The organism is Paenibacillus ehimensis NBRC 15659, assembly GCF_004000785.1.
Lineage (GTDB): Bacteria > Bacillota > Bacilli > Paenibacillales > NBRC-103111 > Paenibacillus_G > Paenibacillus_G ehimensis.
The window spans coordinates 1-57,468 of record NZ_BILX01000009.1 but is presented as its reverse complement, the minus strand read 5'-3'; the positions used below and the strand labels follow the sequence as shown (position 1 = coordinate 57,468).

Annotated in this window: 54 protein-coding genes, 1 other RNA gene and 2 pseudogenes (1 of these 57 only partly in view); 17 read left to right on the top strand and 40 right to left on the bottom strand. The window is 50.9% G+C overall.

From position 1 onward, the window contains the following. Positions 1-807: the 3' portion of an oligopeptide ABC transporter permease gene (gene opp4C, locus PEH01S_RS07705; protein ID WP_127484664.1), read on the top strand. 93 nt of this gene lie to the left of the window's left edge; 807 of the gene's 900 nt are visible here — the last part of the coding sequence; its start codon lies off the left edge, out of view; it ends in the stop codon at positions 805-807. Between the two features lie 337 nt (positions 808-1,144). Here the strand turns inward: opp4C and PEH01S_RS36125 are convergent. Next, positions 1,145-1,457, bottom strand: a pseudogene (locus tag PEH01S_RS36125) (DUF2087 domain-containing protein); the annotation flags it as partial. A gap of 270 nt (positions 1,458-1,727) precedes the next feature. Here PEH01S_RS36125 and PEH01S_RS35120 point away from each other — a divergent pair. The 3 genes and pseudogenes from PEH01S_RS35120 to PEH01S_RS07690 all read left to right on the top strand — a co-directional run bounded on the left by PEH01S_RS35120 (position 1,728) and on the right by PEH01S_RS07690 (position 3,911). Then, a pseudogene (locus PEH01S_RS35120) lies at positions 1,728-1,999 on the top strand (DUF6530 family protein). Positions 2,000-2,001: 2 nt separating this feature from the next. Next, complete coding sequence (locus PEH01S_RS07695) at positions 2,002-3,210, top strand: MFS transporter (RefSeq protein WP_025845051.1); 1,209 nt, start codon at positions 2,002-2,004, stop codon at positions 3,208-3,210. A 221-nt stretch (positions 3,211-3,431) separates the two neighbouring features. Further along, the gene (locus tag PEH01S_RS07690; protein WP_025845052.1) at positions 3,432-3,911 is read left to right on the top strand and encodes a DUF6530 family protein; all 480 of its coding nucleotides are present in this window, start codon (positions 3,432-3,434) and stop codon (positions 3,909-3,911) included. 227 nt (positions 3,912-4,138) lie between these two features. On the opposite strand, the gene PEH01S_RS07685 is transcribed toward PEH01S_RS07690, so the two are convergent. The 11 genes from PEH01S_RS07685 to PEH01S_RS07635 form a co-directional block, all read right to left on the bottom strand. Next, positions 4,139-7,501: a GH36-type glycosyl hydrolase domain-containing protein gene (locus PEH01S_RS07685; protein ID WP_246062832.1), complete on the bottom strand. Its 3,363-nt coding sequence runs from the start codon at positions 7,499-7,501 to the stop codon at positions 4,139-4,141. Between the two features lie 94 nt (positions 7,502-7,595). Further along, complete coding sequence (locus PEH01S_RS07680) at positions 7,596-8,549, bottom strand: acetylxylan esterase (protein ID WP_127484662.1); 954 nt, start codon at positions 8,547-8,549, stop codon at positions 7,596-7,598. A 28-nt stretch (positions 8,550-8,577) separates the two neighbouring features. Continuing rightward, on the bottom strand, positions 8,578-10,095 hold the full coding sequence (locus tag PEH01S_RS07675) for an extracellular solute-binding protein (RefSeq protein ID WP_127484660.1): 1,518 nt from the start codon (positions 10,093-10,095) through the stop codon (positions 8,578-8,580). Positions 10,096-10,188: 93 nt separating this feature from the next. Next, positions 10,189-11,070 (bottom strand): carbohydrate ABC transporter permease, encoded by an 882-nt coding sequence (locus PEH01S_RS07670; RefSeq protein ID WP_127484658.1) that lies wholly within the window; start codon positions 11,068-11,070, stop codon positions 10,189-10,191. Between the two features lie 17 nt (positions 11,071-11,087). Next, a complete protein-coding gene (locus PEH01S_RS07665) occupies positions 11,088-12,026 on the bottom strand; it encodes an ABC transporter permease (RefSeq protein ID WP_127484656.1) in 939 nt (312 codons plus the stop codon). Then, positions 12,023-13,045: a LacI family DNA-binding transcriptional regulator gene (locus PEH01S_RS07660; RefSeq protein WP_025845063.1), complete on the bottom strand. Its 1,023-nt coding sequence runs from the start codon at positions 13,043-13,045 to the stop codon at positions 12,023-12,025. Before PEH01S_RS07660 ends, PEH01S_RS07665 begins: the two co-directional genes overlap by 4 nt. A gap of 242 nt (positions 13,046-13,287) precedes the next feature. Continuing rightward, positions 13,288-13,992: a hypothetical protein gene (locus PEH01S_RS07655; RefSeq protein WP_025845065.1), complete on the bottom strand. Its 705-nt coding sequence runs from the start codon at positions 13,990-13,992 to the stop codon at positions 13,288-13,290. Between the two features lie 40 nt (positions 13,993-14,032). After that, a complete protein-coding gene (locus PEH01S_RS07650; RefSeq protein WP_025845066.1) occupies positions 14,033-14,728 on the bottom strand; it encodes a hypothetical protein in 696 nt (231 codons plus the stop codon). 44 nt (positions 14,729-14,772) lie between these two features. Further along, positions 14,773-15,594 carry a hypothetical protein gene (locus tag PEH01S_RS07645; RefSeq protein WP_025845068.1) on the bottom strand — a complete coding sequence of 274 codons (822 nt, stop codon included), beginning with the start codon at positions 15,592-15,594 and terminating at the stop codon, positions 14,773-14,775. Between the two features lie 10 nt (positions 15,595-15,604). After that, positions 15,605-16,348 carry a hypothetical protein gene (locus PEH01S_RS07640; protein ID WP_025845070.1) on the bottom strand — a complete coding sequence of 248 codons (744 nt, stop codon included), beginning with the start codon at positions 16,346-16,348 and terminating at the stop codon, positions 15,605-15,607. A gap of 13 nt (positions 16,349-16,361) precedes the next feature. Further along, positions 16,362-17,648: an SPFH domain-containing protein gene (locus PEH01S_RS07635; RefSeq protein ID WP_025845072.1), complete on the bottom strand. Its 1,287-nt coding sequence runs from the start codon at positions 17,646-17,648 to the stop codon at positions 16,362-16,364. Between the two features lie 255 nt (positions 17,649-17,903). On the opposite strand from PEH01S_RS07635, the gene PEH01S_RS07630 reads away from it, so the two are divergent. After that, on the top strand, positions 17,904-18,167 hold the full coding sequence (locus PEH01S_RS07630; protein WP_025845074.1) for an AbrB/MazE/SpoVT family DNA-binding domain-containing protein: 264 nt from the start codon (positions 17,904-17,906) through the stop codon (positions 18,165-18,167). After that, a complete protein-coding gene (locus PEH01S_RS07625; RefSeq protein WP_025845076.1) occupies positions 18,167-18,574 on the top strand; it encodes a type II toxin-antitoxin system death-on-curing family toxin in 408 nt (135 codons plus the stop codon). The genes PEH01S_RS07630 and PEH01S_RS07625 overlap by 1 nt, the downstream gene beginning before the upstream one ends. A gap of 87 nt (positions 18,575-18,661) precedes the next feature. Here PEH01S_RS07625 and PEH01S_RS07620 read toward each other — a convergent pair whose 3' ends face one another. From PEH01S_RS07620 to PEH01S_RS07605, 4 genes are all read right to left on the bottom strand, one after another. Then, complete coding sequence (locus tag PEH01S_RS07620; RefSeq protein ID WP_025845077.1) at positions 18,662-19,525, bottom strand: copper amine oxidase N-terminal domain-containing protein; 864 nt, start codon at positions 19,523-19,525, stop codon at positions 18,662-18,664. 142 nt (positions 19,526-19,667) lie between these two features. Then, positions 19,668-19,859: a hypothetical protein gene (locus PEH01S_RS07615; RefSeq protein WP_127484654.1), complete on the bottom strand. Its 192-nt coding sequence runs from the start codon at positions 19,857-19,859 to the stop codon at positions 19,668-19,670. Between the two features lie 477 nt (positions 19,860-20,336). Next, the gene (locus PEH01S_RS07610) at positions 20,337-21,077 is read right to left on the bottom strand and encodes a suppressor of fused domain protein (RefSeq protein ID WP_127484652.1); all 741 of its coding nucleotides are present in this window, start codon (positions 21,075-21,077) and stop codon (positions 20,337-20,339) included. Between the two features lie 287 nt (positions 21,078-21,364). Further along, the gene (locus PEH01S_RS07605) at positions 21,365-22,240 is read right to left on the bottom strand and encodes a LysR family transcriptional regulator (protein ID WP_127484650.1); all 876 of its coding nucleotides are present in this window, start codon (positions 22,238-22,240) and stop codon (positions 21,365-21,367) included. A 106-nt stretch (positions 22,241-22,346) separates the two neighbouring features. On the opposite strand from PEH01S_RS07605, the gene PEH01S_RS07600 reads away from it, so the two are divergent. After that, positions 22,347-23,090, top strand: coding sequence for an MBL fold metallo-hydrolase (locus tag PEH01S_RS07600; protein WP_246062831.1), 744 nt, complete (start codon positions 22,347-22,349; stop codon positions 23,088-23,090). A gap of 222 nt (positions 23,091-23,312) precedes the next feature. Here PEH01S_RS07600 and PEH01S_RS07595 read toward each other — a convergent pair whose 3' ends face one another. Genes PEH01S_RS07595 through PEH01S_RS07585 form a run of 3 tightly spaced genes read right to left on the bottom strand, consistent with a single transcriptional unit; the run spans position 23,313 to position 26,522 of the window. Then, a complete protein-coding gene (locus PEH01S_RS07595; RefSeq protein ID WP_127484648.1) occupies positions 23,313-24,302 on the bottom strand; it encodes a 2,3-diaminopropionate biosynthesis protein SbnB in 990 nt (329 codons plus the stop codon). A gap of 4 nt (positions 24,303-24,306) precedes the next feature. After that, on the bottom strand, positions 24,307-25,284 hold the full coding sequence (gene sbnA, locus PEH01S_RS07590; protein ID WP_025845089.1) for a 2,3-diaminopropionate biosynthesis protein SbnA: 978 nt from the start codon (positions 25,282-25,284) through the stop codon (positions 24,307-24,309). Further along, the gene (locus PEH01S_RS07585; protein ID WP_246062830.1) at positions 25,281-26,522 is read right to left on the bottom strand and encodes a phenylacetate--CoA ligase family protein; all 1,242 of its coding nucleotides are present in this window, start codon (positions 26,520-26,522) and stop codon (positions 25,281-25,283) included. Before PEH01S_RS07585 ends, sbnA begins: the two co-directional genes overlap by 4 nt. Before the next feature lie 201 nt (positions 26,523-26,723). Here PEH01S_RS07585 and PEH01S_RS07580 point away from each other — a divergent pair, with 201 nt between their 5' ends. The 4 genes from PEH01S_RS07580 to PEH01S_RS07565 all read left to right on the top strand — a co-directional run bounded on the left by PEH01S_RS07580 (position 26,724) and on the right by PEH01S_RS07565 (position 29,222). Continuing rightward, positions 26,724-27,527 (top strand): YheC/YheD family protein, encoded by an 804-nt coding sequence (locus tag PEH01S_RS07580; RefSeq protein WP_025845093.1) that lies wholly within the window; start codon positions 26,724-26,726, stop codon positions 27,525-27,527. 144 nt (positions 27,528-27,671) lie between these two features. Next, positions 27,672-27,887, top strand: a complete 216-nt coding sequence (locus PEH01S_RS07575) for a YgaP family membrane protein (RefSeq protein ID WP_127484646.1) — start codon at positions 27,672-27,674, stop codon at positions 27,885-27,887. A gap of 186 nt (positions 27,888-28,073) precedes the next feature. Next, on the top strand, positions 28,074-28,637 hold the full coding sequence (locus tag PEH01S_RS07570) for a bifunctional transcriptional activator/DNA repair enzyme AdaA (protein ID WP_025845096.1): 564 nt from the start codon (positions 28,074-28,076) through the stop codon (positions 28,635-28,637). A gap of 24 nt (positions 28,638-28,661) precedes the next feature. Then, the gene (locus tag PEH01S_RS07565; RefSeq protein WP_025845097.1) at positions 28,662-29,222 is read left to right on the top strand and encodes a methylated-DNA--[protein]-cysteine S-methyltransferase; all 561 of its coding nucleotides are present in this window, start codon (positions 28,662-28,664) and stop codon (positions 29,220-29,222) included. Between the two features lie 76 nt (positions 29,223-29,298). Here the strand turns inward: PEH01S_RS07565 and PEH01S_RS07560 are convergent, their stop codons facing one another. Both PEH01S_RS07560 and PEH01S_RS07555 read right to left on the bottom strand, forming a co-directional pair. Beyond that, positions 29,299-29,805 carry a ferritin gene (locus PEH01S_RS07560; protein ID WP_025845099.1) on the bottom strand — a complete coding sequence of 169 codons (507 nt, stop codon included), beginning with the start codon at positions 29,803-29,805 and terminating at the stop codon, positions 29,299-29,301. A 282-nt stretch (positions 29,806-30,087) separates the two neighbouring features. Continuing rightward, positions 30,088-30,351: a hypothetical protein gene (locus tag PEH01S_RS07555; protein WP_127484644.1), complete on the bottom strand. Its 264-nt coding sequence runs from the start codon at positions 30,349-30,351 to the stop codon at positions 30,088-30,090. 119 nt (positions 30,352-30,470) lie between these two features. On the opposite strand from PEH01S_RS07555, the gene PEH01S_RS07550 reads away from it, so the two are divergent. Next, a complete protein-coding gene (locus tag PEH01S_RS07550; protein WP_127484642.1) occupies positions 30,471-30,686 on the top strand; it encodes a helix-turn-helix domain-containing protein in 216 nt (71 codons plus the stop codon). A 115-nt stretch (positions 30,687-30,801) separates the two neighbouring features. After that, positions 30,802-31,857 carry a chymotrypsin family serine protease gene (locus PEH01S_RS07545; protein ID WP_127484640.1) on the top strand — a complete coding sequence of 352 codons (1,056 nt, stop codon included), beginning with the start codon at positions 30,802-30,804 and terminating at the stop codon, positions 31,855-31,857. A 56-nt stretch (positions 31,858-31,913) separates the two neighbouring features. Here PEH01S_RS07545 and PEH01S_RS07540 read toward each other — a convergent pair whose 3' ends face one another. From PEH01S_RS07540 to PEH01S_RS07525, 4 genes are all read right to left on the bottom strand, one after another. Beyond that, positions 31,914-32,990: an ankyrin repeat domain-containing protein gene (locus tag PEH01S_RS07540; protein WP_127484638.1), complete on the bottom strand. Its 1,077-nt coding sequence runs from the start codon at positions 32,988-32,990 to the stop codon at positions 31,914-31,916. Then, positions 32,977-33,522, bottom strand: a complete 546-nt coding sequence (locus PEH01S_RS07535; RefSeq protein WP_025845102.1) for a GNAT family N-acetyltransferase — start codon at positions 33,520-33,522, stop codon at positions 32,977-32,979. The genes PEH01S_RS07540 and PEH01S_RS07535 overlap by 14 nt, the downstream gene beginning before the upstream one ends. A gap of 187 nt (positions 33,523-33,709) precedes the next feature. Next, complete coding sequence (locus tag PEH01S_RS07530) at positions 33,710-34,156, bottom strand: SRPBCC family protein (protein ID WP_127484636.1); 447 nt, start codon at positions 34,154-34,156, stop codon at positions 33,710-33,712. A 155-nt stretch (positions 34,157-34,311) separates the two neighbouring features. Beyond that, the gene (locus PEH01S_RS07525) at positions 34,312-34,785 is read right to left on the bottom strand and encodes an SRPBCC family protein (RefSeq protein WP_127484633.1); all 474 of its coding nucleotides are present in this window, start codon (positions 34,783-34,785) and stop codon (positions 34,312-34,314) included. Positions 34,786-35,019: 234 nt separating this feature from the next. On the opposite strand from PEH01S_RS07525, the gene PEH01S_RS07520 reads away from it, so the two are divergent. Continuing rightward, positions 35,020-35,634, top strand: coding sequence for a DJ-1/PfpI family protein (locus PEH01S_RS07520; RefSeq protein ID WP_127484631.1), 615 nt, complete (start codon positions 35,020-35,022; stop codon positions 35,632-35,634). A gap of 288 nt (positions 35,635-35,922) precedes the next feature. Continuing rightward, on the top strand, positions 35,923-36,567 hold the full coding sequence (locus PEH01S_RS07515) for an SGNH/GDSL hydrolase family protein (RefSeq protein WP_127484629.1): 645 nt from the start codon (positions 35,923-35,925) through the stop codon (positions 36,565-36,567). Positions 36,568-36,579: 12 nt separating this feature from the next. On the opposite strand, the gene PEH01S_RS07510 is transcribed toward PEH01S_RS07515, so the two are convergent. The 6 genes from PEH01S_RS07510 to PEH01S_RS07485 form a co-directional block, all read right to left on the bottom strand. Continuing rightward, positions 36,580-38,964, bottom strand: coding sequence for a polyprenyl synthetase family protein (locus tag PEH01S_RS07510; protein WP_174807111.1), 2,385 nt, complete (start codon positions 38,962-38,964; stop codon positions 36,580-36,582). A gap of 333 nt (positions 38,965-39,297) precedes the next feature. After that, positions 39,298-40,698 (bottom strand): MFS transporter, encoded by a 1,401-nt coding sequence (locus PEH01S_RS07505; RefSeq protein WP_127484625.1) that lies wholly within the window; start codon positions 40,696-40,698, stop codon positions 39,298-39,300. Positions 40,699-40,891: 193 nt separating this feature from the next. Then, on the bottom strand, positions 40,892-41,479 hold the full coding sequence (locus PEH01S_RS07500; protein WP_025845111.1) for a TetR/AcrR family transcriptional regulator: 588 nt from the start codon (positions 41,477-41,479) through the stop codon (positions 40,892-40,894). A 112-nt stretch (positions 41,480-41,591) separates the two neighbouring features. Then, positions 41,592-42,164: an NAD(P)H-dependent oxidoreductase gene (locus PEH01S_RS07495; RefSeq protein WP_127484623.1), complete on the bottom strand. Its 573-nt coding sequence runs from the start codon at positions 42,162-42,164 to the stop codon at positions 41,592-41,594. A 31-nt stretch (positions 42,165-42,195) separates the two neighbouring features. Next, a complete protein-coding gene (locus tag PEH01S_RS07490; RefSeq protein ID WP_127484621.1) occupies positions 42,196-43,173 on the bottom strand; it encodes an NAD-dependent epimerase/dehydratase family protein in 978 nt (325 codons plus the stop codon). Positions 43,174-43,378: 205 nt separating this feature from the next. Further along, positions 43,379-43,825 (bottom strand): hypothetical protein, encoded by a 447-nt coding sequence (locus PEH01S_RS07485; RefSeq protein WP_127484619.1) that lies wholly within the window; start codon positions 43,823-43,825, stop codon positions 43,379-43,381. A 180-nt stretch (positions 43,826-44,005) separates the two neighbouring features. Between PEH01S_RS07485 and PEH01S_RS07480 the strand changes: the two genes are divergently transcribed. Next, positions 44,006-45,136 carry a DUF4261 domain-containing protein gene (locus PEH01S_RS07480; RefSeq protein ID WP_127484617.1) on the top strand — a complete coding sequence of 377 codons (1,131 nt, stop codon included), beginning with the start codon at positions 44,006-44,008 and terminating at the stop codon, positions 45,134-45,136. 231 nt (positions 45,137-45,367) lie between these two features. On the opposite strand, the gene PEH01S_RS07475 is transcribed toward PEH01S_RS07480, so the two are convergent. From PEH01S_RS07475 to PEH01S_RS07445, 7 genes are all read right to left on the bottom strand, one after another. Then, the gene (locus PEH01S_RS07475) at positions 45,368-46,753 is read right to left on the bottom strand and encodes a HAMP domain-containing sensor histidine kinase (protein WP_127484615.1); all 1,386 of its coding nucleotides are present in this window, start codon (positions 46,751-46,753) and stop codon (positions 45,368-45,370) included. Continuing rightward, positions 46,737-47,432, bottom strand: a complete 696-nt coding sequence (locus tag PEH01S_RS07470; protein ID WP_025845120.1) for a response regulator transcription factor — start codon at positions 47,430-47,432, stop codon at positions 46,737-46,739. The genes PEH01S_RS07475 and PEH01S_RS07470 overlap by 17 nt, the downstream gene beginning before the upstream one ends. Positions 47,433-47,513: 81 nt before the next feature. After that, positions 47,514-49,505 (bottom strand): serine hydrolase, encoded by a 1,992-nt coding sequence (locus PEH01S_RS07465; RefSeq protein ID WP_407669426.1) that lies wholly within the window; start codon positions 49,503-49,505, stop codon positions 47,514-47,516. A 278-nt stretch (positions 49,506-49,783) separates the two neighbouring features. After that, complete coding sequence (locus PEH01S_RS07460; RefSeq protein WP_127484613.1) at positions 49,784-51,808, bottom strand: stalk domain-containing protein; 2,025 nt, start codon at positions 51,806-51,808, stop codon at positions 49,784-49,786. A 520-nt stretch (positions 51,809-52,328) separates the two neighbouring features. Then, complete coding sequence (locus tag PEH01S_RS07455) at positions 52,329-53,408, bottom strand: hypothetical protein (RefSeq protein ID WP_127484611.1); 1,080 nt, start codon at positions 53,406-53,408, stop codon at positions 52,329-52,331. A gap of 4 nt (positions 53,409-53,412) precedes the next feature. Then, positions 53,413-54,039: a hypothetical protein gene (locus PEH01S_RS07450; protein WP_127484609.1), complete on the bottom strand. Its 627-nt coding sequence runs from the start codon at positions 54,037-54,039 to the stop codon at positions 53,413-53,415. Positions 54,040-54,054: 15 nt separating this feature from the next. After that, positions 54,055-55,368, bottom strand: a complete 1,314-nt coding sequence (locus tag PEH01S_RS07445; protein WP_127484607.1) for a hypothetical protein — start codon at positions 55,366-55,368, stop codon at positions 54,055-54,057. A 562-nt stretch (positions 55,369-55,930) separates the two neighbouring features. On the opposite strand from PEH01S_RS07445, the gene PEH01S_RS34510 reads away from it, so the two are divergent. Further along, positions 55,931-56,194, top strand: a complete 264-nt coding sequence (locus PEH01S_RS34510) for a hypothetical protein (RefSeq protein WP_164827724.1) — start codon at positions 55,931-55,933, stop codon at positions 56,192-56,194. Here the strand turns inward: PEH01S_RS34510 and ssrA are convergent. After that, positions 56,155-56,518, bottom strand: a transfer-messenger RNA (tmRNA) gene (gene ssrA / locus PEH01S_RS07440). The genes PEH01S_RS34510 and ssrA overlap by 40 nt on opposite strands. A gap of 209 nt (positions 56,519-56,727) precedes the next feature. Next, a complete protein-coding gene (smpB, locus tag PEH01S_RS07435) occupies positions 56,728-57,207 on the bottom strand; it encodes an SsrA-binding protein SmpB (RefSeq protein ID WP_127484605.1) in 480 nt (159 codons plus the stop codon). Positions 57,208-57,468 lie beyond the last annotated feature (261 nt).

The window sequence follows — 57,468 nt, the reverse complement described above, 5'->3', positions numbered from 1 at the left end:
CGCAATAAGCTGGCGATAGCGAGCCTCGCGTTTCTGATCCTTATTGCAGCGCTGTGTGCTCTGGCGCCGCTGCTGACCTCTTACGACCCTGTCAAAATTAATCTGCGCCTCATCAACAAGCCGCCGTCCGCAGATCATCTGTTAGGCACGGACAAGGGCGGACGCGATATTATCGCAAGATTGCTGTACGGCGGGCGGACGACGCTGCTGATTGCCGTAAGCATCAGCTTCTTGGTGACGTTTATCGGGGTTACCATCGGTTCCGTCGCGGGGTACTTCGGAGGCAAAATCGACAGTATGCTCATGCGCTTCACCGATTTTGTGATGATTTTTCCGTTTCTTATTTTTGTTATCGTCCTGAAGACGGTCATTGCGGACTCGGGCGTCCTGGTTCTGATTGTCGTCATCAGCGTGCTTGGCTGGGGCGGGATCGCCCGTCTTGTCCGGAGCAAGGTGCTGTCGGAGAAGGAGAACGAGTACATCATGAGCGCCGTCGCGATCGGCTGCAAGCCGTTCCAAGTGATCGTCAAGCATTTGCTGCCTAACGTGGCCTCGACCATCATTGTGCAGGCGATCGTCGTGATGGCGGTGATGATCGGCGTAGAAACGGGTCTGAGCTTCCTTGGCTTCGGCGTGCCGGCCAATGTGCCAAGCTGGGGAAATATGATGTCGGATGCGATCTCGCCCCAAGTAATCAAAAATCAATGGTGGGTCTGGCTGCCGTCTGCCGTCGTGATTACATCTACGATTCTGGCCATTAATTTTATCGGGGAAGGCGCAAAGGAAGCGTTCGATCCGAAAGGATAATTCGCAGGCGACCATAGACGCACACTCCCATTAAATGGATTTTTTATTAAGGGTCTAGTTACAAAATGGTAGATTACGATTGAAATGTGGAAATACAAAAAACGGCTCTTGTTCGCATCCTTGCGGCAAGGGCCGATCTTTATTTTTCTCCGGATTTCTCCAATGTCGGATGACAAGAACACATTCCCGACAGATCGGTGCAAACGGATAGGAAGGGTGGCTTGTTCGCGATTCGGATTCAAGCCTTTGGCCGCTTCATAGACCCGTTTCTCCAATACCTGTGCCGTGCCCCCTGATGACGTTGCATGGTCTTCACAAAGTGAAGCCCAATCCGGCGGCTCGAGTTCATGATCTCAAGAAACAGTTTGGCCTGCTTCTTCTTTTCGCGCAGCGTAAAGCGGTGATTGCTAATCGTCGATGTGCTGCCGCCATCAAGCTCTTTTACGATTTCGTTGTCGCTGATACTCCGTTCCGAGGCGGACGGAGATAAACTTCTCCGCCTCGTAGTACGTGTCTTCCTCGCGGTATATGACGCCTTTCATAAAAGAACGTCCGCAGACGAGGCTATCGGTCGCGGCATGGTGCACATCCCCTCTTTTCAAGTCCTCTGCCGAGGCGCTCCAAAACATTTCGGACACTTGCTCATTCATTACCATTCGCCAGCCCGTTTGGTCTATGTGCAGCCAATATATAATTACGTTTGGAAAATTGTCAATACATCCTAAAACGCGGTTCGGTGTAATGAAGACGCTATTTGCGTTGATTCTTCTACTTTTTGTTTTATAAAAAACCGGATGCAAAATAACGGACGTCAAAAAAGAATTGACGAACGATGAAATCCAAGATAAACTGAAGCAGTAATTTAGTAAATTAGTAAATTATTAATTCAGTAGATCAGTAAAAGAAAAGAGGGAACGAAAATGAACATACCTACTACCCTAAAGCATAAGCCTATTGTCATGTCGGAAACCTATGAGCCGATTGACGGCCGATTCGTCAGGAACACAGGTGCGAAAGGTCTTTCCCTGGGATCGCCCTGCAGGGGGATGCCTTGACCGTGGCGATCTAATCGGATAATGAGAGAATCAATGAAGATTTTAAGCTGTTCAGCCAAGCTCTGAGCGACGACGATGAGATGATCGGCGAACGTCTTCGCATGTTATCAAAAATATTAAAGGATATGGGGTATTAAAAATGTTTTCCAATCGTTATGTTCGAACGATTATCCTCTCCCGGGTGCTGCTGCAGCTGGGAATATGGGTCCGGAATTATGCGGTCCTTCTTTATGTTACCGATTTGACAAATAATAATCCGGTTTATGTATCCCTGATTTCGGTTGCGGAATTTGCTCCGATCTTTCTATTCGGCCTTATTGGCGGAACCTTTGCCGACCGATGGCGGCCGAAGCGGACCATGGTATGGAGCGATCTGCTGTCTGCCTTGTCCGTTGTGGCTGTGCTGCTTGCCGTCATGAACGACGGATGGATTGCGCTTCTCATCGGATCATTTGTTTCCGCCAGCCTGTCTCAATTTTCTCAGCCTTCAGCCATGAAACTGTACAAGCGGCATGTGCCGGCTGAACAACTGCAAGGCGTGATGGCGATATCCCAAACGCTTGTCGCTGTCTTTACGGTTTTGGGTCCGGTCATCGGCACGTTTATTTTTATACAATTTGGAATTAACGCATCTCTGATCCTGACGGCAGTTCTGTTCCTAGGGTCATCACTTATATTATCATCGCTTCCACGCGACGCGGAGGAGCCGAAGTCTGGGGATACTGGCAGCTTCATAAAGGAGTTGATGGCCGGGCTGCGCTATATCGGGTCGAATCAATCCTTAAGAACACTCAGCTTGACTTTCTCGGCTGTCGGATTGGCGTCAGGACTGACTCAGCCGCTTCAGATCTTCCTTGTCATCGAGAAATTGGGACAGAACAAACAATTTCTGCAGTGGTTGGTTATGGCTAATGGGGCAGCCATGTTGGTAGGCGGAATTGCCATCATGGGGATAGCCAAAAAGGTGAAACCACAGCTGCTGCTCATGGTAGGCTTGCTTGTCGCCGCCGTCTGTACGATTGGAATAGGCGCGTCTGCCATGATCTGGCTGACAATTGTTCTTTTGGTGATCAGCGGTTTGTTTTACCCTTGTATTCAAGGCGGAATCCAGACGCTTATTGTGCGGAACACGGAAGGGGCATTTATTGGCCGGGTATCCGGGACAATCACGCCTGTTTTTATGGGGATGATGGTGATTGGCATGTTCGTATCCGGCTATCTGAAGGAAATCTTTTCCCTGCTGGCGGTATATGTGGTGAGCGGCAGTTTGATTATTGCCGGCGCACTTTTTCTAATCCCTCTTATTGTTGAGAGAAGAAGAAAAGCTGAGAAAGGCCCGGCATCATGAAGGATAGAAGAACGGATAGGACGGCGTTTTAGGGGAGGTATTTGATAGACGGGACACAACCGCTCTTCATTTATCGGGGTCTATTCCCGCTGAACCATTCCGGAGTAACTTCGGCCATTTGAGTCTACCCAAAAACGGATTGACTAACATTGAAATCCAAGATAAGATGAAACGGTCATTTAGTGAATCAGTAAATCAGTAAATGAAAAGAGGGAAAGAAAATGAAAATACCAACCACGTTAAAGCATAAGCCTGTTGTCGTGTCGGAAAACTACGAGCAGATTGACGGCCGACTCGCTCGAAATACAGATGCAAAAGGCCTTTCTTTAGGATTGGCCCAGTGGAACGATAGAGGGAAGATCGATATTTCTGCCAAGGTATGGAGATACACGGGAGAAAAATGGTCAAGGCAATCCGAGGAACTGCCTCTCCATCGCGTTCTTGATTTGTCCATTCTGATTTGTCGGTCCCTGGCGCATTTTCGCGAAGCCTATAGATATGAGCATCTATATGATCCGCAGCAGCCCGTCATCGACCGGGTCGGCCTGCAAGGGGATGCCATGACCGTGGCGATATGTACGGACAATGAGAGAATTAATGAAGATATTAAGCTGTTCAGCCAAGCTTTAAGCGACGACGATGAGATGATCAGCGAACGTCTACGCACCTTATCAAAAATATTAAAGGATATGGGATATTAAAATGTTTTCCCATCGTTATGTTCGAACTGTCCCCCTCGCCCGAGTGCTGCTGCAGTCGGGAATTTAGATCGCTACTTTGGTCTATCGGTCGTCCAGTGGACAGGAGCCGGTTGCAACCAACATTGTTGGTTACACAATACAGCGGCCGTCCGAACATGAAGCGCATGTCTCGGACGGCCGCTGCCGTGTTAATGGACCCGGTGCTTGAGAGCTAGCACCTTCCTTTATTACATAAAAATTTCAATGACATTGCCGGCTTCCGACCGGTTGTCCGCAAACTCCTGCTTCCCGATGCGCACGCCGCCTTCCCTGTAACGGTTGGCGACGGGCTTCACGGTCAGCTCGCGGCCGTTCATGGTCACCCGGCTCAGCCCTTGACCGGTCAGACGATACACGAACGTGACCGGAGCTTCCAGCACCTCGAATTCGAACTGCAGCCCGTCGAGCGACGGCGGCAGCACCGGATCGATAATCAAGTCGCCCTCAATCAATCGAATCCCCAAAGCGTTCGCAATCAGCTGGTTCATATAGATTCCCGGACCGCTGGAATAAATTCTCCAGCCCCCCTTCACCGGTACCGAACCGTCGCGCAATTCGTCGAAGCGCTCTTGCGCCTCGTAGCGGGTGCTGAACTTCGCGTCGGAGCTGCTGAAGTAAGCGTTGCTTTGACGAAGCTCCGCGTTAGGCACGACGCTTCGCAGGCCGACCGGGTTAATCGTGGCCAGCCCTCTCCACACCTCGTCCGATTTGCCGAGCTTGGCCATCGCCTCGATAAAACGGATATGGGCGTGAACGTACTGCAAGCCGATTTCCCTGCCTACGTTAGCCGCCTGCTCGGCCCGCTTGAACTGCTTGCTGACGCCCCCGGCATAATTCGCCGGGCGATCCATCAGCCGGACGCCGTCCGGATAGAACAGCTTCTCCTTGATGATCCGGTAATGGGCCTCCGCCTGCTCCTTCGTCAGCAGCTCGCCGATCATGCTGCGCGTCATCGGCAGCAGCCGGTAGCGGATGCCGGTTTTCGTATCCGACGGGTGCAGCATCAGCTCGGCTTCACCCGGCTTCTCCATATATACGAATCCGGGAATAACCTCGGACTGGAGCATGTACCGGTTGAAGTCCTCCCGGATGCCTTCGCCAAGCCGTTTCAGCTCGGCCGCCGTCTCCGCATCCGATTCCGCCAAAACCGCCGCGAGCTGACTGAATACCTGGTACGTCAAGGCTACGGTCCAACTGCTGATCAAATAGCGTTTCAACTGGGCGTTCGCCGGCTGGAGCGTGTCGTCCCAATCCCCGTCGCCATACGAAGACAAGTGCGTGCCGTGCAGAAAGTGACGCTTAATATAGTCAAGCTGCTTCTTGGCATGCTCCAGCACCGTCTCCGTCTCTTCCGTGAACGTAAAGCCGCCCCGCTTCGTATAAGGCAACCGGACCTCCAGAATGGAGGTATCCCCGGTCGCCGTCAAATAGTCGCTCAGCACCTTGAGCGGCCATACGATAATATCCCCATGGCTTTCTTCCTGCTGAATGAAGGCGTACCGGTCGAACATGAACCATTGCGGCCAGTTCCCATCGTCCTCGTATTGATGCGAGTACACGGTGGTCAGGATGTCGCGCACGACGTCATATTTTTGCGTCGCCAAAAAATATTCCGCCGGCCCTTGGCATACGTCGCGCGTCCCCCATGCCGCCCCACCGTACTGCTCCAGGCCGTGCGGCACCGAGAAATGAACCAGCATATTGTGCGTATACCACCAAGCGAGCGTATTAAGCTTGCTCAGCTCGTCCGTCCGTTCACCGGGCCGGGTCAAGCGGAAGCCGTTCATGACCGTGCGGTAAAACTCGCGGTAACGCCCGATTTCCGCCTCGGCATCCCGCTGGACAAACGGAAGCTCTTCCCCGTGCAGCAAGCCCTGCACCGTTACGGTCCATTCGCTACTTGCGCTGAGTTCCAGGACGACCAGCGAAGCCGAGCCCGGCTCCGCGTTCGAGACCAGCAGCCGTTCGTCACCCGCCTCCATGTCCGCGCCTTCGATCCTCATGCGGTAGCACAGGCTCGGATAAGCGCGGGCGCTGAGCGACTGGGCGTCCGCGTAGAACGCGAGCGTCCGGCCGCCCTCCTGCTGCTCCATGCGGAATGGCAGCTCGTATTCGGCCGCATTCATGCACACCTGATTCGAGAGCAGGAAGCGGTAAGACTTGCCGCTTGCCGAACGGACGTGCATCACGACCTCCGGCGTATCGACAGTCGTATAATTCGTGATCACAAACAGCTCGTCCGCCGTTTTGTAATACCAGCGGGCATAATTGAAGCCCATCTCGAACATGGAAGGCATCGCAAGCAGCCGGTACTTCCCGTCCAGCTCCACGTAAATGCGCTGGCCCGACGTCTTCGGCACGTTCAGCGCATTGCGGGCGTTGGTCAGCATTTTGTTGAAAGACGTATTGCCGACCACCAATTGCGCATTGAACATCCCGTACATGTACGAGGTTGTCGTGATGACCCGCTCGTTCATCCGGTCGTTGTTCCCGGTCATGAGGATATGTCCGTGCGGGCGCTCCATGCGCAGCTCTTTTTCCTTCAGCACGACATGCTCATGGGTATCGGTGAAGAAGGACAGCAGCTCCTCTCCTTCCCGCTCCTCTTGTTGACGGTTCGGGAAGAGAGCCTCGACCTCCTGCCGCGTCATAGACAAGGTTCGCAGCGGCGCTCCGATCTGAGACGCCACGCTGACCTTCTCCTGCCAAGGTCCGGAGACCGGTGCCGGGGGCTCCTGCTCCCGGGCCTCGCGCCATGCGTCCGAGACGTCGGCTTCATAGTCCAGAGCGGTCACCGCCTCCGGGTGGGTGTCCCGGAACAAGCCGTAGAAGACGAATCTTGCTTCGCCGTCCAGCGTGACCCGTTCGGATTGCAGCGCGATATATGCAAATTCGTATTGGTAAACTTCGTTAGCCAGCGAAGCCTTGGTCAAAGCCTCCGGCTCGTTCGTTTCCTTGTAGGACAACCCGAAAAATTGGAAGCCGTCCGTCGAATAACCGGCCGCTTTCGTCAGACAGCCCTGCTGAAGATAAGGAAATTTCCCCTGCTGCGGCTGATTTTGCCGGGAACAGACGACATAGCCCCTCTGCGCGTCCTCGAATACCGCATGGTCGATATACTGGGACAAATAAGCCTCGTTGCTGCGGACGGCGCCCGGATGGGCGATTCCGACATCCTGCCCGTAGACGACGTCGACTTCCGCCTCCTGCCCGTACACGGCAACCTCCCAGAACCATACCCTGCGCGCCGTTAAGCGAAAGGTCACTTGATAGCGAAGCGCGCCGGCCTCGCCCTCCCAGATGACGGAGCCGCCGTCCGCCTGGCGCACACGGCTTGCAGAATGAACGCCAAGCAACGGCGTCGCTTGTATGCCGGAAGCCCGGTGCTGCCGCAAATATAAATTGTTCAATGATCCGGTAACCGGGTCGGACAACCATTGATTGATCATCGTATCCTGGTAAGCCGCTTCGTACAGATCGCCGCTGTTCAAGAAGGTAAACCGCAAATCTCCCGCTTCGACCCGAAACCGGGACGTATTCAGCATGGTCATCGTCTCCACTCCGTTTTCTTTTTATATCGTGGGTGAAAAAAACCGCCGGACACCATCGCTCCAGCGGTCCTTTTTCGAAATCAGTTTTACTCGCCTAAAAGGAAAGATGCTTCCGGATAAATTCCACCGTGCGGCGGTTCTGGTAGCCGCTCGTCGCATGCCCCGTAAACGGATGCACTCCGATCTCCTTCGTCGACCGGATCCGGTTGTAAGCCGCGAACACGGTTTCCGGCAAGCATACAGTGTCTTTCAAGCCGACCGATACGAGTACCGGAATCCGGATGCGCTCCGCCAAATTCATGATGTCGAAATAGCTTAGCGTCTCCATGACCTTGTCCAGATGCTCCGGGAACCGGTTCACGAATTCCGCTGCTTCGGAGAGCGAGCTGACCGAATTCAGAATGCCGAAGTCCATATGGCACATATTCGGAATATTCGCGATCGACAGCGCCGGCTTGTCGCTCAAGGCGGAGACCAGCAGCGACAGTCCGCCTCCCTGGCTGTCGCCCGCTACGACGATACGGCCCGGGTCGACCTCCGGCTGCGCCGCAACCCATTCGACGGCTTGCAGCGCATCAACGGCGATGGCCTTATAATAGCAGGTCTCCTTATCCAGAATGCCCTGCGTGATCCAGCCTTTCGTCATCCCGTACGTATTGTCCAGCCGATTGCCCGTCTCGCCGCCTTGTCCGCGAATGTCGACGGCAAACACCGCCATTCCCATCAGCAGCCAGGAGGCATACTGCTCGGGATATCCCCGGCCTCCCGTATACCCGTGAAACAGGACGACGCACGGCAGCTTCTCCCGTACCGGAAACTTCGGAAGCAGATACCAGCCTTTGATCGGCGTATCGGCAAAGCCTTGGTACGTGACATCGTAAGTGTCCATATACGGAAAGGGTGTCTCCTGCCGAGTCCGCCGGGCTTGAACCGGCTTGTCGATCACATCGGCCAGCGTCCGGCTCCAGAAGGCATCCAGGTCGGCCGGAGCGGTCAGCTCGGGTGCATACCGGTGAAGCTCTTCGATCCGTTTTTGCACTGCGTTCATGCGCTACCGCCTCGCCTTTTTGCTAAAATTATTTTTTCTGCTGCTTATACCATTCGTTGACTTCCTTCGTCCAAGCTTCGCCGCCCCGTTTGTTCCACTCCGCAGCGAATTTGTCGAAGTCTTTATCCGTCGCTTCGCCAATGACCATCTTCACGGAAAGTCCGCGCGCAAGCTGATCCAGATCGGCGAAGTTTTTCGAAACGTTGGTCGACGGCATATAAGCGACGGCCGGGCTGACGACGCCAAGCTTGGACACGACGGTCAAATTGTTCTTCACCGCTTCCTGAATGTCTTTCGGCGCGCTCAGGGGAACGGAGACGAGCGGGTCGTTCGGCACGTTCCAGATCAGATAGGCGATGCCGTCCTGGGCATATTTATCCCCAAGCATCTCTACGTTGCCATCGGCATTTTTCTTGTGGTGAACCCCTTCTACGCCCAGCTTACGCAGCAAGTGGGCTTCCTGCCCCGCCTGCCAATCAAGCAGCTCGATCGCTTTCTTCGCCTTCTCCTTGGAGATGTTGGCCGGCAGCACGAACTGTCCGAACATGCCTACGCCGTCCGGGAATCCGGTTTTGCCGTCCTTGCCTACCGGAGGAGCGATCATGATCAGCTCGGCCTTCGGATCGACCTTTTTCAAGTTCGTTACAAAACGGCTGTAATCGCTCGTCTGGGCGCCGAAGAAGATCCCGGCTTTGCCGCTTTCCAGTGTTTCCCACATCTGGTTATCTTTCATCACGGTGAAGTTTTTATCGATGCCGCCGTCTTTATACAGCTTCGCCAGCCACATCAGCGCTTCCTTCCGCTGCGGCGTAACGACCGAGTTCATCAGCGTACCGTCCTCCATTTTGCGCCAGCCGTTCCCGGTATCGAATGCCATGAAGACCGGGTCCAAGTGGTAGCCGAGCGTTTGGTTCAGCACGATGCCGACCGTATCCTCCTTGCCGTTCTTGTCGGGGTCGTTCTTGGCAAACTTGACTGCTGTATCGTAAAATTCGTCCAGCGTCTTCGGAATCGGCAGGCCGAGGCTATCCAGCCAGTCTTTGCGGATGACGACAGCGCGCTCCATCTGCGCCGGACGGGGGATCCCGTACGTTTTCCCGTCGATTTTGATAAAATCCCACAACGACTGCGGCAAGTTCTTCAGATTTTTCGTATCCTTAATATAATCGTCAAGCTGCAGGAAAGCCCCCTGCTTCGCATACTGCGTAAAGTTCGGGTCCGGGAACGATATGTAATGCGTAATGTCCGGCAGACTGTTGGCGGCAATGGACGCTTTCAGCTTTTCCGGATATTGCGCCGAAGGAATCGCCATGGATTCGTATTCGATCCCGACCGCTTCCTCCATCTTTTTCCACACTTCCGTCTTTTGCGGAGGATTGCCGTAAAGCGGGTACATCATGCTGATCTTCTGTTTTTTCCCGGAATCCCCGGATGCGCTCTCTTTCCCCGTACCGCCCGATTTATCGCCGCAGCCGGTTACCGCAACCAAAGCTGTGACGAGGGCCAAGGACGAGATTTGTTTCCAACGTTTTCCCGATACTTTCATGTGAACCCCTCCGTTTTATGTGTTCATAACCGCCATAACTCTATGGTCAGAACCGCGCCGCAGCGCCGCTCGTAAACCCAACCGCCGATATGCTCATCCCTTCACGGAACCGAGAAGCACGCCTTTGGCAAAATGCTTTTGCAGAAACGGATACACCACCAGAATCGGCAGCGTCGAGACGACAATCGCCGCCATCTGAATCGTGACCGGAAGAATCTCCTGCTCCCCGGCGAAGCCCGATTGCCCCATGACATCCTGCGTCGAGCCTTGGAAAATCATTTGCCTTAAGAACACCTGCACGGTCCACAGCTCCGGCTTCGTAATGTAGAGGACCGCGTTGAAAAACTGGTTCCAGTTGCCGACCGCATAGAAAAGCGTAAAGGTCGCCAGCGCCGGCATGGACAGCGGCAGCACGATCCGGAACAACAGGCCGAAGGTGCGGCAGCCGTCGATTTTCCCGGCTTCCTCCAGCTCGGAAGGAATGCCCTGGAAGAAGTTCTTCAGAATAATGAGATTGAACGCGCTGATCGCGCCGGGCAAAATGAGCGACCACACGCTGTCGAGCAGTCCGAGCTTGTTGACGACGATATACGTCGGAATCATGCCGCCGCTGAACAGGATCGTAATCGTCACGAGCAGCAGCATCTTTTCTCTGCCGGGCAGCGTCTTCTTGGAAAGCGGGTACGCCATGAAGGTCGTCAGGGCCAGGTTGACGAACGTTCCTCCGATCGTCGTGACCGCCGTGATGTACAGCGACCGGACAAAATTGGTGTTGCCCAGAATCGTGCTGTACGCATCGAACGAGAAGCGCTCCGGCCATAAAATGATCCCGCCGCGCAGCACCTGCTCCATCGGCGATAACGACGTTGCCAAGATGTATATGAACGGAAATAACGAGCTGAGCGCAAGCAAGATGAGCACAAGCGCGATCGCCGCGTCGACGACCCGGTCCGTCCAGGTTGCTCTACTGTTCATTGTGCAAGTCCCTCCCCTTAGAACACGCCTTCTTCGCCGAATTTTTTGGCCAGTCGATTCGCCCCAAGCACGAGGATGAGACCGACAACCGATTTAAACAGACCGACCGCAACACCGAAGCTGAACCGGCCGCCGCCTAGACCCGCACCGCCGATGCCCTCACGGTAGACGAATGTCTCGAACACGTCGCCGACCGGATATACCAGATCGTTGAGCATCAGGAAGATTTGCTCGAAGCCGACATCCAGCACGTTGCCCAGCCGCAAAATGAGCAGAATCAGAATCGTGCTTCGCAGGGCGGGCAGCGTCACATGCCACAGCTTGTGCCAGCGGTTCGCGCCGTCGACGGTCGCCGCTTCGTACAGCTGCGTGTCCACGCCGGAAAGCGCTGCCAAAAAGATAATGGTTCCCCATCCGACTTCCTTCCATATGTTCTGGAGCACAATCATCGTCCGGAACGAATTCGGGTCCGCCAGAAAGTTATGCGCTTCTCCGCCGAACGAGACGATAAACTGGTTCACCAAGCCCGTTTCGGTATTGAGCAGGATATACGTGATCGAACCCACTACGACCCAAGAAATAAAATGCGGCAAGTAAACGATCGTCTGGATCGTGCGCTTGAACCATTCCCGCGCCAGCTCGTTAAGCAGCAGCGCCACAATGATCGGAGCCGGGAAATAAAACACGATATTATAGAAGCTGATCAGCAGCGTGTTGCGCAGCAGCCGCCAAAACTGATCGTATTGAAACAAATCGATGAAATGCCGGAAGCCGACCCACTCGCTGCCCGTCACGCCGAGAAACGGGCTGTATTCCTGAAAGGCCATGACGATCCCGAACATCGGCACATACTTGAAAATCAGGAAATACAGCGCGCCCGGGAGCAAGAGCAGGTAAAGCTCCCAGTGGGACAATATTCTTTTCGTTAGCGAAACGTTCCCGACTGACGATTTCAAGTCTCCATCCCCTTCCCGCGATTCGGAGCAAGCCGAGGAGGCTGGCAGGACAAGCGCTCGATCAGCTCGATTTTTAATTTATAAGACTTGTTGACGTACTCGCCGCCCATCGCCTGAAACACAAGATGCGCAGCCATGGTGCCCATTTCGTACTTGGGCTGCCGGACCGTCGTTAAGGGAGGAGACAAGTATTCCGCCACCTGAATATCGTCGAAGCCGACGATCGATACGTCCTCCGGAACGCTCAAGCCGAATTCGCGAAGCGCCTTGTAGCCGCCGATCGCCATTTCGTCGTTGCCGTAGAAGATCGCGGTAGGACGCTCTTCCTGCATGAGCATAACCTTGGTCGAATGATAGCCGCCCTCTTCCGTGAAATTGCCGACCAGCATCCATTTCGTATTGACAATTCCTTCTTCTTGCAGCGCTTTCAGATAGCCTTCTTTCCGGTGCTGGCTGCCCAACGAATTGCTCGGTCCCCCGATCCAGGCGATATCGCGGTGTCCCTGCCCGATGAGATAACGGGTCGCTTCGTATCCGCCCTGAACGTTATCCGCCGCGACATTCATGATGAAATCGCCTTCGACATAGCGGTCCATCACGACGATCGGGCAGCCCTCCCGGGCCGATTCGCGCAGCAGATGCTCGCTGATGTTCGGGTCAAGCACGATCGCGCCATCCACTCTTCGTTCCTGCAAAAATTTATAGGCCGTCGAGTCGGCCCCGCCGACTGAGCTGCACGCAATCAGATCGAAGCCGTTGGACAGCGTGACTTCCTGCGTCCCGCGGATCAGTTCGGAGTAATAAGGACCCGACAGATCGCTTAAAATGAGCAGAATCGTCTTCGTCGACTTGCGCTTGAGATCCATCGCGAAGCCGTTCTTTTGGTAATTCAGCTCCTTGGCTGCCTGCAATACCAATTCGCGGGTTTTCGGACTCACTTTATCGCTTCCGCTGAGTGCGTAGGATGCGGTCGAAAGCGCCACTCCCGCATGCTTTGCAACGTCTTTAATCGTAACCATAATTCCCCCCGATAAAGCCATCCGAAATTTATCGAAACGTTTCGATTTGTTTTTATTATAGCTCTGAAGGAAGATTTGGTCAATGCGGGGTGCGTTTTTTATACAGCGCTTTCTTCAAGTGCTGTCATAAAAGCGTCACAGGATGGCGGAGGATCGGGGCGGTCGCAGTCACGCGAAAAAAAAGCACCGGCCTTCAGGCCAGTGCTCCGATAGTCGTTTTTTTGCGTTTGTAAGGCTTGCTCCTATCCGTGCTGCGGGTAGGCTAGAGGCGAATCGCAATAAGGGCATGCTTTATTCTCGCCGGGCTGCAACAGGGCGGACGACCCGCAGCCGGGGCATTCCACTGTCTTAGGCGTTTGGGGCGGCTGTTGCGGCCTGCTCTGCTGCGGCACGAAGCCTTCTCCGTTCACGGACACGTTGACATTCACCATTGTGGCTGCCGGAGCCCATTGGTTAAACACGATGGACATCGAGTACATGTCGATAAAAGCATCCTGGAACACGCCGAGATAAATCATGCGCTGCAGGTCGTTGACCACCACCGCCGGCCGTTGATTCACCGTCTCCGCCAAGGACTGGATGGAAGTCACTCCCTGCACCAAGACAAGATGACGGTAATGGTCGTATCTGGCGAAGAGCTGCTTGCGCCGCTGTCCGCTCTTCCACAGCATGTATATGCCGGGAATCAAGTCCAAGAGGACAACCCACACCATCACCCAGTACTGAATATCGCTTCCTGCGGCCAAATGGAGCAAGAACGAAATCAGAAACGGGATAAAAATAATCAGAAACGTCGTGCCGGCGTTTTTCCAGTCAATGACCTTCTGGTAGCTCAAATCGCGGTGCTTCCATAGTCGGACAGCCAGCAAAATGAGGCCGATCGGAAAAAATAAAATCAATCCCAGCGCTATCGCAACGCCGCTTATGGCTGGACGATCATAATTCAAGAAGGCTCCCTCATCTCTATATATACTTAGACATGCCTTTTTACTGCGGGTAACTTAGCAAGGAATCACAATATGGACAAGCCTTACTCTCGCCAGGGCGAAGTATAGTAGACGAACCGCAGCCATGGCACTCCACCGACTGGGGCAATCGTCTTTCCGACGGTTTGTACAAAGGCATCGGCTCGCTCCACTCACGGATATGGCCGTCTTCGTTCCCTGCACCAGTACCCTCGCGGGCGATAAAACCGTTCTGATGGAAAACAAGGGTCATCGAATACATATTTATCGAAGCATGCGGAAGCATGCCCCGGTCGATCATGCGTTTCAAATCGTTGATCACCACGGCCCGGCGCTGGTTGATTAATTCCTCGACGGCGCCAATGGATTTGATCCCTTGCTCCATGATGATAGTGCGATAAAGCTTGTACCGGGCATTGAGCCGCACTCGCTTCCATTGGCTTATCCCTAGCAGGAATACACCCGGAAGAAGAAAAAATACGCTTAACAGAATGAAAAGCTCAAATAGTTGGTTAATTTCCTTCGTGAAGATTAAGCACATTAAAGAAAACATAATCAGAAATGCCGCGCCCGCAACTGCCCAATCATATATTTTTTGATAGCTCAAGTTCCGATGCTTCCACACACGGATAACGAACAGAATGATACCGGCCGGGAAAAAGAGAACCAAAGCCAGTACCACTAGAACGCCGTTTATCGCCGGTTTGTCCATATTCAATTCGCTTTCCGCCTCCCCTCTTGATATGCTGAATGCCTGCTTTCCTATCCGCTCTTCGGATACGTCAGAGGGGAATCGCAATACGGACACGTTTTGCTTTCGCCGGGCTGCAGCAAGGTCGACGAACCGCAGCCGGGACACTCCACGATCTTCGGCAACGGCTTCTCTGCCATTTTGGACGACGAGGTCATTTTGGTGTATTCGTACAGAACCTCTTCGTATACGCGTTTGAGGTCTACGTCTTTAGGCAGATCTTCCGGAAAATCCTCCTCGGTCATATACTCCTGAGGCAAGTCAGAATGTACTGTCAGTTCGACTGGTCGCTGAAAAACGATAGCCATTGAATTCATATCCAAATAGGCATTGGGGAACTCACCAAGATCAATCAGGCGCTTTAAATCGTTGGTAACCACCGCCGGGCGCTGCCAGGTCATCTCCGCGATGGTATGGACAGAAGTAATTCCTTCCGACATGACGATATGGCGATAATGGTCATACCTGACAAAAAGCTGTTTACGACTCTGCTTGCTCACCCATAGCATGGATACTCCGGGGGTGAGTAAAAAAATGATAAGTATAAACCACATCGAAAACAACGCAAAAGTATCTGCTGGAGATATGCTGTGTAGGAATAAAAATAAAGATGCTAGGAGTACAAACAGAACAAGAAAGGTCGCGCCGGCATTTCTCCAATCATATATTTTTTGATAGCTCAGATTACGATGCTTCCACACTCGGATAGCCGCCAAAAGGAGACCCGCCGGAAAAAACAAGAGGAACGCCAGCACGATCACTACCCCTTCGATAGCCGGGCTGCCCATATCCAAATTAACTTCCTTCTGCTCTTCTATATTGCTCTGAAGCACTGCCCCTACCTCATTTCAGCGTGATCAACTGGCTGTTTCTGCGGCCCAGGTCGGCCGAGATATCGCGCAGAAGCTTACGGGACATTTCCACCTTGCCCGTCTTCCCAGCCTGATCACTTAGCCCGCGGACGCAGCGCTCCAGCTCCTTGATCTGCCACAGCAAGTTCTCCTCCATATGGATCATCGAAGGATGTGAAACCGGATCGCTGTACTTCACTTTTTCGATCAGCTCCCGTACCCCTGCTTTCAACGCTTCCCGCTCCTCGATTTCCTCTTCTTCCAGCGCATAGCTGACCGAATCGAGGGCCAGCTTCATCTGCTTCATCAGCTGCATCTGCGCCTTCCGATCGTCCTCTTGATTCCGCACAACATTTGTAAAATGGTAGGCAAGCCCCATCCCGATCGCCCAGAGTACTGCGGTTATGACTTCAATCAACACGTAAGAGGTCAGAGAAATCCGCAAGGTCAACCAGAAGAAAACCGTATGAAAAATAGCGGCAGCTCCATACAACACCGATATCGTAACGAAAGTCAAGGAGGCGGGAAGTACGTCTCCGCGCCGGTTTTGCTTCACTTCACCTACTGCGCAGTAATAGCATGCCGCTTCCGCAAGAACGATGGAGATCAAGGAAATCCACCAGTGCCCGGTTCCCCAATCCTCCACAGGGCATAAGAAAAAGGCAGCTACGGTTCCCAAGACAATGAGGCCGAACATCAATTTGGCGGCCACGGCAGGCAAACGGTTCATATTCATCTCAAGCTCCTTTTCACCCTAACTTATTTCCGCACTCAAAACAAAACTTTTGCCCCGGCTGCACGACCTGCTGACACTGGCTGCAGGTAAGCACCATGCTCTTGCCGCACTCCGGACAAAACTTCGCCCCTGCCTCCACCATCGTCGCGCATTGGGGACAAGTGACGCCCAGCGACTCTCCGCATTTCGCACAATGAAGCGCTTGTTCCGGATTATCCGCTTGGCAGCGTGGACAAGGACGGTACCGGTCCCCGCAGTTCGGGCAAAACTTCGATCCCGCCGGAAGGGAATGTCCGCACGCTTGGCAGGCAACGGCCGAGGAAGCAGCTCCCTGCTTGAGCGAATGTCCGCACCCTCTACAAAAGCTGGAATCATGCGCATTGTTCGTACCGCAATTCGAACACGTCTGGACAGGAGCAGATACATCCATGTGTCCCGACAAACGTGAAAACGTGTCGCCAATCGTCATACCGACGCCTTGTCCGAGCCCCAGACCGATACCCGCTCCCAAGAAAGCCGACGGATTCCCTTCGTTCTTCGCTGCGCTTTCCAGCGTATTGAAGGTTCTTTCCTGCTGGTAGGAGAAACCGAGAATGTCCATTTCCGCTTTTTTCGCCAATGCTTCCTTTAACCGCTTCGTGGCCGGATCTTCCTCGGGAAGATTAATGGAGTCGATCTGGAAGCCGACCAGGCGAATCCCGTACTCTTGAAAAATCGAAACGATTCGACTTTCCATATGTTTGGATATTTCGGAGATATAGGCGTTGATTTCCAAAATGCTAATTTTTTTATGTACCAGGTAGGCGGAGATAAGCTCTTTGATGTTCATCATCAAGATGCTGCGAAAATATTTGCCAAGCGCCGCCTGATCGACCGCCGGAAGCGTTCCGACCAGCTTAAGCAGAAACTTGCGTGTGTCTTCAATCTGGAGGCCTAGCTGGCCGAACGCGCGGACCGATACCATCATGTGATATTTGGGCTCCTGCAGTTGAATCGGAGTCGGCGTCCCCCATTTCAAGTCCAGTTTATGCAGCTTGTTCACGAACCAAATTTCCGCCGTAAACGGCGACTTGCCGCCAAAAGGCAAATTGACGACAGAGGAAAGGACCGGAATATTTTGCGTCGATAACGTATGCCGGCCGGGACCGAGCAGGTCAAGCGCCTCCCCGCCTTTGAACAGCAGCGCTTCCTGGGTTTCGTTGACGATAAGCTGAGTCCATGTGCCTAGTTCTTGATTCGGATATTTCCATACCAATAAATCGGGCGGCCCGTCGAATTTGACTACTTCTATAATTGCCATCTAGGTACCCCTTTCCATATGCTGGTCTCACATGTAATCCTTTTACATTAATATACTACGAAACCCGCCCTTTTTGGACTCAAAATTTTCCATTTGATGCGTTATAACAGACATTTTTGCTAGATTTCGACAAGATGCGGCAAGACTTGGAGGTTGCTTCTCGGGGAGGATACCGGGAAGTACTATTTTCAAAAAATACGTACGCACTGTATAATTGTTATAACAATTTGACATATTAATAAGGAGAATGATGATATGAGCAAGGTGGTTGGGATGGAGCGAAAAGTCGCCAAATTCGGCAACAGCTTAGGCATCACGATGACAGAGGCCTTCAAACGAATCGGAGTGGAGCTCGGGGACTCGGTACAGATCGATGTGCGGGAGAAAGACGGGGAGATCGTCATACGAAAAGCAAACAAAGTTTCTCTGCCAGCAGGAATAAGTCCGGATTTTATAGATACTCTTTCGCAAGTCATGGAGGAGTATGACGAAACTCTGAAAGGGTTAAAAGATAGATAATGGCTCACCTTCGTTATCTAACTATTGAAGAGGTCATCGCCGTAAATGTAGCCGTTATTCAAAAATATAGTCTTGGGGAGCATATCGGAGTAAAAAGCAATAGCTTGTTAGAGTCAGCCGTCCTGCGTCCTCAGTCTTCAGCGTTCGGGGAAGACGCTTATAGGACCTTATTTGATAAAGCCGCTTCCCTTTTCGAATCTTTGGGGCAGAATCATCCCTTTCAAAATGCAAACAAGCGAACGGCATTTACCGCTTTAGTTATTTTCCTTCGGTATAACGGCTATCGGTTTGTGATGGATGTAAAGAAGGCTGAAGATTTTACTGTAGATATGGTGAATCATAAGTTCTCTTTTGAAGAACTGGCCGAAATCATCAAGCAGCATGCCGTGGTTATTGATGCGGAGTAAACATATTTAAAAGTAAATGGGCCGAGGACCGCAGTCCCCAACCCATTTGTCGCAGCCCCATAAGGCAGGCTTCTTTGCAAGCTTATCTTATTTGTCTTCGTAGATTACGACGGACTTCGACTCTTCTTCCCATTTCACAACGGCTTTCAAAGCTTCGCTGACGAAACGGGCAGGCACTACGGTATTGCCATCCACAATAGCTGCCGGCACTTCCAGCGTCACTTCTTTGCCGTCCACATAAGCCTTCGTGCTATCGACGAAAAGTTTCACGGTGATGCCGTCGCGAGTAACCGTCACCGAGCGTTCTTCCGGGTTCCAGCTTACCTCCGCTTTCAGAGCTTCAGAGATGGCCCGGAAAGGTACCAGCGTGCTGCCCTCACGGATGAAGGGACGAACTTCCATGGACGGCTCTTCGCCATTAACATACAATTGCACGCCGGACTTTCCAAGCTTCTCGTAAAGCTTGCCGAGCTTCTTGTAAGCGTTGAGGTTTTTCACATTCGCTTTTACAGCTTCCTTTTGAACGTACACCGCATCGGTTACGTTACCTTGATTGTCAAGCAAATCGGCTGCCGCGGAAAGTGCAGCGTCTTTTTCGACGATAGCTTCCAATTCAGCCTTTTTCTCGGCCGTAAGCTGCGTTTCGTATTTGGTTAAAAGAAGATCGGCAAGCACAGCGCCGGCCGGTTTGTCCTTTACATTTTCAATGGCGTTGAGCAGGCCTTTATAGCCGTTTTTGCCGTTGTTGTCATAAGTCGCGTCCGTAACAGATGCCTTCGACTCTACCTCTACTTTAACTTTGACGTCTTTTTCTTTTGCAGTATCGTGAGATGGAGCTGTGACTTCCGCTCTCTCGGCACGGTTGGCATTATCAGGCTTGGCCAAAGCGGAACCGGCCATCAGGCTGGTAGCGACGACGCAAGATGCGGCGATCATCATCGGTTTTTTCATGTTCATAAATATTCTCCTTTGCTGGTTAAAATTTGTTGTTTGCATGAGCTCACTAAGTTGTTCGTTACCGTTAATTTTTTTGTGGGGTGTCCGAAAAAAATAAAAACTTTTTTTAAGCGTGCCTTGTGTATTGGACCCCGCTTCATTTGTTGGAAACAATGCTTCGCTCCAGCTTTACATGCAGCAGCTCCGTTCGTAAATCTTTACCCATGTTATGTAAAGCAGACACAATCTCTTCCGCGTAAGAACATGGATCGTGTCCGCTTTTTTTCACAATATGCTCCAGGATTACTTTAACGCATTCCTCGCAGCTTTCGATTTGTAAATTGTTCATTTTATCCGGGCTCCTCCCACCCAATAATCAACGTAAGTTGAATCATTCAAGGGCCTGCCGGGCGATGACTGAGGCACGTTTTTGCTTGATACAATAATAAGAGCATCGTCCACCAGGAGCGATGCTCTTTCTTGTTTCTTATTGAGAACAGCTTAGCGTAATTTGACCGTGGACTTCGCTCCGCCGGATTCGAAGACAACGACCAGACTCTCGGGAGCGTCTGCGACTACGAGAACATTTTGTCTTTGACCGACTTGTTAAACTCAAACGAATCCAGCGTAACTTCCCAATCCTTTAAAGTGAATTTTTCGCCGGTTTTTAGAACTTTGGCCTCTTCCTTTTTTTCTTTAGGCTGTTCTTTAGACTTGTCCGCCGGTGCCTTGGAGTCTACCGAGGACTCCGTCTTCGCGGCAGATTCCGTTTTCGCAGGCTCCTTCGGCGCATCCTGTTTAGTTCCCGCCCCAACGGTTCCAAAGGTTATTTTCTCCGAAATGGTATGATCGACGACCGGCATACATTTTTCCGATTCAGCCGGACGATTTCGTTAATGCCGTATTTGTCGAATTTATCGGTCAAGTCATTGCAGCCGTATTTCAATTTGAACTCCATCTCTTCCTGGTACAAAGGGACAATGGAGTAGAACCGGATCGTTCTCTCGGAGTCCATCTCCAGCGTCAGAAAATCGGGATGAACCATGATGGGCGGCAGCAAAATGACTCCGTTCAATTTCGTCCGGTCCGACAATGGACGCGCGGGGTCGCCGTTAGGCACCGTATGTCCGTGACCCAGCCACGTCTCGTACTCATGAGGAAGCCTGGCCAGCATCTTGAGCCACCGGACCGGCCAATAATGGTTCTCGTCGGCGAAAGCTTCCTGCGAGATCGGCCATTCGGGCGGCAAGCAAATCATCAGTTCCGCATAATCGTAGCCCTCGATGCCTTCGGGAACGTTCATCGGCAAATAGCTCATTCCCGTCGTAAACAACGTGTGGTAATTCCGTTCCTGCGTCGGCTTAATGTGATAGACGTCGATGTGGACGATATCGGAAATAATTTCATGAAATACGTTGTCGAGCTTGCCGATGTAGGTCTCGAAATGCCGTTCGATCTTCCCGTTCCAGCCTTCCTCGCCATAGTTGGGCGGCATCCAGCCGCGTTCCTTGTCCTCATACTTATAAATGGGGCTGCCCGATTCTGAATAATCCGTAGGTTTGACCAAAGAAATGCACCTCTGCTCTCGATTCGTTCCCTTTTTTTTCAACCCGCGCCACTTCTCTTATTATCGACAGAACTATGAGGAGATTGAATAGGGGGCAAATGAAAAGGAGTCCTTCCTCTTATTAGAGAGTAGAACTCCTCGACGCTTAAATTATATAAAGTGTTAGACTCGATGCCATACACGAAGTGTTTCGCAAGTTAAATCCGAATAATAAAGCTGTAGACTGCTTTTCAACGTTCTCCGTTAACGTAATGACCTGGTTTTCACTGTGATTTTGCCGAGAGATCTTAGGAAAAAGCTGCCGTCACGTACTCCGAAAAACGTTTCGCCGCCGGCGCCAGAAATTTGTCCCGTTTCTTCACGAGGCCGATTTCGCAGATGCACCCTTCGTCTTTAATGGGCAGCCACACCAAACCGTCGAGCATTAATCCGTTCGTTTTGGGAAGAATCGATAACCCGAGTCCGGCCGCCACAAAGCCCGCCACCGTCATCAAGTCCTCCGCTTCGTACGCGACGGCCGGCGCGAAGCCGATCCGGCTGAAGCAGCTTTCCAGTGTCGACTTGAGCCCGCAGTAATGCTTCACTTCGATGAACGGTTCGCCGGTCAATTCCCTGAATTCGATCGCTTCCCGCTGCGCAAGTCGATGAGCAGGAGAGACCACGATATACAAGGGCGCCGTCACCATCGGTACCCATTCATAATCGTCCGATTCCAGCTTGGCGGATGAAATCATAAGATCGCATTCGCCGTTTTCCATATGGCCGCTGATGAACGTATGATTCCCCTGCGCCAATTCGAACCGAATCTTCGGGTGCCGTTGACGAAACCCGCGAATAAGCTTAGGTACGAGTTCCGCGCCAAGTATATTCAGATAGGCGACACGAACGACGCCCGATTCGGGGTTCGCTTGTTCCTCAAGCGCTTGCTTTCCCCTCTCCAGTTCGGACAACGCGCGTTCCACCGATTCGGCAAACATTCGACCGTAACGGCTTACTTGGATATTCCGGCCTCTCCGCTCGAACAGCGGCACCCCCAATTCTTCTTCCAATTTTGATATGGAATGGCTTAAGGCCGGCTGCGTAATCGCCAACGCTTCGGACGCCTTCGTCACATGCTGAAGCCGTACGACAGTAAGAAAATAATCGAGCTGAGTCAGCTCCATCTTAGTCATCTCCAATTCATTAGTAATATTCATGATATTGATTATTATAATAAATTGGACGTTATGAATGATCAAGCATAAGCTTAGAGCAAAGGAGATGATGAAGATGAAAACAACAGTAAGCTTAAAGACGGTTGCCATCGAAACGAATTTCCGAGGCATGCCGGAAGTGCTTCATCCCGTACTGATTTGGGACGATCAGGAGGCCGTCCTGATCGACGCCGGAATTCCATACCGGTTGCCCGTATTTGAAGAAGCTATGGCTCAAGCGGGAATCCGCTTTGACAAGCTCAAAAAAATCATTTTAACCCACCATGATTTGGACCATATCGGAGGGTTGCCGGAGCTTCTGAACGCCTTCCCGCATAAGATCGACGTACTCGCCACCGAAGAGGAAAAACCTTATATTGAGGGAGAGAAGCCGCATCTGAAGATAACGCCCGCATTCATCGACCGGCTTCGTGCCGCGCTCCCCGCCGAATTGCCTTCGGAAAGACGGGATGCAATCCTTCATTTATTGGAACATCCGCCGACGGCCAAAGTGGATCAAATCGTAACCGACGGGGAGGAACTCCCCCTCTTTGGCGGGATCGAGGTCATTCATACGCCAGGCCATACACCCGGACATATCAGCCTCTATCTGAAGCAGCACAAGCTTCTTATTACCGGGGACGCCATGATGATCGATAACGGGTGTTTCGTGGAACCCGACAACTGCGTAGATGCGGATTTGGCAAAATCATCGCTGAAAAAGTTCCTTCCTTATGACATCCAAACCGTCATCTGTTATCACGGGGGGCTTTGCGAGGAAAACGTTAAACATCGTATCGAGCAGCTGGCATATAGTTGAATAAGATGGACACCATCATCGAAGCATGCGAAACGGCATGACTTCGATGTTTTTCTTTATGAACGGCAAAGAAGGAGCCGACTCTGCGCAGGCCCCTATCTTCATAAACCAGGATCTGTGATAAAGTGGATTAAGCAATAGCTGCTAATAAGCACTTCAACATACGGAAATTGATTGCAGCCATTAGCCCGCCTACCGAGCGTCCCGCGCGATCTGCCTGCTTCATTGTCCTCTACCGATGCCCGCATCCTCCAGCCTTATGCCCTTGCCGAGCCGCACGGCTTCCCGCCAATAGTATCCCGCAACGCCGATATCGAAGATGGCGAGGCCCATCGGGTTAAAATAGACAGGCTCTTCCGCCGCATAATCAGCCAACCCATCGCGGCATACGATGTCCGTAAGCGTCCGCACGTCGGATTCCTGCAGGCCGTACCGCAGATGCAGCTGCTCTACGTCCGTGTTCTCGCGGCACACCTCCCGCCAATCGTCGACGACGATCGCCTTCACCTTCGCCACGCTTTCGGGCTTGTAGTCCCGCAGTGAAACGCCCAGCAGCAGCGCACCTACCGGCGGGGCCTCGTCGATATACCGTTCAGCGGAAACGGTGCAGGTGGCGAACACGACGGAATTCCGGTAAACCAGCCGCCAGTCGTCCGCAATGTCCGTGATGGCCCGGACGGACGCCGGCACCGTGCCCGGATCGATCCCCTTCAGGTCGTACAGGCTGACCTGTCGGAGCTTCTCGCCCAACAAGTCGGCGCACATCTCGAGGTGAAGCCGGCCTATCGGCCCCCAGCCGATAATCCCGAGCCGCACCTGTGCCGGCTGCCTGGCCGCCATATAGGCATTCAGCATGACTCCGCTGACCGCGGCGGTCCGCAGTCCGTTCAGCAGTCCGCTGTGAAAAAAAGCAAGCGGCGCCCCGGTCGCGGGATCGTTCAAAATGATCGTGTTATGCGCCCTCGGCAGCCCGAGGCGGCTGTTATGCGGGAAGCTGGCGATCCACTTGATGCCGGACATCGGGCGGCTGCCGCCGACGAAAGCCGGCATCGCTATGATCCGGTTGGCCGGATCGCGGAAGCGCAAGTACGGCTTCAGAGGATGTACGCAATCGCCCTCCTCCTTGATTCTTACGATGTCCTCGATAATCCCCGTCAAGTTGCGCCAATCGATACCGATCTCCCGAATATGCCCGTCGTGCAGATACAGCATACGCTCACCCTCCTTGCGGTGAAGTCGGATCAAAGCCCAACTCCTGCCGGACCCAGTCATCGTTATAGACCGTCCCCAAGTACCGCTCGCCCCGGTCCGGGAGGATAGCCACGCACACCGCACCCTTGGCAATCCGGCCGCTCATGGCACGTATCGCCGCGACGACGCCTCCGGACGACGCTCCTGCCAGAATCGACTCGTGCCGTACCAGCTCGCGGCAGCCCCGGACACAGTCGCCGTCCGTCACATAGACGACGTCGTCTGCGATGTCCTGCTGGTAAAGCCCCGGCGTAAGGCCGGCGCCGAGTCCGGGAAAGCGGCGCGGGCCTTTGGCTCCCCCAAAAATAACGCTGCCGGCGGCGTCCACAGCCACAATCCGGGTAGACCACTGCCGCCCGCGGATATATTCCATGCATCCGCGGATCGTCCCGCACGAGCTGACCCCGCAAAACAAATAGTCGATCGGCCCAAGCCGTTCCCCGATTTCTCTCATGGTCGTCTCTGCATGGGCCAAGCTGTTGTCGGGATTTCCGTACTGATTGGTCCAATAGGCCTTCGGGATTTGCCGAAGCAGCTCGCCTACCCGCCGAATTCTCGCCGGCAGAAACTCCCCCGTCGCCGCATCGGGCTCCGTCACCAAATCGATTTCCCCGTGAAAGCTGCGGATAATCTGTTTATGCTGCTCCGTCGTCCGGGGATCGATCACGCAGATAAAACGAAGACCCAGATAGCGGCATAGCTGCGCAAGACTAATCGCCAGATTCCCCGAGCTGGATTCAATCACAACGGTATCCTTGGTTATTTCCCCGCGGCGTATAGCCTCCCGGATCATGTATAGCGCGGGCCGGTCTTTGGCGCTACCTCCCGGATTCATCCATTCCAGCTTGCCGTAAACCTCGAATGGCTCGCCTTCGAAAAGCCGCCGCAGCCGGATTAACGGCGTTCCGCCAATCGCCTCCACGATGCCTCCCTCGAGCTTCATTGCGATCCCTCGACCTCATAGTATATTTTTTTGGCTTTGACCGAGCTGCGGTGCTGCGAGTCTTCGAACCTCTCTCCGATAACCTGTATTCCTTCCAAAATTCCCGCCCGGATCATCGCACCGATCTCCGGAATGCGGTTCTCCAAGTCCCGCTTCAAGCTCTCCAGACGCGATGGGTCGGCATGCGAACTGTAAACATGAACCTTCAGCGCATTGCCTGCTACGCTCACACGAACGCCGGCTTCGTTCAGATGGCGGCATACGACGTCTTCAATGTCGTAAATGCTGATTTTCTCACCGTGCTTCAGGTCCGGGCCGATTCGCTTGACCACGCTATGGAAGCTTTGCCTTAGCCGCCCGTCCACCCGAATAGGGCGGAGATCGCGCACGACGTCGTAGGTGACATAGCGCAGGGCGGGAAACGCCTCTCTCACCGTCGATGACAGCACGAGCACCTGCTCGCCCTCCGGCAGCGGCTCCCATTCCTCATTCAGCGCTTCTGCACCGAGCCCTTCCGCTGCGAGCCCTTCGGTCAACAGGTACCGTCCATGCCGGTGAGAGTAGTAGGCGATCGTGCCGATCTCGATCGAGCCATACGTATCCGTGATCCGATCGGCACCGAGACCGAGCCGCTCCGCCGCCCGCCGGATCCAGCTCGCCGAAGCGATTTCCCCGACCAGAACGACGTGACGGATGCCGTACCCTGACGGGTTATCCGATGCCAGAAGAATGCGTTCCAGAATCGACGGCATCGTATACAGCACCTCGGGCCTGAAGCTTGCGAGACGTGCGAGGTGCTGCTCGATCGGCAGCCGGAAAGATACGGACTCGACGTCCATCCCCAGCTCGCGAAACACTTCGACGGCCGTCGCTTCCGCATGCCCCGTCCCCATATCCGCCAGAGCCGTCCGATAACCGTAAGGTCCGAGGATTTCCCGGAATACGTCCAGTTTAATACGCAGATAAGCCTCTTCATCCCGGTCCGAGTAAAAGATCGTTTTGCGTCTGCCCGAGCTTGTACCGGAAGTCTGGTATCGATGAAGACCATCGCGCTGCAAAAGCGGGTTATTTTCCGTATAGTAGTGGGCCTCCAGCACGGAAGCCGTCACCAGCGGCAGCTTCTCCAACGCCACTTCCGCTTCCTCCTGCCCCTGCGGAACGCCAAGCTCTTGCACGTACCAAGGGCAGTATTCCGCGATCCGGCCGATTGCTTGCCGAAGGCCTGCAAGCGAAGACATTTGCTTCCCTCCCCCTTCATTCCTACCCTGTTCAGGACTTATTTTGCGATTGTATACCATATGCGGGTTGTACGTGCAGCGTTCTATTCTTCCCGTGATTTGGGATCAGGATAGGCATTGGCAGCCGTCACCCCGATACTTGCCGATTCGTATGATGTAAGGGCTGCTATGCTTTGTACGGAAAGGAAGGTTACCATACGGATGAAGAAGAAAAAGAAGCAAAGTTATATTGCCAGCAAGCTGGTGAAAACCCAAGTGGTCCTGCGCAGTCCGGAACTGGCAAAGCACGTGCCCCTTACACGCCCGTTGACCCGCAGCCGCTTGTTCCGAATGCTGGAGCGGTACGGCATGGTATACGTGAAGCCGGATACCGGCTCGCAAGGCAACGGTGTGTTGCGGGTAGAGAAAAGAGCGCGCGCTTACCGTTATCGGAGCGGAGTACGGACGCTCGACTTTCCGACCTTTCAAGCCATGTTCCGGTCGGTAAGCAAGCACACGGGCCGTAGACGCTACGTGGTTCAAAAAGGAATTCACGTCCTAACCTACCAAGGACGCCTCTTCGACTTTCGGGTCATGATCCAGAAAAACCCTGCCGGCAAATGGGAATGTACCGGAACGGCGGGGCGGCTCGCCCATCCTCGCAAAGCGGTGACGAACGGAAGTCAGGGCGGCACGATTTTTACCGCCTCCCTTCTTATAAAGCCCTCTGCGGGAGCGGCAGCGACGACCAGGCTGTTGCGAAGCATGAACCGTCTGGCCCACTTGGCCGCCGTCCAATTCAGCCGCGCTTATCCCGCCGTGAAAGAACTGGGGGTCGATATTGCCATCGACCGCCGCCTGAAGCCCTGGATCTTGGAAGTGAACACCCGGCCTGACCCTTGCCCGTTCACCAAGCTCCCGAACAAGCGCATGATCCGCAGAATCGTCGCCTGTGCCCGGGCTTACGGCCGCCGGTACCGCTTGCAGTGCACCAAAGCCAAAAGTGCGCCGGCACGCCACCGTTAGGTCGTGAAGATACGGTCGATACCGGCCCTTTCTTTTTGGCTTGATGAAGGACAAGCCCTCCCGGCATGGATTTGATCGGCTGGCTGCCATACAGCGTCGCAACCCATGCTGGGGCTTCGTTTACTTTTATCCGATGCATCCGTTATGCTGGAAGTAACGCATTGCCACAGAGAGGAGAACCATCGTCGCTTTGACTTGGTATTTCGGATTGTTGCAGGACTGGCGCTGCTTTCGCTTTTATTCTTGCTGGAAGGGGAAATCAAGTATCTCGGCTTGATTGGAATTCCTCTGCTCTACACGGCGCTTACCCGAAAATGTCTCATTAACCGTCTACTCGGCATCAATTCCTGCAAGCTTTGACGCTTGCCCCTCATTCCAGCCTCAGCTGCCGGCCGCCCGGAGCGATCCCATCGCTTCCAGACGGCCGTTTTGCGTCTCCACCGTGCCTCCCCGCTTGGACTATCGAATTATTGCTGTCCTATTCTTGCTCTATTATCAGAACACGCGGCTTCGGTTTATAATGAGTGGCAGAGGGGAGGCCCCAATATGGACGACGCACTATTTCAGTCGGTATACGAGACGATTTTGCGGCGCGACACCCGCTACGACGGGCGGTATTATATCGGAATCACATCGACGGGAATCTTTTGCCGGCCTTCGTGCCGCTCCCGCATTCCGAAGCCGGAAAACGTGAAAGTATACGGCAGTATCGAGGAAGCGCTGCAAGCGGGATTCCGGGCATGCAAAAGATGCCGTCCGGAACAGCCCGGACAGCATGGACCGGATGCGCAAATCGCTCATGCCGTGAAGGAATTGATCAAGCGGCGGTATTCCGAGCCCTTGACGCTTGGCGATATAGGGGCCGAACTCAAAATGAGTCCCTACCACTTGCAGCGCGTGTTCAAGCGCGTTACCGGAACGACTCCCTCGAAGGAGCTGCTCCATGTCCGCATGGAAGAGGCCAAGCGGCTGCTTGCCGCAGGCGGGCAGCCGGTAACGGATATCGCGGCGGAAGTCGGCTTCCGCAGCCCATCCCACTTTACATCCGTATTTCACAGGACGGTCGGCTGCACACCGATGGAATACCGGGAAACCGCCGGCGCCCGTTAAGCCGGTTAAGAAGGAGGCATACCTATGGGAAAAACTACGACCGACGTGTACTGGGCGGCCTTCAGGCATCCCAAGCTCGGGAACCGGCCGCTCTATCTGGCCGCTACGAAGCAAGGCTTGTGCCGGATTACTTGGCCCAGTGAATCATTCGACACCTTAACTACATGGGTGGTTAAACATATTCCGGGCGCCACATTGATTAACGACCAAGAACCGTTGTCCGAATACGTCCGGCAGTTGGAGGAATACCTGGAAGGGAGCCGCCAAGCGTTCGCCCTTCCCCTCGACATGCGGGGCACGAAGTTCCAAACCGCCGTCTGGCAGGCGCTAACCCGCATTCCCTATGGCGAAACCCGCAGCTATTCGGACATTGCCGGTGAAGTGGGCAGTCCTGCGGCCGTCCGTGCCGTAGGCACGGCGAACGGAGCCAATCCGATCCCCATCGTCGTCCCGTGCCACCGCGTGATCGGCAAAAACTCCGCACTCACAGGGTTTCGGGGCGGCCTGCAGGTGAAACAAGAGCTGCTCCGTCTGGAAGGCTTTGAAGATTTTACGCTTAAGGGACATGCCCGATTTCAGTTTTGAGTTCATGCGAATCCGCGCAAAAAACTGCTCCCCATGCTTCATAGCTTGGAGGAGCAGTTTGCGGTTCCGGTCTATGCTATTCGGCAGGCGGCGTGAAGGTACGCTGGGCCAATTGGGCATCGAGCATGTAGAACGCATTGCTGTCGTTATCGATACGGCGAAGCTTCTGGATGATACTATCGAACGTGGCTTCCTCTTCGACCTGTTCGTCGATGAACCACTTCAAGAAGTTGATCGTCGCGTGCTCGCGCTCGTTCCATGCGATATCCGACAGCTCATAGATGCGCTTCGTCACGGTTTGCTCGTGAGCAAATGCATGTTCGAAAGCATCCAGCAGCGAATTGTACTCGTTCTGCGGGTCCTCCATTCCACTGACGTGGGCGCGCTTGCCCAGCGTGTTAATGAAGTGAAAAATTTTCATGGCATGAAATTTCTCTTCCTCGGCCTGTACGATAAAAAAGTTCGCAAACCCGTCGAAGCTTTCCGACGAGCAGTATCCGGCCATCGCCAGATACACTTGGGAGGAATAAAATTCGTAGTTCATTTGTTCGTTCAACTTGGCGAGCAGGTTCTCACTCAGCATCAGGTCACGCCCCTTGTTCGCATTCTATCCGAGGTTGTCCCTCTATTCGGTGAAAAAAAGAAATACTTCCCACACCTGTTCTTAGTATGTTGTAACTCTTTCCAAATGTAAAGCAATTTCTGGCACACCTTATTTCATAAAATAGTGTCCCCAAAATGAAAAAGTTCATTACCTCAAGCTATGTTTCTAGAGCCAAGATGGTAATATGGTCATACGATACGGAATTAAGTTATAATAAACCATGGAAAATAGCTAACAACTGCCAACGTTATCAGGCTTTAGTTACATCGGGTGAGATGCACTTTCTGAAGAAGCAACGATAATTTTCTCAAGCTTCAAATGAAGCAATTCGGTTTGCAAATCAGCACTGATTGTATGGATCGATGAGAGGATTCCTTCTGCTGTAAGAATATGTATTTTTCCTTGTGCTGCGACAATGGCATCCAGAACGGCGGAAACGCATAATTCACAAGTATTTATTTTTTCCTGTAACGTTTCTTCTTCGGCTATTAAGAGTCCAATTTTATCCGACAGCTTGGCATGCATTACTTCCCCTCCTCATTAGTCAGCTCAATCAAAAATATACGCATGAGCGTAATCAAATAATATACGCTTGGGCGTAAATTGTCAATGCCTTCGGCTTATGGAAATAGGAGATCGTAAAGATGAGAAAAATCAAAATAAAATTAAAGGAAATATTAAAACAAAGAAACATGACACAGTTGGAGCTGTCGAAACTATCGAATGTCAGACAAGCCGCCATTTCCGAACTCTGCAGAAACGAAAGAAAAGAAATTAATCTTGAGCAGATAGAACGAATTGCAAATGCCCTAAATATCACCGAAATCGGCGAATTGCTCGAGTTTCGGGAGTCGGACTAATCGATCGAACCGACACCGGTCGTGCTTTAACCATCAACATTTTGCCTCTCCATAAACGCCCGTAACAATCGGCAGCAAAACCATACAATATCTTAACCTGCACAAAGGGGAGGATATTGTGGCTACGTTTAGGGCTGCACTGCGCATGAAAAGAAAGATCGCCGCACGCTTATTGAAAAAGAACGGTATTCACGGGGTCGGAATAGGCTTCAGAGATCCCGCGAATCCGAAAAAGGGCGCAGCCGTCATCATCTACACGGATAAGGTTTCTTCCGCAAACCTTGGTCTCGTTCCCGCTATGTTTACCGCCAAAGCGAAGGGCAAAGGAACCGCCGTACCCGTACCTATCCGCGTCGTCAAAACGGGAAAAATACGCGCGCACGCGGACTACACCGCTCGGATTCGCCCCGTGCCTCCCGGCTACAGTGTCGGCACGACGAAGGGCTCAGGCAGCGCAGGCCTGATCGTGACGAACGGTCCCGAGGCGGCCAACCGCTATTTACTGAGCAATAATCATGTGCTGAATCCGGACAATACGAACGGCGCCACCGAAACGATTCAGCCCGGGGGCGCCGACGGAGGCCGTCCCGGCAAGGACCGCATCGGCCGCTTATATAGCTATGTAAAGCTGGAGCCAAACAAAACTAATGTTATGGACGCGGCGCTCTCCGTCCCTGCAAACAACCGCCTGCTTAATCCGAATTATCCGACGGTCGGAGTCATCCCCGGTTATGTGACGTCGTATCGGGTGGGGGAGCAATTTAAAAAGGTGGGGCGCACGACAGGCTTGGTGACCGGAAGGGTGGAATCGATCGACACCGATATTCAAATCGACTACGGCGGTAGTCTGGGGGTGCTTACCTTCAAGAATCAAACGGTGATTCGAGGAACTACCCCTATATCGCTGGGCGGGGATTCCGGATCGGTCTGGCTTCGAGACTCGGACAATTACGCCGCGGCCGTGAATTTTGCCGGCTCGTTGGATGGCCGTCTTTCCATTGCCTTCCCCGTCTGCTGGGCTATGCAGGCCTTCGGGACGAAGGTGGCTCTGGCAGGCGGCGCAGGCAAAGTGAAACAGGTCAAAGCCGCGAGATCGTCCCGCGCGTATGTCCGCAAGCTTACCGCAAAAGCGCTCGCCCGAATCAAGCCGAAAAAGGCTTTAAAGCCATAACAAACCGCATCTCCGCAACGCAAAAAGCACTGAGCGCATGGTCAGTGCTTTTTGCGTTAATCCTCGAACGTTTCTCCCGATAAGTTTCCATCCAGTATATCGTCGATAATGCCGGCTGCCTTAGCCAGGAAAGCCTTCCACTTCAGACCCGGCAGCAAAATTAACTCGTCATGCTCGACATCCAGGCTCCCCAGACATTTTTTGTCTTTCACCCAGACGATAAATCCCGTATTGGAGTAATTATCGATGTCTTTGACCAGATCGATAAAGGTTCTGCCTCTCCACTCCAATACACGGACGTCAAATATCGTTTCGAATTCAATATATTCGGACGATTGGCAATCCTTTAGTTCAATCCTTCGATTCTCAATCCCAAGCCATTTAATAATTTCAGCCGGCAAGCCCAGACGCTTAAGCTCCTTGGCCCGATTATCCATCTCATGCCAAATCGGAGGCTCGAATTGCTTGATATACTCCATCAGCTCCTTATGGTTATTCTGTTTGGCATAAGAATAAGCCCGGTCGCCGTTTTTGTCCTTAATCGTGACGTCGGCGCCATGTTCAATCAAGTACTTTACGATTTCGAAGTGATTCATGGAAGCGGCCATCTGGACCGGAGTCGTACAATAAGGAAACACCTGACTGCGGCCGTTAAAGTTGACATCGGCTCCATGCTCCACAAATAATTTGACGAATTCGAATTTTCCGGACCATGCGGCGTCGCGAAGAGCGTCCCCGCCTGCGTAGGTTCTCATATCGAAGCCCAATTCCAGTAAAGCCCGGACTCCCTTATGATTGCCGAAAGCAAGGGCCCTTCCTATAGCGGAACTCTTAACATGGGTAAGAGCATGGAGATCGGCGCCCGCTTTGACCAATCTTTCAAAGAGATCGCGCGTTCCATACCGGGCAGCGTAAGGCATGACCGGGTTCCTTTCATCGTTCAGACGATCGAATACGTACTTCTCCAACAACTGCCGGGCCAGCGCCAGCTGTTTGTACTCCAACGCTTGATTTAAAATATGGACGGGAAGCGTGCTCCCTTCCGGCAATCCGTGCTTTTCCAAAACGGGCATAACCTGATCCGCATCGTTGCTTTTAATACAGTTGATCACTTCTTTTTCAAATTCCGTCATGACAGCCTCCCAGCCGAATCCAAAACCTCTTGACGATAGTTCCGTCGTCCTCCGTAAATTCCGATTCAAACCTGCCGCCCTGCTTCAAAATCGTCTTCTCCGAGCCAAGGTTGTCCTTGTCACAGACCAACAGCACTTGGTCCAAGCCCATCGCTTTCGTCACTTGCAGCGCCTGCGCCAGCAGCGCGCTCGCATAGCCCCTGCGCCTATAGCCGGGGCGTATGCCGTACCCGATATGGCCGCCGCTGTTCAGCAGCTTGTCGTTTAATCGATGACGAATGTTGGCCGCACCTACCACAAGATTCTCCTCGTTAAGCAGCCAGTAGGTTGAATGAGGCACCCAATGAGGATGGCTTACTTTCTCTTCGCTGTCTTCCGCATACAGGAACTCCAGCATCGCTTCGAAATCAATGGGATCTTGACGGACAACCCAAGGGACCATGGGTTCCCCGCTGTTTATCCAGTCCGCATAGAATGACAGGTAAGGCTCCCGGTATTCCATAGAAGGTCTGACTAATCGAAGCTTGCTCATCCGAATCCCTCCTGCCTTCTGCATCGAATTCCCCTACATATTCCATTTATGATTTGGTCTATTATAGCTTCTCTCCCTCCTATTGACAATCCGGTTGCTAAAGGATCCACCCGATGAACGCAAAAAGGCGCCCTTGTAGGCGCCTGTCGTCCGGGTATACAACGGTGGTCCAATGAAGATTCCCGGTTTACTTACTCGCTTGACTTTCAAGCAGCTTCTTGAGCTTCTTCAGATCTTTTTCGTTAGCTCTCCGCATCATGAACGACATAACCGGAGCGAACCATATGGAAAACCCGGCCGGATTCCCTCGGTTTCGCAAGGTCATTCGGGTTGCGCGGCTGCCGGCCGATTCCCAGGTATACGTGGTCTCCATCGGAAAAGGTCCGGAAGCCGTCTTCATGACAAGCAGCCGACCCGGCTTGTATTCGACAATTTGGTAGACGTAGGCCAGCTGCTGTCCTAGAAACCGGGCTTTAAAGGCAATTCTGGATCCGACGGCAAGCGGCTTTGGGGTCTGCCATTCGGCCGAATGAATATTGACATACCATTCTGGAGCGTTGTCCGGGTCAGCCGCATAGGCCGAAACTTGATCACAGGGGCACTCGATAATGATTTTCGTTTGAACGTCTACCATGATGGACTCCTTCCGGTTTATTGTTCAATGACAGGCGCTGTGAGATAGGATGTCCATATATGGTAACAAACATAGAACGAGCCGCCATGCCAAAAAAGCACCGGCCCGTTCGCCAGTGCTTTACTTCTTGTGAAAACCAAGAACACCTGTCTCTCCTATGCAGATAACTTCGCCAGAAGCGCCTCGAGACGGTCCATATTTTGCTCGTTTCCCTCGATCGCATACGTCTTTGCCCGTTCGAATTCGACAGCCGTGTCGAAGCGCTGGCGGAAAGTAAGCCTCGTCTTACCGGCAATATCCTCGAAAGTGGCCGTCACTTGAAATCTAGGGCCTGATACATGTTGCAAAACGATCCGCTCCGGTTCAACGATCTCCCCGAAAACGCACTTGTTCCGATAGTCGACACCATCGGGCCCATGCATGATAAACTCCCAAGTGCCCCCCGGTCTCAAGTCAAACTCCTGAAACGTATTCGTAAAGCCCTTCGGTCCCCACCACTGGGATAAATGCTCCGGCAAGGTCCAAGCCTTAAAAATGAGCTCGCGCGGCGCATCGATCATGCGCATAGTTGCCAGCTCAAGCTCGTCTGCATTCGTTGCGCTGCTGCTCGCTGCATTGTTTTCGGACATGTCTATTTCCTCCAAAGATCATGGTTCCTTGCCCCCCATTATAGCATGGAGGGAACTAAGCGGTTTCTTATGGATTGCTATTGCAGCCGCGTATCCGATTTGCCGCCAAAAAATAGCTCCTTGTAGTCATTTAATGTTTCTGGCTCTGCTTATATAATTTACCAGTAAGTACAGCTTGGCGAAGGCAGAGCGTCGATGGCGAGACTTGAATACCAAAACCGAGGAGGAGATCGTATGCAATCTTGGAAGATCGGAATTTTGCTGTTTGATCAGGTGGAAGTGCTTGATTTTGCCGGCCCTTATGAAGTGTTCGGACTTGCTGCGTATGACCGCTATCAGCCGAACGAGCATTTCCTGTTCAACGTCACCACGATATCGGAATCCGGGAGCCCGATTGTCACAAGGAATAACTTGAAAGTAACCCCCGACTACAGTCTGGCAACCGCCCCTGCTTACGATCTGATTGTGATCCCCGGAGGGCCGGGAGTCAGGCAGGCTCTGTCAAATCAGACTCTGATCAACTGGATTCGCGAACGATCCGGCGATACGCCATGGATCACCTCCGTATGTACGGGGTCTCTGCTGCTGGCTCAAGCGGGTCTTCTGGATGGAAAAAAAGCGACGACTCATTTTGACAGCATCGAGTGGATGCGCACACACTTTCCGGCGATCGATGTCATCGAGGACGTCAAATATGTGGACGAAGACCGGATCGTCACTTCGGGCGGCGTTGCCTCCGGCATTCACATGTCGCTGCATATGATGGACCGCTTAGCAGGAAGGAATATCGCCGAGGATGTATCCCGCGTAATGGAATTCGAGACGGACTTCGACGCGTACGCGTGCTGAAGAAACCGGCAGGAGCCTACTTCGCATGGCAGGAGCACGAAATCGAGCCGGTAGCTAAGCAGCCGGATGCCGTTAATAACAGGAGCGTGCCGACGCATTTCATTGCGGCAGACGCTCCTTTTTCTTTTATCGATTGCGGGGATGTTCCCCACGTCCACACATCGTGTGCGCGATTGCAATATGATACTTTAGAACATACATGCGCGAGCAGCAAGCGATCGGCCTCCTTCTTTTTAACAGATCTTTGCGCTGTAGATATGATTAGAAGTTGGAGTTGATGATATCCTGATGATCTATACGGCTCTCGGAGATTCGATTACCTTTGGCGAGAATGCTTCCTCCTGGGCAAAGGCCTACCCTCAACTGGCCGTGTCCGCTTTAAATTCGGACGCGCGCAAGGTTCGCAGCTTCGTTCTGGCGCGGCCCGGCTGGAGCAGCTATGATCTGTTGGATGCCGTGATCTGGCGGGGGGCTTCCGTCATTGCCCATTCCTCTGTCGTTTCCGTGTGGATTGGCGGGGTGGATTTGGCTAACGCGGCATTGGCATCCATTACCGCCAAGCAGCCGCTTGCCGTAAAGCACCTTGTAGCCGGCTACAGGCGCAATTTAAGTGCTATCTATACTCGAATTAAAAAAGGAAGCCGGGCCCGAATCATTGGCTGCACGCAATACAACCCGTTTCCGAACAGCCCGCTTGCGGTTGAAGCGATAGGCCGATTGAATCGGATGATCAACGAGCTCGCCCATAGCTGCGATGTTACTGTAGCCCCCGCTCATACGTGGTTCGAAGGAAAACAGGCGGAGCTTGTGCATGGGTACCGGAACGGAAAAATCGAAGACGCGTTGAACGGGTCTTTGCCCATCCATCCGAACGATCGGGGACACCGGGTGATTGCCATGGGACTGGCCCCGTATCTCATGCCCCGCAAGTAATCTTTGTGCATCCTAGCGGTTTCTGTTGACCATATAATCCAATAAATGCTTCAGAAAAACAGTACGGCGCGGCATTTCCTGCAACGCTTCCATGGCAATACAGTAGTGCTCCCACATCTTTTTGCCCGCGCCTTCCTGACCAAGGATGGTGACGAACGTCGAATTGTTGTTTTCGGCATCCTGGCCGACGGGTTTTCCAAGCAAGTGCGCGTCTCCTTCCAAATCAAGCAAATCATCCTTGATCTGAAAAGCTATACCGGCATGGTAAGCGAATGTTTTCAACACTTCGATTTCCTTCCCGTTCACCTGCGCGAGAATAGCGGGCATCACCAAAGCGGCTTCAAACACAATTCCGGTTTTGTAAAAGCAAATCGTATTCAACTGCTCCAAGGTCAATGCTTTTCCTTTGGAGCTTAAATCCATCGCCTGTCCCACACACACGTTTTCCGCCATTTCGGCCGAATATTTCATCAGAGCAAGCACGGTTTTTGCATCGAACTGATCCAGTGAAGCTTGTTCCTGAATGGCCTTCTGAATCAGAAACAGACCGGTTAATTCGGCCGTGGCGCTATTGTGCACCCGATGCAGTGTCGGACGCCCTCTACGGATCGACGCGTTATCCTGGGACGGCAAATCATCGAAGATCAGGGAAGCGGTATGCATATATTCCAGTGATCGCAGTAAGGGAACGATTGACTTTGCGCGGAGTCCATATTCTTGCACGCCCATGACCCAGGTCACGATCGGACGCAGACGTTTCCCGTCCCCTTCCAGACTGTAATTCGCCGCATCAATAAGCGATTCTTTCATCGCTGGCATTCCGTCAGACTTGGCAATCCGCAGCATGTCGTTAATCTGCCGGCGCACCGATTTAACGGTTTCGACGAACTCTTCTTTTTCGTTCCGGTCTCTTTTCAAAAGGGCGACCAGTTGGTCCCGCAGCAGTTTATCGAAAAATTCCACGTCCTCCGCTTGTTCGACCATCTGTTGAACCAGTCGGTTGAACGCCGGGTTTCCCGAAGCGAAGATCTCCATAATCCTGTTGTACTTTTCAGTGCCGATGCGCGCTTTACAACGTTTCAGACCGTTGATGGCCCGATCCAGAATCACCTCGCGGGTCTTCGCATCGGAGCGATACACCTTATGAATGAGATGGGCAATGACCGTCCAATATAATTCAAAGGGATTGATCAGATCCGGCCGTGAATCACGGTACATTAAATAATAGGTATAGGGGGTGACGGCTCCGTCTTGCTTATCGTCGAACATATCCGCAAAATCGTCAGCCAACTGGTTGAATATGCCGTAATAGAAGGTCCGGTCCTCGAACCCTTCGTCCAAGGGAGCGTGAAGGATCGAGCGGGCAATCAACCGGGAGGAAGCGGACTTTAAAATGACCGGTACATAAAGCTCCTCATTGGTGTACGCAGTATGGGTCAGGTCCTTTGCCCGGTCCAATTCCTGAGAATGAAAAAAAACGTAAGCCTGCTCGAAGAACAGGTGCCGGGTCTCCGGCCGCTGATGGTGCTTAATATATTCAAAGGCTTCCCGCAGCTCCGCGTGAACGTATTGAATCATCGCCTTGCGGGCTCCGGTCCACTCGCCCAATTCCGGCACCGATCCCGTCAGAAGCGCAGTCCGTATCATATCGGAATAATGCGCTTTTTCTTGAGCGGTTAAGACCTGCGCATCCAGAAGATCGTCGATGAACGGATAGGTCAGACCATAGGAATAGCCGAGCCGGATCGCTTCATCCAGTCTCCGGGCACGCTCCTCAGGCGATTGCTCCTCTCCCATCTCCTCGATCGCATGCATGACTACCCCGACAATGATCTTGATCAGCTTGCGCTGCGCATGCTCGGCATTCATTTCCTCCGGAATATGGACCGATACGTTCTTCAGCTTGTCTATCACCCATATCGCGGCCGATTCCACACCTTCTTTCTGAGCCCAGCGATACAGCCCCGCAAAACTAATAAACGCCGGACGATCTTCCCGTTTGGTTGCGGCGGGGAGAAGCAAGCGATGCTTGATGTCGGCAGCTACCCGCTGAATTTTGGCCTGCGCTTCGGGAGAACCGATGGCTTTGCCCAGATCCCGCATGTAAATATAGGAGACGCTTCGATTCAGATAATCATCCAGTTTGCCCGTATGCTTCAGCCACTGGATATAGCGGTGATAGTCCCCGTCATTGGCCTGACGCTTGCCTCGGGCAAACATGGACAGCCATGATTGGCCGCGAACATGATCCCGTTTCCACCATTCAAAATCTTCCGTCAGGACAGACACATACGTCTTTTCCATGACCTGCTTATAGAGCGACGCAAAGTAGCCGGCAGCTTTCTGCTCGGCGAGCCGATAACAGGTATCGGCATGAATCATATATTCCTCATTCATAGGGTGTATACCTCAACTTCTATTGTTGGTGTAGGAGCATGTTTTTGGGTGAGGACGAGGTTTAGCCACAAGCTGCATCGGATGAGCTTCCGGCAGCAGCTTGTCGGCTTCATTTTATAGTTTAAATACGGGAGAGGATTTTTTAGGTTGCGAATCATTTATAGAGGCGGTGGTGCCGGCGGCTTGTAGAACCGGTGACCAATTCTCATATTACGATATGCGGAAGCCGGTTCCTAAATTCAACAACGTAATTTAACTGCCATTTTTACTCGAACAGCCCTCCTGCAATCCAATCGGTAATGATCACCCGAGTTTCTCTCAGGCGCGGAAATTTTAATGATGCGCCGAGCTTGGCCTCAAAGCGATCAACGCGATGAAGATCCCCAGCAAGGCTATCATGGCATCGGAGAGAAGCGCAGTGTGAATCGCCTGGTTCAAGTCCGCAGGCTTCATCGTTTCCAATGTAGCTCCTGTCCCCAAGCTCAATGAGATCACGGCCATGATGACGGCCAGCCCGACGGAACCGCCGATTTGTTGTCCGGTCGAGACGATGGCGGACGCTATGCCCTGCTCTTTCATCACGATCCCCGTGCTCGCCGCGATGTACATGGTCGTGAAGACAAGCGCCTGGCCGAGTCCGACGATCACCGTACCGGGAATGATGCCCCAAGCCGATCCGTTCTCGGAGAGCCGGGTAAGCAAGAGAAACCCGATCGCGCCAAGCCCCATACCGGCTGCGATTGTTTTGGCCACTCCGGCCTTGGACACCATTTTGTCGACGAGCTTCGCACCGATAAAGGCACTTAAGGTTAGCGGCAAAAAGCTGAGTCCGGACTGCACTGCGGAGAAATGCAGCACCTCTTGTGTATAGAGAGTTAGAAAATAATATAGACTGCCGAACGAAGCCGAGAATAACGCGGCGGAAAGCGTAGCCCCCGTTAAGGTCCGGACACGAAACAGCCGGAAAGGAATTAAAGGCTCCTTCGTACGATTTTCGATGACAACAAACAGCAGAAGCAATGCGGCACCGGCCGCAGCAGGAATGATGGTATTCGCGTTTAACCAGCCTTCGGCCGGTGACTTAATCAGGTAATAGACGATGAGGATCATCCCGGCCGTTACGGAAATCGCGCCGGCGACATCATAATGGCGTGTATCCGACTGCATTTTGCTTTCCATGAGCGCAATAGGAGCAAGGATCATGACGGCGAGCGCAATCGGCACATTGACGAAGAAAGTAGCCTCCCATCCGATGTAAGTGGTCAATACGCCGCCAAGCAGCAGACCGAGCGAAAGACCGACACCGCCCATGGCCGCCCATACGCCCAAAGCACGATTCCGCTCATGCCCCTCTTCAAAATTGGACATGATGAGCGAGAGGGTTGCGGGTGAGAGCAGCGCACCTCCGAGGCCTTGCAGCCCTCTGGCGACGATGAGGAGCAGCTGGGAATCCGCTATTCCGCCGAGCAGCGAGCCTAAGCCGAAGAGGCCCATCGCGACGATAAACATTCGCCTTCTTCCAATGAAATCGGACATTCTTCCGCCGATGACCAAGAATCCGCCGAAGGCCAGGGAGTAGGCGCTCACTACCCATTGAAGATCGTTCGCCGTAAATCCAAGCTCCTCCGCGAGCGAAGGCAGCGCTACAAAAACGATAGTATAATCAATAGCCAAGATTAATTGAGATAAAGAGAGGAGCAGCAAAGCCAGTCCCTTAAATTTGTTCCGGTTCATGAGGAGCTTCTTCCTTTCCGCTTTTATTTGACCAAACAGTCTAGAATTATGAAAAAAAATTGCTTTCCGTGCATCGCCTAGCAAACCTTCATGGACCTTTCGTCAAGAGGGCCACCTCCTTTTTCGGATCAAATGGTCTAGTATTATCAAAAAAGAATGAAGCGTCCAGCCATGAAGCCTGGAACCGCTCCGTTCAGGAATCAAGCGCAGAAAGCGTCACTTTAACAATATCGTCCAAAACTTTCGGATCCGAAGTTAATTTAGCAGCCTGCGTCAGCGAATATCTGGAATGATTCAGATAGCGGGCAAGCGCCCTCAGATCATTATGACGATCGCTTAATTCGCCTTGCTTATAAGCACGCACCAATGCCTGGTAGAACGCCTCTTCCAACCGGGAGGCATCCTGCTCGAAGAAGGCTGCGATTTCCGGGACGTGAGGGACTTGGTCGATCGCACTGTGCATAATGAAGCATTCCTTGCGTCGGACTTCGTCTTTCAACGCGGCCGCGATCTCGCGGAAAATATCCGTAATTGCCGCCTTGACAGAGCCGGGACGATCCAGTCTTGTGACCACGGCTGCACTTTTTTCGTTCGTATAATGCTTGACTGCGGAGATGAAAAGGTCTTTCTTCGTACCGTAGGTGTCATACAGGCTTTGCCGGGCGATCCCTAGGCCATCAAGCAACATTTGCAGCGAAGTGCCTTCATATCCGTAATGTCCGAATACCTCCATAGCTTTGCGGAGCACGACGGTCGTATCGAATTCCTTATTTCTTCCCATCGGGTGCATTCCTCCTTGCAAAACCATCTTACTCTTTTTCAGACCATTTAGTCAAGAATAAATTAGAGTCGGTTCTAGCCACAATACGGTCGGATGCGGATTCTAAAGGAAGTTAAGATTCACTCTTTCGAACCCGTTCCGAGAGCTGAGCAAGCCAAGTCTGCCTATGCTCAGCGGTCGAGGCGAGGATCGAGTCGAATACGAAATGATGATTTACTTCGAAGCCGCAATATGCAAGTATTCCTTCATCTATCGTAAGACGCAGCGCATTCCCCATACCGCTTGCTTCGTATTGTTCTGCAGACTTGTTTTGCGTATGGATGAGCGTTGCTTTCTTGCCCGCCAGCAGTCCGATTTGAACCCCATCGTCATACTTATAGGCGAATCCGTATGAAAATACGCGGTCGATGTACCCTTTCAGCATAGCGGGCAATCCCGTCCACCATAGCGGATAGATGAATACGACATGGTCCGCCCACGATACATAGCTTTGCTCCCGGACGACGTCCTCTCCTACCCCGCCGAGCAATTCGCTCGGGCCAAGCACGGGCTGGAACCCGATGCCGTATAAATCCCGAACGATCACCTCGTCGCCCCCTTGCCTTAAACTTTCTGTCACTGCGTCCAGAATCGCGCGATTAAAGCTTCTTTTTCTGGGATGCGTGTAGATCATGAGATGATTCATTCCCGTTCCCTCCATTACGGATAGTGATTAATCAATTATTTTTCGGCAGCATTTGTCCTTTCCTTTGCAGCGCGCGCACCGTGTTCGTAATTCCTTCTTCAAAGGGCGTCGCCCGTACCGGTCCGATCAACCGCTTGTATTTGTCCCCGCACAGCACAAGCGGTTCTTCGGTTAAATAGAGCATCTCCACGACCTCCTTCATGACCGGCACGGCCATCCCGAGCAAAGACAACCCGCCTCTTCCGAGCGGAATGACCGGTTTGCTGCTCCCGCTTGCTTGCCGGGCCATTCGCACGATCTCCCTGCCCGAGATCAAGCCTGCACCCGGAATATGCCAGTTCTCCCCGTAAGCCTCGTCCCTGGCAGCAAGCTCCGCAATCATGAACGCGGCGTCCGGCAAATAGACATACTCTCGCGGAACACGCATATTGCCGATGAAAAACGCCATTTTGCCCGCCGCGATAGCTTCGAGCGTAGAGCCCAGATAGGAAGCCTCGTTGGCCGTGGGACCGTAATAGTCCGGCAAGCGGACGATCATCACCTTGGCCCGGCTCCACCGGTCGTCGAACAGCATCTGCTCATAGGCGAGTCTAATCTTGCCTTTCCTCGTATGCGGCTGCTTCGGATGGTCCTCAGTCACCCGGTCCGCCTGTCTTCTTCCATAGGGATAGATACCGTCTATCACGACTACCTTTAGGCTAAGCCGGTTGGCGGCTTCCATCACGGATTCGCCCAGAGGAATCAGCTTGCTCACCATCTCGTGATACGGCACGTTGGCGCAATGAAACAGAACGTCCGCGCCTTCCGAAGCCGTGACGATGTCGTTCAGACGGAAAGCATCGCCTACGGCAATCGTCAAATGCTTCGGGTTACCCAGATTAGCCTTAAGCTGCTCAAGCTTCCCGCGGGATCGCCCGAAGGCTACCGTCCGAATCCCTCGTCTAACCAGTTCCTCTGTAACCGAAGCGCCAGTACCGCCCGTTGCACCTACCACAATTGCTTTTTTCATGGTTTCACCTCATCAATGTAATTGATCAATCACTAATTTAATGACAATGTATCATTTTGTTAGTGATTAGTCAATAACTAATTTCGACTCAAATATCTCCAAATTTGCGGCAATGCATAGCCCCCGCAGGCCAGGAGCGACAAAACGAAAGCTGCCTGGCTGCGATATTTTCAGCTCGTTCTGCATCGCCGGGGCTTCTTGCTTGTTAATAGCGAGCATTAACCATACGAATTTCACAGCCCAATAGCTGCTCCACCCTTCTCAAGTGCTCTGTTCTCACTTCTTCCTCCGGGTTCTCGATTTCAAAAATGAGACGCGAAAATCCCGCCGGAAAATCGTAACGAAGATCATGAAGAGTGCTGTGCGCTGAGCAGCATGGAAGCTGCACGTCCAATTCCTTGAATGCACTTTGCCATGCGCTGTCCATCGCATTGTGCCACCATTTTAAATCAAGCACTGCGTCGCAGTTCGGGCAAGCAATTTGAACAAAATTCTCCCCCTGATCAACAAATTGAATCTCTTCCGTTTGTTCCACCGAAACCGTAGCACTTGGGAATATGGATACCAGATAGGACCGAACTTGCTCAACGTTTCCTTTGTCAGGCACAAAATGTACATCCTCAGGTATCAATTTAAAAATAGTGGCTGACACGGATTAAACCTCCTGCATTTCAATTGAAAAATACCGCCCCTCAATTAGATTAACGATAATGAAAAGAAATTGCCACATTCTATCAAGGGCAGGGAGACAATCTATCAATCCGGTTTGCATTCCATGGGTTAGTAGTATATACAATTTATAGAGTGCATACTTCTACTAGGAGAGGATTCAATGACAACCCAACAACAAGCCGCAATGCAATCCATGATTGACTGGCTATCGGATGAACGCGAGCTCGGCCGTAAACCCAGCAAAATTGAAATTGCGGGAGAATTTGATTTGCATGATATGCATTACTACATATTCAAGTATAAAAAAACATTGCTCGGCAAATGGCTACTTGGCGTTTGCGGAGGCTATGAAAATTCGTCGGATACGGAGCATTGCGGCCATATCTTCAGCGAGATGCAGCCCTATGACCCGGCCACTGCGAAGCAGGAAGCCATTGCGATGGTAGAGATGATCCGCGAGTACTGGATGCAGCAGGCGGCCGCTATTGAGGCGGCACAGCAGGAAGGCGATGCGGAGGCTCAGGACGATTCATCCGGCTCCGGCATTTTTAACGGATTCGTTCTTTTGAACTCTTCGGAATGCGATCTTGATCAGGTGAAGGTGAACCTTCTGCAGGATTGGAATATCTCTTGTTCTCCGGCTGAGGGAGAAGGCGAGCCTGCGGAAGAAAAAGAAGGAATCCTCGTCTTTGAAGTGGACGGCTTCACTGCAGCGTTAAGCTTTGTCGATGCTCCCATACCGAACGGAGAGGCAGAGCATTATGCACAAGGCAACTACCTCTGGCGCGAGGCCGCGAACATTACCAAAACCCATGTCGCCCAAATGATTGTGGCCGTATTTACCCGATCCGGCTCTCCGCTGGACAGCGGCAGGCTTTACACTAAGCTGGCAGCCAGCTGCTTGAAGCTTCCCAATGCTATCGGGCTTTACTCATCCGGTACCGTGTTTCAACCGGAGCTTTTTCTGGAAATGGCCGAAATGATGAAATCGGATGACGCTTTTCCATTATTGAATTTGGTTCACGTTGGTCTGGTCGGAACCGAAACAGGGCTGAACGGCTACACCTGCGGGCTGAAATCCTTTGGCAAAGATGAAATTGAAGTGCTGGACAGTCAGACCTCTCCTGCCGAGCTGCGTGATTTTCTGTTTGACATCTCCTCTTATATTGTGGAGCATAACGTAACGTTAAGGGACGGAGAAACGATCGGCTTTAGCGCGGAACAAAAGCTGCCGATCACCCGTTCCGAAGGCGTATATGTCAACGGAGAAAGTCTCAAAATCAAGTACTAATCCCGGTTTGCTTCTTCAGGATTCGCTAATACAACAAAAGCACCGGCCATTTGGCCGATGCTTTTGTACTTTATGGGGCGAACCAAGGCTCAGCAAAATCCACAAAAATCCGTTACGCATGCCCGTTGAAAAGTCCGAATCGCCATCTCTATTGCGTCTAATCCTTACTGCACCTGCCAAAAGAGCTTCATGGCCGCTCCTGCGATCTGCTCAGCAGAAGCGCAGCCGCCTCTATACGTCCGCACGCGGCAAGCTGATCCGAAACATCGTGGAATACCGCCGATCCGCTTCCAGTTCAATCGTGCCTTGGTGCAGCGTAACGATTTTTTTGCAGATGGCGAGGCCTAAACCGGTACTGTCTTTCACCGCCCCGGCCCCGCGTGTAAATTCCTCGAAGATGTGCTCCCTGATCGGCTCCTGTACGCCGATTCCGTCATCTCCAAGCCACAGCACAGCCCGGCCATCCTGACTTTCGCAAGACGCGTATAGCACCGTTCCCGCTGCATTGAACTTGAGCGCATTTCCGATCAGATTCATGATGACGCGTTTCATATGCACATGATCCAGCATAACCGGCAGCGGCTCTTCCGGAATCTGCACCTCCAGTCCGAACCCTTTATCCTCAATTTCGGAATAACATTCCGCCACAATCTGCTGAAACCATTTGGTGACGTTTACTTTTTCTTTTTTCAGCATTTGATGGGAATCTTCCAGCTTTGCCAATTCGAACAAGTCCTTAATCAAATTGGCCGTATAGGAAGATTTGTCGTGAATGTATTGGATATATTTGCGCCTCCTGCTTTCCTCCAGCGACGGATTGTCCAGCAGCAGCTGGGAATAGCCGTAAATCGAAGTCATAGGCGTCTTCAAATCATGCGACAAATGCAAGAGCATGTTTTTGCGGCTGGTCTCGGCCGCTTCCTTCTCGGCAGAGGTTCGCTGCAGCCGCTCGGCCAACCCGTTGAAAGCCTCGCGGATTTCGTCGAACTCCTGCTCGGCCGTAAACGTCAGCCGCTTCGTATAATTCAGCCGCTCCATTTCTTTGATGCCTTCTACAATTTGCCGGACCGGCTTCTCTACTTGCTTAACCGAGTATTTGGCGTACAAATACACGGCGATAAGCAAGCCGACGGCAAAACATGCCGCAAAAATGGCTATGGCCACGGGGATTTTTTCCAGCCGCACAGGCATTTTCCAAAGCAGGATATACGGCTCTTGATTCGGCCCTTTTACCGAATAAGCATGATAGTCGATCGAATCATCGTTCCGCTGCATATCCATTTTGGCATAGAGCAGTCCATCCCGGTAACGGACGATATCGTCTTCCTTATTTCCCCGGACATAGATTACCTCTCCCCTCTCATCGACCACCTCGAACCAGCCGCCGTACCGATCCAGCAGCTTTCCGTCGATATTTTCGAAGGGATACCGATAAATATCTTCCCCCGTAATCCGAGGCAAATTGCCCGTCCTGTCCACCACCCGGTTCATCAGAAAATCGGTGCTCACAAGCGCTACGGCAATCGCGCCTAACAAAAGGCCGCTAATGACGATATAGTTGCGGACAAACAACTTCTTCAGCGGCCTTAGGCCGCGAATGCTATTGTTTCTTCTCAAAACGGTAGCCTAACCCCCTAATCGTAACCAGGTAGTCAGGCTTTCTTGGGTTATGCTCGATCTTCTCGCGGAGTTTGCTGATATAGACCATAATCAAATTTTCGTCCCCCATATACTCTTCGCCCCATACCTGCTCGTAAATCTGCGCTTTCGTGAATACCCTGCCGGCTTGGCTCATCAACAAAGCGATAATTTTGAACTCGTAGGAGGTCACTTCCTTGTTTATACCGGTTTTATAGAGCTTGCAGCTCTCCAAATCCAGTTTGACGTCACCGATTTCGATGATGGCGGGAGCAGGCTTGTCCGGCTTGGTAAAGGCATCCAGACGTCTGAACAGCGCCTGCACCCGGCTTACGACTTCAAGCGGGTTAAAGGGCTTGCCCACGTAATCGTCCGCCCCTAGCTGCAATCCGAATATTTTGTCCATATCGTCCGACTTCGCCGAGAGAAAAAGAAATGGAATCGGGGAGCTTTGCCGCACTTTCTTAAGCAGCTCCCATCCATCCATCCGTGGCATCATAATATCCGCGATGATCAAGTCAACCTGTTCGCGCTGCAGGATCGTCAGCGCTTCATCGCCGTTGCCCGCCGCCATTGTGCCGTAACCGGCATGATTTAAATAAACGGCGAGCAATTCGACAATTTCCGCTTCATCGTCGATGATCAATATTGTTTTGATTGGCTCTTCACCTCTATTGCCTTATACCCGTATCCTTATCCTTCAGCTATCCGCCGAGGAGGGAAAAGAGCTGTCCGCTGGCTAGAATAAATGATCGGCGAACCGGGACAACAGTACTGCGGCTTCTTGTCTCAGCATCGGCTGTGTCGGTCTGTAGTCGATCACTCCGTTTTGATCCGCGATAACTTCGGGTCCATATAATACTTTCGCCACAGCGAAGCGGACACCTTCCACCGCCCATGAATCCGTATTGCCTGCAATCTTGGCTTCTTTAGGGGTAGCATGCAGATGATTGAAGGCCATGCGCCATACAATGGTCGCCGCTTCCTGTCGTGTCAATGGCTGCTGCGGGAAGAACCGGTCGCCGCCTGATCCCTGGATCAAGCCAAGCTCTTGCGCGGCCTGGATATGCTGGGCATACGGACTGTCGGCGACATCGGCGAACACCGGCTTTTGCTTCGACGGGGCGAGGCCCGACCACCGGATGATCCAGCCGATAAACTGTTCCCGCGTAATGGGCTGCTCAGGCCGGAAAAGGTTGCCGCCGCTTTCCTCCCCAATGACATCAAGCTGGCGCAAATGGCTGATGTAGGCTCCATATGGATGCTGGGGACCGATATCGTCATAGGGGCGCGGCTGCGGCAATTTTTCGGACCAGCTGTCGAGCTTCAGATCGTAATAAAACGCCTGTATCTCGCCTTTTTCATTCCGTTTGAACGCCGCTTTGACACCCTGATCGTCCTGAAACAGAAGCGGCTCGATTTCATGCAGCACATGCTCGCCAAGCGGGTCTTGCACGATAAGCTTGCCGTCTTCCGCACGAATGCGCGATGTCCACATCCGGTTTCGCAAATCGCTGTATGTGCCTTCAAATTCAGCCAGCGACGTGGAGAGCGGCTCATGAGCGTCAGCTTGCTTGCCCGCAGCCGGGTAAAAATGATTCATGAAGGCTCTGAAAAAAGGCTGCCGGAGCTCAAAATCCTTATTGACGGTAATGAAAACGCCGACCTTCTGATCGGGAATCAACCACATCCCCGTATGGTATCCTTGTACATCTCCGGACTTCTCAATCACATACTGCCCGTTGGCATCCTGCCGATTGGAATATTCGAAGCCGTAGGCCATATTCGGCAGCTTCGGATGGATGGCAAGCTGGGGCTTGAGCATGTCGCGAGTCGTTGCTTCACTCAGAATCGCCGTGCTCCCGATCTTCCCCCCGTTCAGATGTGCCATCATAAACCGAGCCATGTCCGAGCTGGTTGAGAGCATCCCGCCTCCCGGAAACTCTGTCGGGACCGTCGCAAATGTAGGGAAGATATCGCCGAGCTGGTTATAGGGTACGGCGAGCCGCTTTAAATTTTCCGAAGTTAGCCGAAAATCGCTGTTTGTCATGCCCAGCGGCTGAAAAATATGTTTCTGAACGTAATCGCCGAACGGCCGGCCCGTAACTTGCTCGATCACATACCCTTGAATCGTAAATCCCAGGTTGTCATAGCGATAAAATTGTCCCGGCTGGCGTATAATCGTGGGCGAATTGTCGAGAATATATTGTTTTAAGGAAACTTCTTTGGACAAGTCGGTCGTTGTAGAATCGGACAAATCCCCATACTCAAATCCGGTCGCATTCATCAATAAATGCCGCATGGTCAACGGTACATCCGTCCGATTCCCGATGCGAACCTCCCCCAAATATTTCGACACATCGGCGTTCAAATCGAGCTTCCCTTGCTCGGCCAATTGCATGACGCCTGTAGCTGTAATCACCTTGGAAACCGAGGCGACGCGAAATATGGTTCGGTCCGGGTCGACCGGCAGTTTCTGCTCCACATCGGCGTAGCCGTAGCCTTTGTTTAACAGCACCCGATCGTCCTTCACCACGGCCACCGCGGCACCGGCCATCTGTTTCTGAATATCCGGCTGGTTAAAAAACGCATCGACAAATCGCTCGACTTCCTCCGGTGCCTGAGGTCCTGCCGGACCGGATTCCGCCGATGTGCCAAGCCCCGGGCCTCCCCCGGCCAATACTGCAACGGCCAGGGCAGCGACAGCCAATTTACTTCCATATTTACCCATTCGATTCATAATTTAATCACTTCCCTCTGTTGTTCTTTTCCCTACAACAACAGTGTAAACGGGTAAACTTAACCTGGATTCTATACAATCTTAATGTAAAGTGAAATTTGCCGCGTCCCCAAGCCAATACTTCCATAGCTTACGATTATGAACAAAAGCACCGACCTGCGGACCGATGCTTTTGTCCTTTATGGAGACGAACCGTGGCGTAGCGGATACAAACTCCGTCACCGTACGATGCTCAGATTGAGCGACAGGCTGCTTGGCTTGGCCTAAAATTAGTGCAGCTGCAGTAGAGTGGCATCGTTAATATCGTACAGGGTTCCATGATTAGATTGAACAAGCTTGATAATTTGTTCATGGGCCAATCCGCTTTGCGGTGCAATGGCATCAAGAGTAACTTGATTCGTTTGCAGTTTAGCGTTAATCTCTTCAAGAGAGAAGCCGGCCATTCCTGGCGAGGTGCCTTTATCGTGAACAGGGGCATCGGTTATAAAAATGATTCTTTTGGAGTTCTTGCTGCCCGATAATTTTTGGACCGCCTTATCAATAGCCTCCAGTCCGGATTCCTCCACATCTTCTCCGCCGGAAGCCACTAAGCTATCTAATTGAGCTTTTAACAAATCTTTATTATTCGTGAAATCAAAAACCTCGAAATCAGGGTTATAAATATCCACATAATTAATATCCCGATACCCAACGATAGCAAAATTAGAGCCGGACGGGACGGAATCCACGAAGCTTCTGACCGTTTCTTTCACATAGTCGATGACTTCACCCATACTTCCTGTAACGTCAATGACAAAAACGATATCTGAAGAATTCGTTATCCCTTTGGATATGTTTTGTAAAATAGGCGAAGAAGCCGACGGTTCGGACGGTTCAGACGACGGTTCTTGTCCCCCTTGCTCGATTGGAGTCTTCTCGCTTTCAGCAGATGTAGGGATAACGGGCTTGTTTTGAAAAACAACAACCGACTTCGAAGCCTCGTTCCACTCTACCACTCCGCCAAGAGCCTCGCTTACGAATCGAACGGGAACCATGGTGATTCCATGGATTAATTGTGCGGGCGCACTCAAAGTTACAGGAACGCCATTCACGTAAGCTATATTGGAACCAATCGTTAATACGATGGTTTTGCCTTCTCTTGTTGCCGTGACCGTTTGGGTGGAACTGTCCCATTCTACCGTTGCTCCGAGCGATTCGAAAATGGCCCGAAGCGGAACAAACGCACTTCCATTCCAATTTACAGGCGCCTGCGCATAAGCTTGCAGCTGTCCTCCAATCAAGACTTGAATATTTTGCGGCTCATTGTTAATCGGAACGAATTGAGGGATCGATGCCGCCAACCCTCCCGATTGATTGATAGTTTTCAAGTAAAAATAATATCCACCCGACGGCAGCCCAAGCTTGCTCAATGAATAGGTTGAAGGGCTATTAGGATTGACTCGGACTTGCCTAACGAGTTTCCCCTTTGCATTTTTGACCATTAAATAGGAAAAATAGGCCGGTCGCGAAGTTGCAGCCGTCGTATTCACAGTGAATGTATGATCCGGGTTTAGCTGAATCGTCCCGGGAAAGCTTGCTCCACCAGGTACTTGAAATTCCGTTCCAACGGCTGTATTGGGGGATCGATTTGCAGCTGGGCCAGATGGAGGAATCGCTGCAGGTTCCCCGTGGGATGGTTGGGTACCGGAAATAGAAGTCCTGGGAAAATAGAAGTAAATCTTCGACTTCGGGCCCGGTGCCCGGCGTTTTTCTAATATCGTAACTGTATTATTCTCATGGTTAAAGGTAAATTCCGAAGGGCGAACCTTAGACCCATCTATGTATAAACTGACATTTTTACTAGAGTTGATGGTATAACGGGAAGTTACTTTAAATACTCGCGTTGAACCATCCCCCTCGGAAAGGGCATTTCCAATTTTGTCTATGCCCGACTCCGCTTCTCCCCATTCAAAGGTAGGGCTGATGGAGTATTTAACGGAAATTTCGGCCCCTATGTCGGGAGCATTACGCATCGTTATGGTGTAGTTTTCGTAATCAACCGTATATTCCTTGGACTCAATTTCACGTGAATTGATAAATAAGCGAAGCTTCGTATTCGTAGCCGTAATTCGATTACCCGGCGTGAATTTAAAAACGCGCTCCTTTCCATCCCCGTCTTGAAGAATATTTACCAGATAATCACCCTCTCTGAAATCAAGCCGGTCATTCGCACTTGAAATTCCCGCCCGAAAATCTAGCCCCCCGAAAAGTAAGACGAAAACAATAAGCAAACTAATCATTTTTCTAGACGTCATCTTCTTCACTCCGTTACGAAAGACATGGTGGAATTATTACTCTACCCAGAAGATACTGTGCGATAGGTAATTTTGATTTTTTGAGCTCATCCTCCCTGAAAACTAAAAATACACTTTCACTAGGGTCCTGCTCGGCCCCGTCCATCCCTACATCTATATCGGATAAATCATACATGAAATGTTATATTTTTCTGCTTTCATTTCTCCAAAAATAGAAAGCACCGACTATTTGGTCAGTGCTTTTTACAGCATTTTATGGAGACGAGGGGAGTATTGAAATCTCGATTTTACCTGCTCTCGAAGCCTAGTCGATGATGATCTTAGCGGTAGATTTCAATGCCGTGCTCATTCCGCTAACGCTCCACTGCGCGCGGTCTGAACCCCATCAGGGGCTTCGCTCCCGCCTCGCGTCTCCTTAAAGAAAGAGCACCGATCATTTTCGGTCGGTGCTCTTTCTTTAAGGAGACGAACTTATACTGGTGAAGCACCTAACTTTACATATCTCTAAGTAAATCGAAGGTTAAAGGGACGTTCTTAATTCAGTAAAAAACTTTACTTCTTCAGCAGTAATATTATTTAATAACCGAGAATCGTTTTCCATGATTTCCCTTTCCTTTATCGCCTTTTGCAGTATAAAAGTATGATTGTATTCGTCAATTAAATCCAATCTTAGTGTTATACGTGATATAACTGAGTCATCAGAATCATAAACCTTTAGCTCGCCAGATGCGTTATCCTGTAACGTATTAAAAATACTATTGGGTAGATTATCGGTTATTCTGTACAAAAACCTCTCGCCGAAGTTCGAGTTATCGAGAATCTTGCCATAACATTTTAAAATATTGTTTTTCTCTTTATCGTATATTTTTAATACAAAACGTAAATTTTTCAACTTAACTGGCATATTTAAAATCATCTCATATTTAGGATTACTAATCGGTGGATTTTTATAAAACTCTAAATGAAATCCACTTTTTATTAAAACTTCATCCAAATCTGAATTCTTAGTTTTTAGATAATCAATATCAGTTATTTGATCAGTATTGGGTAGATATCCCTTACCTAGTGGATCTTTAAAATGTTTTATCTGATTTAAAATGAAAGTTAAACTAACAAGTAATCCGCTAAGTATCAGAAAAAATAAATAGATCCCAAAGTTGAGTACAGCCGGGACTGAAAAATTAATTTCTAGTGAGACTTGGTATTTCGTATAAAATCCAACTGCTACTCCCCAGACATATATAGTACATGAAGAAACAATTAGATATACCCAATACAAATATGAAATTAAATTATTGCTTGTCATACTAACTTGATAATTTATTATAACCTGGCGATATTCAGAAATATTTATAGTATACGGTCTGTATATATTTTGCAAATCCTTTGAAGCACTTATTAATTTATTTTCATACATAAAACCAATGAAGATAGCAAAAAAGGAGATTATGGCCATAATCCCCGAAAAGATCCAGCTTATTAATTCAACTTGGTCTTTTAAATTATCATAATCGTCTTTGGAAAAATCCTGCTTGAAATTTGTAAACAATAGTAATACAAAAGGAACTAGTACGAATAGAACCGATATCCGCCTAAGCATCGAATTAGATAAACTCCTTTATAACCACACTTAATATCTTAAGTATATCTGATTCCTTAATTGTATTTGGGAATGAAATTACTGAAACTGAATCTATGTAGAATATAGTATTATTCATAGAAAAGGTTAGGTTTGTTACTGTATGTTTATCAAATAAACTTTTGTAATTAAATTCAGATAAGGATTTGATGCTTATTTTCTTTATTTCATTATTATCAAATGCACTTGGAGTTGTTTTAATATGTACACTTATTAATTCAGCGAACCAATTATTTTTCTTAAAATAATTCTTGACCCAATGATCAAATGGGTTGATTCGGGTATATCCAAAAGATAGTATCTTACCTAATTTATTGATTGCATAGGACATCGTACTTTCGGAATTTGCGAATGAACAAAGTATTTTTTCATTTTTAAATAACCAAAACGTTACTTCCTTTTGTTCCTTAGATATAATTTTATCACGGATCCTGACTGGATCTATCCATGCATAATTTATTTCTATTAATTCGTTGTTTATATCAGAGAATGTTACCTGTTCAAAGGAGCTACTGGGGAGTTCATTGAAATCAAAATTTGAGGAATGATTTTCAATTTTATAAATTATACAATCTTCATTCCAAGATAACATTGAACTCCCCCTCCTTTATTCCTCTTCTGTTTCTTTATAATCTTCCTCGTCTATTACAACCAGTTCTTCCATGCCTGCAAACTCGATTAACTTGCTAAGATTTTCATCATTACTGTCATACCCAATGGAATCAAGAACTGTTTGATTTGATTTGATAAAATTTCTCAGGCTTTCAATCACAATTTCGTCCTGATCATTTAATTTATCTAATAAATTAGAAATCATTGCTATAGAATTTAATGTATTCTCTTCAATTGCCCGGGTAATCAATTGATCCTTCTTGAGATACTTTTGTGCAATGGAATTTATTAATTTTTTTGTCTCCTCCATATCTTTAATACCCGTATTACACATATCTATGTATTCACTCTGAATAATATCCATTGATTCTTTACGAACTTCTTCATCATCTGTATCCACAATAACAATTTTTAGTATATCTAACGAACTCCCTTTAAGGTAGACTTTGGTTGAGAATTCAGTTCCATTGTACACCATGTCTGTATTAAAGAAAATGATATCACTGCCAATTGTTATGTATTCGCAAGCTAATTGAGAAGCAAGAAGAGCTCTTCCCCCTATGGCTACGTCACGTATTCCGTCCTTTTTACTTCTTCCACCAGTGTAGAATTTAATTTCTTTAAATGTAGAATTGATCCCTCGACTACTTAATCGATTAGTAACTAAATCAAGCAATAAAGCTGTTTTAAAGCTTACACTCCCAAGTTCATTAATTTGGTTTGGAAATTCCTTAAGGCGATATGAACTCATTGGCCAATGAAAAAATTGAGACATGAAATCAAAGAGAACCTCTTGTACTTCATGATTCCCATTATAAATAGTTAAAACTTTGCTATCCCTATCTAATGTTATTTTTGCGGTAAAAACTGCGGATAGGCTATTAACATTGTTTACTCCTGTTAACCATGAACTCTCGTACTCCTTTAGTCTTATGTCAAAAGCAAGTAACCTATCGGAGATACTAAGAGCAGTTGTTATTGAATAAATATCTCTAAACGCCACATTTTCGACGGAATAATTAGAAACAATTTGTTCATCGGATAAATTATTTAAAAAATTGAGATTTGAAACCTTGTAGGTATATGCAGGCAAACCTAGACTCTTCCTCATCACTGCCATTTGTACAAAGTCTTCAATCTCATTTTCTGCGATAATACCAGCTAGAGCTAAGAATCTATCTTTGATATCATCTTTTTTCTTAGGCTTCCTTTCTGGAACCCAACCGGTCTTTTCATGAATTATCTCAATAGCATCTTCTTTAGGAATTCTCTTTAATACTCGTAATAAAACACCCTGTATATTTACCATGCTCTCAAGGCCCCCTATTATTATCCCCGAAAACATTTGTAAATATTACCATAGGGCAAAAAATGCCTATGGAAGTTTGAACTCCACAGACATTTCTTACCGATGCTTTCGGATTTAACTCTATTATAAAGGGATATGGAATATATTTCAATTTCATAAAGATATCTTTACTTTTTTCACGTTAAAACTGACACTGCTAAAGCACCTAACCTTTGTTCTGTTCTAAGAAAACAAAATGTGGTGAAAAGCTAAGTCGATTATTAATATATGGTAATTTTCTGTGATCGGAAAAGCAAACCGGACAAAGTGTAAATGACATTGTATTCTCTCGTTTTTGACCATTGAATCCGCAATTCAATGGAATATTCAATCATCTTTAGCACATGTCGGGCAACAGAGCAAAGGTTTCATCTATTTGCTTTTGTCCTCCATGTCCTTTTCTTTATCGTTTGTAATTTTTATCTTTTTATCATTTTTTGTACATAGTTTCTTTATTTTTCAAAAAATATTGCATCATTTTCTGACCATTCGGGGTCACCTCTTAATAAAGAGTTCAGAGGAGTTGAATAATGAAGCTGAACTTCGAAGAATGGAGTTTATAAATTCTCATTCAAATATTGATGAAGAGCTTATTATCAACGAGTTAGAAGATAAAAAACGCCATCTATTTACAGATGACGTTCAAGTAAAGAAGCAAGTTATTCAAGAATTTTTTGAATCAGTTGTTGTAGTCGGCTCTAACGATAATTCCGACTTTCTGCTAGATCTAAAAGTTAGGTGCTTTGAGTATGGAGACGAGGGGAGTCGAACCCCTGTCCGAAGATAACGCCACACAGGCATCTACGGGTGTAGTCACAGTTTTGATGTCACCCGAGCGTCGCCCCGTAACCGGCTACGCGTTGGGTCAGCCTGATTGTCTTCTTCAGCTAGCCGCAGGCGGAGACTAGACAGCGTATCCCACTAAAGTTGAGCCCCTATCCCGGCACATGGGCGATGCAGGGTAGAAGCACGCTCACAGGTTATTAAGCTGCGAAAGCGTAGGATTGTTGTTGTTTGCCATTTAATTGGCTTTAGCGTTGATAAAGCGGACGCGTCCCCACTACCCGCAACCCATGCTCGAACTATCCCCGTCGAATCCAAGAACGTCCCCGCATAGGTGGGCCTCCCATCAGATGGGAGACCCTAATTAAAAAGGTTATGAAAAAAAACTTACCTGCAACTTCTGCTGACTTCTGCTATAAAAGCTGTGCACTTCCCCAAGTGCACTTTTATTATAACATATCCTTGCGCAAAATGAAGGGGCGAGTTGCTGGAAGCGATACCAAAACCTAAACATACTGGCGGATTCTCGCCAAAACGTTATCGTGCGACCTTCTGCTTCTCGCGCAGCGCCCGCTGAATATCCCGCTGAGCGTCGCGTTTCGCCGCCGTATCGCGTTTGTCGTATTGCTTCTTCCCTTTGCCCAAGCCTAGCAGCAGCTTCGCGTAGCCGTTGCGCACATACACCTTGAGCGGCACCAGCGTATAGCCTTCCTGCTTCGATTGGCCCAGCAGTTTGTTAATCTCGACTTTTTTGAGAAGAAGCTTGCGGGCCCGCGTCGGATCGCTGGGGTTAAACCGGTTACCTTGCTCGAACGGGCTGATGTGCATATTATGCACGAACGCTTCGCCGTTGCGGATCGTCGCGAACGCATCGCCGATATTGGCTCGTCCGAGCCGCAGCGATTTGATCTCCGTACCGGTCAGCACCAGACCGCATTCGTAAGTATCCTCGATAAAATAATCGTGAGACGCTTTTTTGTTCTGCGCCAGCACTTTTCCATCGTTTTTTTTGCTCATGCCCCCTAGCCGCTCCTTCCCATACCGATTTCCAAACAGAGGGATGGAGTCCATTGTACCAACTCCATCCCCGGAAATCAAGGGGAACTAGCGCTTGACGGTCTTTTTGCGCTTCTTCTTGGCGAAGCCGATGCCCACGCCGCCGCCTTTGGCTGCCGCGCCTGCGGCTTTGGCGCCTTTGCGCCCTGCTGCGCGGCTGGCGCCCTCGCCGGTGCGCACCGCCTCCAGCGCGCGCGTTTTCGCGGCTGCCGGGCCCTTCCC

What these genes read in the sequence shown, in the direction of transcription:
- PEH01S_RS07550 (WP_127484642.1), top strand. Translation starts at nt 30,471, where the DNA reads ATGAGAAAAATCAAAATAAAATTAAAGGAAATATTAAAACAAAGAAAC.
- PEH01S_RS07500 (WP_025845111.1), bottom strand. Translation starts at nt 41,479, where the DNA reads ATGGGAAGAAATAAGGAATTCGATACGACCGTCGTGCTCCGCAAAGCT.
- PEH01S_RS07455 (WP_127484611.1), bottom strand. Translation starts at nt 53,408, where the DNA reads ATGCTTAGGCGGATATCGGTTCTATTCGTACTAGTTCCTTTTGTATTA.
- PEH01S_RS07580 (WP_025845093.1), top strand. Translation starts at nt 26,724, where the DNA reads ATGAAGAAGAAAAAGAAGCAAAGTTATATTGCCAGCAAGCTGGTGAAA.
- PEH01S_RS07525 (WP_127484633.1), bottom strand. Translation starts at nt 34,785, where the DNA reads ATGTCCGAAAACAATGCAGCGAGCAGCAGCGCAACGAATGCAGACGAG.
- PEH01S_RS07630 (WP_025845074.1), top strand. Translation starts at nt 17,904, where the DNA reads ATGAGCAAGGTGGTTGGGATGGAGCGAAAAGTCGCCAAATTCGGCAAC.
- PEH01S_RS07515 (WP_127484629.1), top strand. Translation starts at nt 35,923, where the DNA reads ATGATCTATACGGCTCTCGGAGATTCGATTACCTTTGGCGAGAATGCT.
- PEH01S_RS07620 (WP_025845077.1), bottom strand. Translation starts at nt 19,525, where the DNA reads ATGAAAAAACCGATGATGATCGCCGCATCTTGCGTCGTCGCTACCAGC.
- PEH01S_RS07535 (WP_025845102.1), bottom strand. Translation starts at nt 33,522, where the DNA reads ATGAGCAAGCTTCGATTAGTCAGACCTTCTATGGAATACCGGGAGCCT.
- PEH01S_RS07640 (WP_025845070.1), bottom strand. Translation starts at nt 16,348, where the DNA reads ATGAATATGAACCGTTTGCCTGCCGTGGCCGCCAAATTGATGTTCGGC.
- PEH01S_RS07695 (WP_025845051.1), top strand. Translation starts at nt 2,002, where the DNA reads ATGTTTTCCAATCGTTATGTTCGAACGATTATCCTCTCCCGGGTGCTG.
- PEH01S_RS07510 (WP_174807111.1), bottom strand. Translation starts at nt 38,964, where the DNA reads ATGAATGAGGAATATATGATTCATGCCGATACCTGTTATCGGCTCGCC.
- PEH01S_RS07495 (WP_127484623.1), bottom strand. Translation starts at nt 42,164, where the DNA reads ATGAATCATCTCATGATCTACACGCATCCCAGAAAAAGAAGCTTTAAT.
- PEH01S_RS07600 (WP_246062831.1), top strand. Translation starts at nt 22,347, where the DNA reads ATGAAAACAACAGTAAGCTTAAAGACGGTTGCCATCGAAACGAATTTC.
- PEH01S_RS07690 (WP_025845052.1), top strand. Translation starts at nt 3,432, where the DNA reads ATGAAAATACCAACCACGTTAAAGCATAAGCCTGTTGTCGTGTCGGAA.
- PEH01S_RS07445 (WP_127484607.1), bottom strand. Translation starts at nt 55,368, where the DNA reads ATGGTAAATATACAGGGTGTTTTATTACGAGTATTAAAGAGAATTCCT.
- PEH01S_RS07565 (WP_025845097.1), top strand. Translation starts at nt 28,662, where the DNA reads ATGGGAAAAACTACGACCGACGTGTACTGGGCGGCCTTCAGGCATCCC.
- smpB (WP_127484605.1), bottom strand. Translation starts at nt 57,207, where the DNA reads ATGAGCAAAAAAAACGATGGAAAAGTGCTGGCGCAGAACAAAAAAGCG.
- PEH01S_RS07570 (WP_025845096.1), top strand. Translation starts at nt 28,074, where the DNA reads ATGGACGACGCACTATTTCAGTCGGTATACGAGACGATTTTGCGGCGC.
- PEH01S_RS07505 (WP_127484625.1), bottom strand. Translation starts at nt 40,698, where the DNA reads ATGAACCGGAACAAATTTAAGGGACTGGCTTTGCTGCTCCTCTCTTTA.
- PEH01S_RS07675 (WP_127484660.1), bottom strand. Translation starts at nt 10,095, where the DNA reads ATGAAAGTATCGGGAAAACGTTGGAAACAAATCTCGTCCTTGGCCCTC.
- PEH01S_RS07625 (WP_025845076.1), top strand. Translation starts at nt 18,167, where the DNA reads ATGGCTCACCTTCGTTATCTAACTATTGAAGAGGTCATCGCCGTAAAT.
- PEH01S_RS07460 (WP_127484613.1), bottom strand. Translation starts at nt 51,808, where the DNA reads ATGACGTCTAGAAAAATGATTAGTTTGCTTATTGTTTTCGTCTTACTT.
- PEH01S_RS07585 (WP_246062830.1), bottom strand. Translation starts at nt 26,522, where the DNA reads ATGTCTTCGCTTGCAGGCCTTCGGCAAGCAATCGGCCGGATCGCGGAA.
- PEH01S_RS07680 (WP_127484662.1), bottom strand. Translation starts at nt 8,549, where the DNA reads ATGAACGCAGTGCAAAAACGGATCGAAGAGCTTCACCGGTATGCACCC.
- PEH01S_RS07560 (WP_025845099.1), bottom strand. Translation starts at nt 29,805, where the DNA reads ATGCTGAGTGAGAACCTGCTCGCCAAGTTGAACGAACAAATGAACTAC.
- PEH01S_RS07660 (WP_025845063.1), bottom strand. Translation starts at nt 13,045, where the DNA reads ATGGTTACGATTAAAGACGTTGCAAAGCATGCGGGAGTGGCGCTTTCG.
- PEH01S_RS07635 (WP_025845072.1), bottom strand. Translation starts at nt 17,648, where the DNA reads ATGGCAATTATAGAAGTAGTCAAATTCGACGGGCCGCCCGATTTATTG.
- PEH01S_RS07465 (WP_407669426.1), bottom strand. Translation starts at nt 49,505, where the DNA reads ATGGGTAAATATGGAAGTAAATTGGCTGTCGCTGCCCTGGCCGTTGCA.
- sbnA (WP_025845089.1), bottom strand. Translation starts at nt 25,284, where the DNA reads ATGAAGCTCGAGGGAGGCATCGTGGAGGCGATTGGCGGAACGCCGTTA.
- PEH01S_RS07490 (WP_127484621.1), bottom strand. Translation starts at nt 43,173, where the DNA reads ATGAAAAAAGCAATTGTGGTAGGTGCAACGGGCGGTACTGGCGCTTCG.
- PEH01S_RS07520 (WP_127484631.1), top strand. Translation starts at nt 35,020, where the DNA reads ATGCAATCTTGGAAGATCGGAATTTTGCTGTTTGATCAGGTGGAAGTG.
- PEH01S_RS07555 (WP_127484644.1), bottom strand. Translation starts at nt 30,351, where the DNA reads ATGCATGCCAAGCTGTCGGATAAAATTGGACTCTTAATAGCCGAAGAA.
- PEH01S_RS07575 (WP_127484646.1), top strand. Translation starts at nt 27,672, where the DNA reads ATGCTGGAAGTAACGCATTGCCACAGAGAGGAGAACCATCGTCGCTTT.
- PEH01S_RS07480 (WP_127484617.1), top strand. Translation starts at nt 44,006, where the DNA reads ATGACAACCCAACAACAAGCCGCAATGCAATCCATGATTGACTGGCTA.
- PEH01S_RS07530 (WP_127484636.1), bottom strand. Translation starts at nt 34,156, where the DNA reads ATGGTAGACGTTCAAACGAAAATCATTATCGAGTGCCCCTGTGATCAA.
- PEH01S_RS07670 (WP_127484658.1), bottom strand. Translation starts at nt 11,070, where the DNA reads ATGAACAGTAGAGCAACCTGGACGGACCGGGTCGTCGACGCGGCGATC.
- PEH01S_RS07605 (WP_127484650.1), bottom strand. Translation starts at nt 22,240, where the DNA reads ATGGAGCTGACTCAGCTCGATTATTTTCTTACTGTCGTACGGCTTCAG.
- PEH01S_RS07685 (WP_246062832.1), bottom strand. Translation starts at nt 7,501, where the DNA reads ATGACCATGCTGAATACGTCCCGGTTTCGGGTCGAAGCGGGAGATTTG.
- PEH01S_RS07540 (WP_127484638.1), bottom strand. Translation starts at nt 32,990, where the DNA reads ATGACGGAATTTGAAAAAGAAGTGATCAACTGTATTAAAAGCAACGAT.
- PEH01S_RS07595 (WP_127484648.1), bottom strand. Translation starts at nt 24,302, where the DNA reads ATGCTGTATCTGCACGACGGGCATATTCGGGAGATCGGTATCGATTGG.
- PEH01S_RS07615 (WP_127484654.1), bottom strand. Translation starts at nt 19,859, where the DNA reads ATGAACAATTTACAAATCGAAAGCTGCGAGGAATGCGTTAAAGTAATC.
- PEH01S_RS07450 (WP_127484609.1), bottom strand. Translation starts at nt 54,039, where the DNA reads ATGTTATCTTGGAATGAAGATTGTATAATTTATAAAATTGAAAATCAT.